Genomic DNA, 56,148 nt, shown 5'->3' with positions numbered 1-56,148 from the left:
TATTTCAAGATCGGTAGCGCGGAGCTGATCGAGGAATCGGAGCGAGCCGTCGAGCAGGTTTTCGAGGCGATCCGCCTGCGTGGTCCGTCAGCCGTCTCGGTCATTGGCCACACCGATACCCTCAGCGGCCCGTACTGGAACGAGCAGCTGGGCTTAATTCGGGCTCAGGCGGTTGCGGACATGCTGCGCAGCCGAGCCATTGAAGTGATCGATCTACGTGTTTCCTCACATGGCGAGCGCAACCTGCTGATCGATACGCCTGATGGGGTGTCCGAGCCTCGCAATCGCCGGGTCGAAATCAGCGTTCGCTGAAGCGCCTCACTTCTCCGTCAACGTAATGCACTCGCCGCGCTGGCCGGCCCGCAAACGCTGCAGCTGATAACGCACCAGCAGGTCATTCGGTCGCTCGGCAGACAGCTGTTCGAAGGCATCGGCAGCATGTTCGTGCTCACCGGCCAGTAACCTGTATGCCGCATCGTAGTCGTGGTCGACGGCTGTTTCGCAGGGCTCGTAAAGGCGGATCGGCTGCGTCTTGCCCTTGAGCAGTACATCGCCGATGGCGCGCATCGGCACGTCCGGATTGGCGATACGGATGGCCTCCGAAACACATAGATCGGTGCCCAGATAACGATTGAGGCTTTCCAGACGAGCCGCGACGTTGACCGCATCGCCCAATGCCCGGTAGTCGAACAGGGTGGCACCACCGAAATTGCCGACGACGACTTCGCCGCTGTGTGCACTGATGCGCGTGCGGCCGAGCGGGATGCCGGCGGCATGTTGAACGGCTGCGTGGGCGCGGGTGAAGTTGCGGATCTCCAGTGCGCAGGCCAATGCACGGGCCTGGTGGTCGGCCTGGGTCAGGGGCGCCGAGAACAGAATGGCCATGCCGTCGCCGACGATGCGCTCGAGCGTGCCCTGGTGGCGGAAGGCAATCTGGATGAGCCCTTCGAGATATTCGTTGAGCATGCCGACCACTCGCTCCGGTGAGTGGCGCTCCATCAGCGTGGTGAAATCGGTGATATCGGTGAAGACGAAGCTGCAATAGCGGCGTTCGCCGCTGAGCTGGAGCTGATCGGGATGACGCACCAGATGCTTGACGAGATTCGGCGAGATATAGCGCGAGAAGGCATTACGTATCCAGCGCTGCTGATATTCGCTGGCGCGGTGCCGCGCAAGGCTGGCGCCGAGATAGACCAGCAGCAGACCGATCGAGGGCGTCAGGGCGTCAAGTAGCAGCCCATGGCGCGAGTAGGCCCACCAGGCCGCGATGTTCAGTAACGCGATCGCTAGCGCCGCTATCCAGGCGGCGGTGAGTGCGCCGCTGGTGAGGATCAGGACGCAGAGCAGCGATCCGGCGAGCAGCAGGACCAGCGCCTCCAGCGGACCAGCCCAGAACGGACGTTGCAGCGGAGAGCCGGTCAATGCCTGTTCGATCGCTTGGGCATGCACCTGAACGCCCGGAAGCATCCCGCCAAGAGGGCTGAAGCGCAGATCCTGCAGACCCTGAGCCGAGCTGCCGATCAGCACGATGCTGCCGTCGAGCGGGGCGGTGGGCGTGCCATCCAGAATGCGCCACGCAGGCAGGCTCTGCGCGCTCATGTCGCGGCGATAATGCAGCCAGAGCTCGCCACGGCGGTTGGTTGGGAGCGCTAGCGGGCCTATCGCAACCTGTTCGACCGCTCCATTGCTCGCGGTCTCGATGCGGTACAGCTGTTGGTCGAGATAGATCCGCAGCGCTTCGGCGACGAGTGAGGGGAACAGCTGATCACCGACGCGGATCATCACCGGTACGCGGCGCACGACGCCGTCCGCGTCAGGGTGAAAGGTCATGGCGCCGCTGCCGGCCGCGGCGGTTTCGAGCAGCGGCAATGCGCTGATGGTGCCGGCATAGGTGGTGAAACGCGGCAACTTGGCATCGGCACGTTGCCGCACGCCGAAACGGCTGAGTGGACGGGTTTGAGACGGTGAGTGCGCGGTGGCGAAGCCAAGGACGCTGGGCTGTCGTTCGAGCGCCTCGGCGAACAAGTGATCGTGGTCGGGCAGGGCGCCCAGCGTGTCGGCCAAAGCGGACGGGAGGTCCAGCTGCTTCAGCACATAGCGTGGCGAGCTGCGGTCGGCCTCGGCGAAGAGCACATCAAAGACCACCACGGCGGCGCCTGCCTGCTGCAGGCGCTCCAGCAACTGCGCCAGTAGATCGCGCGGCCAGGGCCATTGGCCGTGGCGCGCGAGGCTGGCTTCATCGATGTCGACCACCCGAACCGGAGTTTGCGCCGGCGCTGGCCGCGGATGCCAGCGCTGGTACTGATCGAACAAGCCGTTGCGCAGGCTCTGCAGCATCAGCGGTTCAGCCAGGTACAGAACGCAGGCGGCGAGCAATCCGGCCAACGCGAGCAGCAAGCGAGGCGTAAGTCGGGGTACTGCCATCAGTCGCGCTCCCTGCGTCCGTTCGGGTCAGGGGTTCAGTCGAGTATCAGAATGGCGTCCATTTCAACCTGCGCGGCTTTCGGCAGCGCGGCGATGCCGATGGCGGCACGAGCCGGGTAGGGCTGCTGGAAGTAGCGGCTCATGATCTCGTTGACCGTGGCGAAGTTGCCCAGGTCGGTGAGGAAAATATTCAGTTTGACGATGTCCTTCAGCGAGCCGCCGGCCGCTTCGGCTACCGCCTTGAGGTTCTCGAATACCTGCACGGTCTGCGCTTCGAAGCCTTCCACCAACTCCATGGTCTTGGGGTCCAATGGAATTTGGCCGGACAGATACACGGTGTTGCCGGCCTTGATCGCCTGAGAGTAGGTGCCGATGGCGGCGGGGGCTTTGTCGGTGTTGATCACGGTGCGGGGCATGGGGGATCCTCGTCGAGAGCTTCAAGCAGGAAGCCTGAAGCGGGAAGTAGAGGCGCGATGCTAGACGAAGCCCAGTAGATGTGGCCACCCTTTCCAGCTGGTTACGCTTTAACCCGCGTAATCCGCATTACACCCTTGATGGTGCGCAGCTTCCGGATGACCCGGGCCAGATGAACCCGGTCATGCACGCTGACCACCAGCTGAACCACGCTGATGCGGCCGTCGCGCTCGTCCATGCCGATCTTCTCGATATTGCCGTCGGCGGCGTTGACGCTGCCTGCGAGCAGCGCGATCAGGCCGCGCTGGTGTTCCAGCTCGACGCGCAGCTCAACGTTGAATTCGCCCGTGACGTCCTTGGACCACGACAGCTGGATGCACTTGTCCGGGTTGTGGCGGACTTCGGCGATGTTGCGGCAGGTATCCATGTGCACCACCATGCCCTTGCCAGCGGACAGGTGACCGACGATGGGGTCGCCGGGAATCGGCGTGCAGCACTTGGCGTAATTGAGCACCAGGCCCTCGGTGCCGCGAATGGCTAGTGGTCCTTCGGCGCTCGGCGCCTGTTCGCCGTCGCTGGCCAGTAGGCGGCGGGCGATGACGTAGGCCATGCGATTGCCCAGGCCGATATCTTCGAGCAGGTCTTCGATGACCTCCATCTGATACTCGTTGAGCACGGCCTTGATGCGCTCGGGCGATATGCTTTCCAGACTGGTTTCGAAACCGGTGAGCACCTTGTTCAACAGGCGCTCGCCCAGATTGATCGACTCCGAGCGGCGTTGCAGCTTGAGCGCGTGGCGGATATGCGTGCGCGCCTTGCCGGTGACGACGAAATTCAGCCACGCGGGGTTGGGGCGTGCGCCAGGGGCGGTGACGATCTCGACCGTGCTGCCGCTTTCCAGTGCCTGAGACAGAGGCGCCAGGCGTCGATTGACACGACAAGCGATGCAGGTGTTGCCGACATCGGTATGCACCGCATAGGCGAAATCCACCGCGGTCGAGCCCTTGGGCAACTCCATGATGCTGCCCTTGGGGGTAAAGACGTAGACCTCGTCGGGGAACAGGTCGATCTTCACGCTCTCGATGAATTCCAGCGAATTGCCGGCGCGTTCCTGCAACTCCAGCACGCCCTTGACCCACTGCCGCGCGCGGGCATGGGTGCCTTTCGGGGTCTCGTCCTCGTTGGACTTGTACAGCCAGTGCGCGGCGATGCCGTTGTTAGCCATCTCTTCCATTTCCCGGGTGCGGATCTGGATCTCGATGGGCACGCCATGCATGCCGAACAGCGTGGTATGCAGCGACTGATAGCCGTTGGCCTTGGGGATCGCGATGTAGTCCTTGAAACGGCCGGGCAGCGGCTTGTACAGGCTGTGCACCGCGCCGAGCACGCGATAGCAGGTGTCGACCTTGTCGACCACGATGCGGAAGGCATAGACGTCCATGATTTCATTGAACGCTTTGCGCTTGCCGCGCATCTTCTTGTAGATGCTGAACAGGTGTTTCTCGCGGCCCACCACCTCGCCTTCCAGGCCTTCGCGCGCGAGGCAGTGGATCAGCGATTGTTCTATCTTCTCGACAATCTCGTTGCGGTTGCCGCGCGCTCGGCGGACGGCGGCGCGAATACGCTCGGAGCGCATCGGGTGCATGGCCTTGAAGCCGAGGTCTTCGAACTCCACGCGCATCGAATGCATGCCCAGGCGGTTGGCGATGGGCGCGTAGATTTCCAGCGTTTCCTTGGCGATGCGGCGGCGTTTCTCGCTGGCCAGCACTTCCAGGGTGCGCATGTTGTGCAGGCGGTCGGCGAGCTTGACCAGGATCACGCGGATGTCGCGGGCCATGGCCATGGCCATCTTCTGGAAGTTCTCGGCCTGGGCCTCGGCCTTGGTCTCGAAGTTCATCTGGGTCAGCTTGCTGACCCCGTCGACCAGTTCGGCCACGGTCTCGCCGAACTGCGCGGTGAGCGCTTCCTTGGCGATGCCGGTGTCCTCGATGACGTCGTGCAGCATCGCGGCCATTAGGCTCTGATGGTCCATGTGCATGTCAGCGAGGATGTTGGCTACCGCGAGGGGATGGGTGACGTAGGCTTCACCGCTGCGCCGACGCTGGCCGTCGTGGGCCTGCTCGGCGTAGAAGTAAGCGCGGCGGACCAGATTGACCTGGTCTGCGCCGAGGTAGGTCGACAGGCGATCGGCAAGAGCGTCTATGGCTAGCAAGGGATTGCTCCTCGCCGGCAGGGCGGCTCCGTATTGGCGGCTCGACTTCGACCTGGCATTTAATCAGATGGCCTCGTTGGGCTCTTCCTCGTACTGCACGAACAACGGCTCGTCGTCGACGATGTCGTCTTGGGCGATGACGTCGTAATCCACCAGACCGGAGGCGATTTCACGCAGCGCAACCACCGTCGGCTTGTCATTTTCCCAGGCCACTTTAGGCTCCTTGCCGCCGGTTGCCAGCTGGCGCGAGCGTTTGGTAGCGAGCATGACCAGCTCGAAGCGGTTATCTACGTTGTCCAGGCAGTCTTCAACGGTAACGCGGGCCATGGTGTTCCTCATCAAATTCGTAAAGCGTGCCCGAGTGGGCGAGCGGACGGGATAGTCTAAAAAATCACCAGCTGTTAGGGAAGCGGTAAAAGCGAAAAGCAGCTTTCAGCCCTAAGCCAGCAACTCCTTGAGCAAACCCTCGAAGCGCTTTTGTTGCGCGCTTTGCAGCAACTGATTGGCGCGGAAGATCGCCTGTAAATCGATCAATGCATGAGCGAAGTCATCATTGATCACGAGGTAATCGTATTCAACGTAGTGAGCCATCTCGCTGACAGCCTCGCGCATGCGCTTGTCGATCACCTCGTCGCTGTCCTGGCCGCGGTTGGTCAGGCGCTGGCGGAGCGCTTCCTGAGTAGGGGGCAGGATGAAGATCGATTTGGCCTGTGGCATCAGTCGGCGGACCTGCTGGGCACCTTGCCAGTCGATTTCCAGAATCAGGTCGTAACCCTCGTCGAGGGTCTGTTCGACCCAACGCTGGGAGGTGCCGTAGAGGTTGCCGAAGACTTCCGCGTGCTCGAGGAATTCATCGTGCTGCAGCCGTTCGAGAAACTCTTCTCGGCTGACGAAGTGGTAGTTGACACCATCCACCTCGCCCGGACGCACGGGGCGAGTGGTGTGCGAAACCGAGACTCGAACCTGTGGTTGCGCGTCGAGCAGCGCTTTTACCAAGCTGGTCTTGCCGGCCCCGGAAGGCGCGGAAACGATGTAGAGCGTACCGGTTGAGGCTGACATGAATTTCTCTGGGGCTGTTGCCTGATGAAGCCCGGCGGAACGGATATGCGACGGTCGCATCCTGCGCCAGGTGTGGTTGCTATTCGATATTCTGAACCTGCTCGCGCATCTGTTCGATGAGCACCTTGAGGTTGACCGCTGCCTGGGTGCTGCGCGTGTCGAACGCCTTGGACCCGAGCGTATTGGCTTCGCGGTTGAGTTCCTGCATCAGGAAGTCCAGACGCCGACCAGCGGCGCCGCCGGCTTTCAGCACTCGCCGCACTTCGCTGACATGGGTGCCGAGACGATCCAGTTCCTCGGCCACGTCGCTTTTTTGCGCAAGCAGCACCATTTCCTGCTCGATGCGTTGAGGGTCTAGTTCGGTACGCATTTCGGCGCAGCGGTCGAGGATTTTTTGCCGCTGCGCGGCAAGCATCTGCGGGACCTGGGAGCGCAGCGTGGCGGTTTCCTCGGTGATGGCGTCGAGGCGCTCGTTGATCAGGCGGGCAAGCTCTTCGCCCTCGCGCTGGCGGCCATTCTTCAGCTCCGTCAGGGTGGCGTTAAAGAGCTTCAGGGCCGCGTTGTTCAGCACCTGAGGGTCGGCTGAATCACCAACCAGCACGCCCGGCCAGGACAGCACTTCCAAAGGATTGATCGGTGCCGGCTGTTTGATCAGTGCCGCGACGCTTTCCGCTGCGGCGATCAGCTGGCTGGCGCGATGGCTGTCCACCTGCATCGAGCGGCTCGTGGCGTCCTCGGCAAAGCGCAGCGTGCATTCGACCTTGCCGCGAGAGAGTCCCTTGCGCAGTGCCTCACGAACAGAGCCCTCCAAATCACGGAAGGTGTCGGGCAGGCGCAGGTGCGGCTCCAAATAGCGATGGTTTACCGAGCGGATCTCCCAGATGAGGGTGCCGTGAGCGCCGGCCTGCTCGGCACGTGCGAAGGCGGTCATGCTGTGAATCATTGCGGTAGCCCTCGGTACGATGCGAAAGGCGGAGGATTGTAAATCAAAACGGCGCGAAGACGCATGAGGCGCGATATGGGCCAGCGCGACGACCCCGCGTGGCGTTGGTTGTTGGTCAGTCAACTTCAGCGCTTTGGCCGATCAGCCGACTGGCCGCGTAACTCCGCATCAAAGGCGCCTATAATGCCGGGCACCCGAATCCATGAAGTAGGAATTGTCCCATGAAGCGTCCCAGTGGCCGCGCCGCCGACCAGCTGCGTTCGATCCGCATCACCCGCAACTACACCAAGCATGCCGAGGGATCGGTATTGGTGGAGTTTGGTGATACCAAGGTGATCTGCACCGCCAGCATCGAGAACGGCGTACCGCGCTTCCTCAAGGGCCAGGGGCAGGGCTGGCTTACTGCCGAATACGGCATGTTGCCGCGAGCCACTGGCGAGCGTAATCAGCGCGAGGCGAGTCGGGGCAAGCAGGGCGGACGCACCTTGGAAATTCAGCGACTCATTGGCCGCTCGCTGCGGGCCTCGCTGGACATGAGCAAGCTGGGCGAGAACACCATCTACATCGATTGCGATGTGATTCAGGCTGACGGCGGCACTCGTACAGCTTCGATCACCGGTGCGATGGTTGCGCTGGTCGATGCCCTGAAGCTGCTGAAAAAGCGCGGCGGGTTGAAAGGTGGTGATCCGCTCAAGCAAATGGTCGCTGCGGTTTCGGTCGGCATCTACCAGGGCGAGCCGGTGCTAGACCTCGATTATCTGGAGGACTCGGCGGCCGAAACCGACCTGAACGTCGTGATGACCAGTGCCGGTGGCTTCATCGAGGTGCAGGGGACGGCCGAAGGTGCACCGTTCCAGCCGGCGGAGCTCAACGCCATGCTGGCGCTGGCGCAAGACGGCATAAAAGAGCTATTTGCATTGCAGTCGGCGGCACTCGCCGACTGAGTAGAAGGAGAACGCCATGTCTGATCAAGAGCTGATTCCACAGCCCTCGCCGAAAGCGCGGCAATGGGCGATGTTCTGTCATTACTCGGCGTTCTTCTGGTTTCTGGTGCCGATGATCGGCAATGTGCTGGGGCCGTTGATCGTCTGGCAGCTGAAAAAAGACCTGGACCCCTTCGTCGACGAGCAGGGTAAGGAAGCCCTGAACTTCCAGATCACGTTCAGCATTCTGCTGATGATCTGCGGAGTGCTCGCCTGGATTCTGATCGGCTTCCCACTGATGGCGCTGATCAGCGCGGTGGCGTTGGTGCTGGTGGTGATTGCCGGCATTCGCGCCAACGAGGGCAAGCCTTATCGCTACCCGTTTTGCTGGCGGCTCGTCAGGTAGCGGCAGGCTTCAAGCTTGAGCTTAATAGATACGGGAAGTTGAGAGGCGTCTCGGCGTCAGCTTCCATGCTGACTCGCTTGCAGCTTAGAGGCTCAGCGTCCAGTCGTAGTCCACTACCAGCGGGGCGTGCTGGGAGAAGCGTGGCTGACGGGGCAGGCGGGCGTTGCGCACGAAGCGGCGCATGCCCGAGGTCAGTATCTGGTAATCGAAGCGCCAGCCCAGGTTGAGCATCTGCGCTTGCTCGGTATCCGGCCACCAGCTGTACAGGTCGCCTTCTCGGCTGGCTTCACGCAGCGCATCGACATAGCCCATGTTGCCGAATATCTCGTCGAGCCAGGCACGTTCCGGCGCGAGGAAGCCGGTGGACTGCTGACAATCGCGCCAGTTCTTCACGTCCAGCTTCTGATGAGCGACATACAACGAGCCACAATAGATGTATTCGCGACGCTTACGACGTTGTTTGTCCAGATAATGGGCGAAGTCGTCCATGAACTTGAATTTCTGGTTCAGGTCTTCGTCACCGCCGCGGCCAGTTGGTAGCAATAGACTTGCAATGCTGACCTTATCGAAGTCGGCCTGTAGATAACGGCCATAGCGGTCAGCGGTTTCGAAGCCGAGTCCCATGATCACGGCCTTCGGCTGCAGTCGGGAATACAGCGCGACGCCGCCCTGTTCTGGAATTTCCGCGTCGACGGTATAGAGAAAGTAACCGTCGAGCTGGTAGGCCGGATCGTCAAGTTCTACTACGGAGGCGCGGGTATCCTGCAGGCAGATGACATCGGCATTCTGCGCTTGCAGCCAGCTGAGAAGTCCCCGCTGTGCCGCCGCTTGAATGCCATTCACGTTGACGCTGATAATCCGCATAAATGGCCCCTAAAAACACGTGCGTGTATGATAACCCAAGCTCTTTGCATTAGCTAAACCAGTGTCTTCCGGGAATATTCTTCATGCAGGCGTACCAGCGCGACTTCATTCGCTTCGCCATCGAACGCGGCGTTCTGCGCTTCGGTGAATTCACTCTGAAATCCGGGCGCACCAGTCCTTATTTCTTCAACGCCGGCTTGTTCAATACCGGATCGGCGCTGGCTCAATTGGGTCGTTTCTACGCGGCTGCGGTCGTCGAAAGCGGCATCGATTTCGACGTCATCTTCGGCCCGGCCTACAAGGGCATCCCGCTGGCGGCAGCGACGGCTATTTCGCTGGCCGAGCATCACCAACGCGACCTGCCCTGGTGCTTCAACCGCAAGGAAGCCAAGGATCACGGCGAAGGCGGCACCCTGGTGGGATCGCCGCTTAACGGCCGGGTACTGATCGTCGATGATGTGATTACTGCCGGAACGGCCATTCGCGAAGTCATGCAAATCATCCGTGCGCAAGGCGCACAGGCCGCTGGCGTGCTGATCGCGCTCAACCGGCAGGAGCGTGGGCAGGGTGAGTTATCGGCCATTCAGGAAGTGGAGCGCGATTACGATATGCCGGTGGTGAGCATCGTTTCCCTCGCTCAGGTGCTGGACTTCCTGGCTCAGGATGAACAACTCAAGCGGCATTTGCCGGCCGTAGAGGCTTACCGGGATCAGTACGGGATTTGAGTGCGGCTTGTTCGACAATCAGCCAGTTGATCGTCGCGTAGTCCGTTGTTGGACGTAAGGCCTGAGCTGGATGTTCTGTTTTATGTCAGCAACTGACGAATAACGATCGTTTTGTGTCGCGCTTCAAAAGAAATTTCACTTAGCGCCGTTGATATGGCACCGCGGGGTCGCTGCGGTGCTGTTTCTGTACGCCTGGATCCTTGTTGGTGTGCTTATTGCTGTTCAGTCTGGCCGGTTTGTATAAGCTGCGTTGTCCAAATATAAATGGGCGTTTCGAGTGGCTGAGCCGAGCGCGTCAATAAGAAGAGGCGAATGTATGCAGATAGGGTACAGGTTGATGTTGCTGTTGGGCTTGCTGGGCGCTGCCGCTGCTCAGGCCGACCTGTATCGCTATGTCGACGACAAGGGAGTGGTGGTGCTCGATCGCCACGGCGTCCCGCCCCAGCATATCGGCAAGGGATATGAGGTCCTCAACGATCAGGGGCGCGTGACTCGGGTGGTGCCACCTGCGCCAACCCCCGAAGAGCGCCAGCGCCTGCTCGAGGCCCAGGCTCGTGCCAGCTCGGATGCTCAACTGCTGCGCCTGTACGCCAGTGTCAGGGATGTCGAGCGAGCACAGGTGCGAAAATTTTCGGAGCTCGACAGCGTCATCGGCATCACGCGCAGCAATCTGCAGTCGCTGCGCACCCAGCAGGCCAACCTGCAAAGTCAGGCGGCAGGGCATGAGCGTGCCGGTCGTGAGGTGCCTAAGCCGCTGCTGAAGCAGATCGACAACCTCAGCAGGGAACAGGCTAGCTTGCGTCGTGATATCGAGCGTTATCAGCGGGCCCGCAAGCACGCGGAAGCCCGCTTCGCTCAGGAGCGCCAACGAGTCGCCGAATTGCTCGGTCAATCCGAATAGCGATGCATAAAAAACCCAGCATTTTCATGAAACGCTGGGTTTTTTGTTGGCGGTCCGGTGTTACTTGCGGTTGGTGATTAGAGTGCCGACACCGATATCGGTGAAGATCTCCAGCAGCACCGCATTGGGTACGCGACCGTCAATAATGTGCGCGCTCTGGACACCATCCTGGACGGCGTCCAGTGCACAGCGGATTTTCGGCAGCATGCCGCCATAAATGGTGCCGTCGGCGATCAGTTCGTCGACCTGCGTAGTGGTCAGTCCAGTGAGGACCTTGCCCTGCTTGTCCATCAGGCCGGCGATATTGGTCAGTAGCATCAACTTCTCGGCTTTGAGCGCTTCGGCCACCTTGCCCGCGACCAGATCGGCATTGATGTTGTACGACTCACCGTCGGGACCGACGCCGATCGGTGCGATGACTGGAATGAAGTCGCCTCGCACCAGCATGTCCAGCACCCCGACATTGACCCCGGTGACTTCGCCGACCTGGCCGATGTCGATGATTTCCGGCTGGCTCATGCCGGGAGTCTGCCGGGTCGCCTTGAGCTTCTTCGCGCTGATCAGGCGTGCATCCTTACCGGTCAGGCCGATGGCGCTGCCGCCATGCTGGTTGATCAGCGTGACGATGCTTTTGTTGACCAGGCCACCAAGCACCATCTCCACCACATCCATGGTCTGGCTGTCGGTGACCCGCATACCGTCGATGAACTGGCTTTCGATATTCAGACGCTTGAGCAGATCGCCGATCTGCGGGCCGCCGCCGTGGACCACCACCGGGTTGATGCCCACAGCTTTCATCAGCACGATGTCGCGGGCGAAGCCGGTTTTCAGCTCCTCGCTTTCCATCGCGTTGCCGCCGTACTTGATCACCAGCGTCTTGCCGACGAACCGGCGGATGTAGGGCAGCGCTTCGGACAGGACCTGGGCGAATTGGGTGGCAGCTTCACGGCTGAGGGTCATGCAGGGCTCCGCAAATCAGAACGGCAGGGTGAGATCAGGCGCGACAGTATAAAGCTGTGCACGGAAGACTTCCTGTATGCGCTTGAGTTCTTCCTCTGTTTCGGCCTCGAAACGCAGCACCAGCACCGGAGTGGTGTTGGATGCGCGCACCAGACCCCAGCCTTTCGGATAATCGACGCGCACGCCATCGAGCGTGGTGATGTTGGCTTCGCCCCAATGGGCATCGCGGTGCAGCGCTTCGATGATGGTGAACTTGCTTTCCTCGGTGACCTTGATGTTGATCTCGGGCGTGGAAATGTCATTGGGGAAGGCGGCAAAGACCTGCTCGGCAGTGCGCTTGTCTTGGCTGAGAATTTCCAGCAGGCGTACGGCGCTGTAGATGCCGTCGTCGAAGCCGTACCAGCGCTCCTTGAAGAACACATGGCCGCTCATCTCGCCGGCCAGTAGCGCACCGGTTTCCTTCATCTTTTTCTTGATCAGCGAGTGGCCGGTCTTCCACATCACCGGACGACCGCCGTAACCGCTGATCAATGGCGTCAGGCGCCGCGTACATTTGACGTCGAAAATGATGTCAGCGCCGGGATTACGCGAGACCACATCCTTGGCGAATAGCATCAGCAGGCGGTCGGGGTACACCACGGTGCCTGCATTGGTCACCACGCCGACGCGGTCGCCGTCGCCATCGAAGGCCAGGCCCAGGTCGGCGTTTTCGGACTTGACCTTGGCGATCAGGTCTTCGAGGTTTTCCAGCTTGCCCGGGTCCGGATGGTGGTTGGGGAAGTTGCCGTCGACATCACAGAACAGCGGGATCACCTTGCAGCCCAGTGCTTCGATCAGCTGTGGCGCGATCACGCCGGCGACGCCGTTGCCGCAGTCGACCACTACTCTGAGTGGCTTGGCCAGCGCGATGTCGTCGCGGACGCGCTTGAAATAGCTTGCCAGCACGTCGACCTGCTCAACCTGGCCGACGCCTTCTGCGAGATTGCCAGTCTCAATGCGCTGGCGCAGCGCCTGGATCTGCTCATTAGCCAGGGTGTCGCCAGCGATGACGATCTTGAAACCGTTGTAGTCCGGCGGGTTGTGACTGCCGGTCAGCATCACTCCGGATTTGCCTGCAAGCACGTTGGCTGCGTAGTAGAGCACCGGAGTCGGCACCATGCCGACGTCGCTGACGCTGCAGCCACTGTCCACCAGGCCCTGAATCAGGTGCTGGACCAGCTCCGGGCCGGACAGGCGGCCATCGCGGCCGACCGATACATTGGGTTCGCCCTGAGCCAGGCTCTCAGAGCCAACCGCGCGACCGACCCAATAGGCGGTTTCGTTGGTCAGGGTGTCGCCGACTACGCCACGGATGTCGTAGGCGCGGAAGATGCTGGTGGGCAGTTGAGGGGCTTTCGGGGCGCTCATTGCGGTTTCTCGCTCCTTGGTGTCGAGGCCAAGCCAGTCCTGGTCCTCGTCGAGAATGTCTATGTCGAGAATATCGGTGTCTTGGAACAGCGGATCGACGTGCTCGTTGGATGGGGCTTGCCGGGCCGCCGGCTGTGGTACCGCCGTGGCTTTGGTCGGCGCCGTACCGGCGGTTCGCAGCGGCAGACGGGCCAGACTTTTGGCCAGCGCGTCGAGCGCCGGCAGGCTCAAAGTCGGTGTTTTGATGGCCTTGCCAGTCGAGAGTTCCTGGATCACCTGTCCCAAGTGCATGACATCTTCGCGAAGCCGCCGCTGCTGGGTACTCAGTACCAGCTGCAAGCCCAGTAGGAGGCCGCACAGTGCCGCCAGCGCGGCGGCGAGCAATAAGAAAGGAGATGCCGACGCGGTGCTGGACTCGGCGCCGGGCAGGAAGCTGAGCTTCCAGTTGGGATTGGCGGAAGGCAGGGCAATCGCGTCGCTTTCCACACCGTTACCGCCGCGTTGTGCGAGCAGCTGCGCTGGTGCATTGCTGAATTGCTGGACTAGGCGGAACTGTCCGGCTTCGTCAGGCAGTATCGGCAGGGTCGACAGGGCGCGTTCCAGAGTGGTTACCAGCAACAAGGTGCCCACCACGGGCTGCTGCGGGTCCGGGCGCAACGCCACGGCGCTGTACAGCAGCCAGCGATTGCCGACCTTGAACGCCTCGGGCATCGGCGGCTGGCCATTCTCGGCGCGTTGCAACAAGTCCAGGGCGGCGAAATTCAGCGGGCCGGGTCGATTGGGATTTTGCCGAGCCTGGCCACGTAGACTGAGGTGCGCATCGACCACCCCGTCGCGGTAGCTCAATTCACGCTCGACGGCGCGCAGCTGGTCGGGCTGTTCGCTGCGCAGGGCGTCGAGCAGTTGGGGATCGCTGGCGGTTGAGCGAGCATCGTCGGCCAATTGGCGAAGGGCTTGTTCCACTGCCGAGGCTTGACTCTGGCCCCAGGCCTGGGCCAGTTCGGACGCATGTTCTCGCTGATTGGACTGATGGGCGACCCAGAGCAGCGCGCCGGCCGTCGCAAGCCCCAGCAAACCCGGCAGCAGACCGGGCATGAGCATCTTCAGTCCAGCGTTACGACGCGGCTGAGCGGGTACGGTGTCGGCCGGGTTAAGAATGCCGGTGTCCTTGGCTGTGCGCTTGAAGCGTTTCATGGGGCTCCTCTGATGGTCCTGAAAACGGCTGGCTCAATGGCTGCCAGAGTGCCCGAAGCCGCCGGTGCCGCGGTCACTGTCGTCGAATTCCTTCACCAGTTCGAACTGCGCCTGGATGACCGGCACCAGCATTAGTTGCGCGATGCGCTCGCCAACCGCGATGCTGAAAGAAGTCTGTCCGCGGTTCCAGCAGGAGACCATCAATTCGCCCTGGTAGTCGGAATCGATCAGCCCGACCAAATTGCCGAGCACGATGCCGTGCTTGTGGCCAAGCCCCGAGCGCGGCAGCACCAGTGCCGCCAGATTCGGATCGGCGATATGAATCGACAAGCCGGTGGGAATCAGCAGGGTCTGACCTGGCTCGAGTGTGGTGTCCACTTGCAGCATGGCGCGCAGATCAAGCCCGGCGGAGCCGCTGGTGGCGTATTCAGGGAGGGGAAAATCCCGGCCGAGGCGGGGGTCGAGAATCTTTGCTTGGAGCTTGTGCATGGTCGGTCAGGCCTTGTGGAAACGGTCGGCGATGAAGGCGATCAGCTGGCGGGCGATGTGCCCTTTGCTGGCCTGGCTGAAACGGGTTTCGTGCTGCTGGCGATCGATGACCGTGACGGCGTTTTCTTCACTGTTGAAGCCGATGCTAGGGTTGGCCACATCGTTGGCGACGATCAGATCGAGATTCTTGTCGCGCAGCTTGCGCGTGGCGTATTCCAGCAGATTCTCTGTTTCGGCGGCGAAGCCGACGCTGAAGGGGCGATCTTGGCGACCGGCCAGCGTGGCGAGGATATCCGGGTTGCGCACCATCTGCAGAAGCAGGCCGTCACCTTTAGTGGGATCCTTCTTCAATTTGTGCGGCGCGACTACTTCTGGACGGTAGTCCGCAACGGCTGCGGCGGCGATGAACAGATCGCAAGGCATCGCCGCTTCGCAGGCGGCGAGCATGTCGCGGGCGCTGACCACGTCGATGCGCTGCACGCGGTCGGGTGTCGGCAGGAAGACTGGGCCGGCGACCAGCGTCACGCGCGCGCCCGCTTCGGCGGCCGCTTCAGCCAGGGCGAAGCCCATCTTGCCGGAGCTGTGATTGGTGATGTAACGCACCGGATCGATGTTTTCCTGGGTCGGGCCGGCGGTGATCAACAGATGTAGCCCGGTCAGCAGACTGCGCTCGAAACAATCGGCGGCGGCTTGGGCCAGATCGTCGGGCTCCATCATCCGACCCATTCCGACGTCGCCACAGGCCTGGCTGCCCGCTGCGGGGCCGAACATGCGAATGCCTCGTTGCTGCAGCAGAACGCGATTCGCCTGGGTCGCGGGATCGGCCCACATCGCCTGGTTCATCGCCGGGGCCAGCGCGACCGGCGCGTGGGTGGCCAGCACCAAGGTGGTCAGTAGGTCATTGGCGACGCCTTGAGCCAGGCGTGCCATGAGGTCCGCCGTAGCGGGGGCGATCAGCACCAGATCGGCCCAGCGCGCCAGCTCGATATGTCCCATGGCGGCTTCGGCCGCCGGATCGAGCAGGTCCAGATGAACCGGATGGCCGGAAAGGGCCTGAAGGGTGAGTGGAGTGATGAATTCGCGACCGCCGCTGGTCATTACCACGCGGACTTCGGCACCCTGGTCGCGGAGCCGGCGAACCAGCTCGGCACTCTTGTAAGCGGCGATGCCGCCGCCGACGCCCAGGACGATGCGTTTACGATAAAGCCGCTGCATAGGCCTGCCTTGTTACGGTGAGAACTGGTTCCGGCGGGGAGCCGGATACCGTGGCTAAAAGGCCGCTAAGATAGCACAGCGCCCCTAGAGCGGCGCGCGCTCGACATGGAGGTGACATGAGCATTCGTGACTGGCCTGCGGCGGAACGCCCGCGAGAAAAACTGCTGGAACACGGCGCGGCGGCTCTTTCCGACGCGGAGCTGCTGGCAATCTTTTTGCGCACCGGCGTGGCCGGCAAGAGCGCCGTGGATCTGGCCCGGCATCTGCTCAGCGAGTTCGGCAGCCTGCGCGCGCTGCTGGAAAGCGAGCTTGAGTCGTTCAGTGATCACCTTGGATTAGGGCCGGCGAAGTTCGCCCAGCTGCAGGCCGTACTGGAAATGTCGCGCCGGCACCTGGCCGAGCGCATGCGTCGCGATTCGGCGCTGGAAAGCCCGCAGGCGGTACGCGACTACCTCAAGGCGCGGTTACGGCATGAACCGCATGAGCTGTTCGCCTGCCTGTTTCTCGACGCCAAGCATCGCGTGCTGGCATTCGAGGTGCTGTTTCACGGCACTATCGATGGTGCCAGCGTTTATCCGCGGCAGGTCGTCAAACGCGCGCTGGCGCAGAACGCGGCGGCGGTGATCCTGACTCATAACCATCCTTCCGGCGTCGCCGAGCCGAGTCAGGCCGACCGGCAACTGACCCGCAAGCTTAGCGATGCGCTGGCGCTGATCGATGTGCGGGTGCTCGACCATTTCATCGTTGGCGATGGCGAGCCCTTGTCCATGGCCGAATACGGCTGGATGTGAGCCGTCATTCAGGCCAGCAGCGGTACCAGCAGCAGCGGGATGAGCACGCTGAGCACGAAACGCCCATTCCAGCCAACGGCGATGCGCCAGGGCGATAGCTGGGCGTGGCGCGCCAGTAACAATGCAGAGGGCCCGTAAGGCGACAGCAGCATCGCCAGGGAGAAACCGAATAGCAGCGCCACTGCTGGCTGCAACACCGCAAGGCCCTGGCTCGCCAGCTGTGCCAGCAGCGCCGCGCACAGGTTCAGCGAAATGAGCGGGGCGACTCCCAGCAGCGCCAGCGCCATGATCGCCAGGGTGCCCACCGCGCCCACCGCAAACAGAGCGAGCGGGGTATCGCCGAGGTGATCGGCCAGGTGATGCACCGGCAAGATCGCCGCCACCAGCCCGGCGAGCAGTGCAGAGCTGGCGAAAATGAACGTCTCGTTGCGCATGCCGAGCAGGGTATCGTTGACCTCGCGGAACACCTGGCGCGGCGCTGTTCGTTGCCAGAGCAGGATGACGACCACCGAGAGCGGGACCAGCAGCATCGCGGCCTGGGTGGCGGAAAGCCAGGTCAGCGCGGCCAGCACGGCGATCAAGACGATGCCGATCAGGCTACCGATGAACAGGCCGCGCAAGCTGCCGCCAGACTGCGTCGAGGGATCGACCACAGGTTGGTCGGCCAACTGTTGTAGGCGGCGGTTTTCGGTCGGCCAGCCGAACAGCAACAGGAGCAGGCCGCCGATGAGCCCGAACGGCAGCAGTGCGCTCCAGCTCAGGCCAGGCAGCTCGCGGGTAAGGATGGCGACGGCGACGCTGGTCGGCGCCAGCAGCGGCACCAGCGCGAAGCCGCGCAGCGCGGTGACCATTACTCCGCGCCGGCCCTCGTGGCGCTGGGCGTCGCTGTAGGCACGACGTTCGAGGTGGTTTTCCAGCGAGCCGCAAATCAGATTGAGCATGCCGAAGCTGAGCACCGAGCTGATCGCGAAGGTGCTCATCAGGTAACCGGGATAGAGCCACGCGCGTGGTCCCGCCAGCAACAGGCGATGCAGGTCGCTGAGCTGCCGAAGCCGCTTGACCAGGCAGTGCATCAGACCAAGGGCGCCAATGAAGGCTGCGTAGTAAGCCGCCGATGACAACATGCGCGCAGCCTGTTGCCAGTTCGCCCCGCCGGACAGCAACCAGTAACCGAGTAGAGCCAGGGTGACCATGGCCAGCCGTCGCGGGTAGGGCATCAGCGAACGCCAATGCCAGACGAAGAACACTGCCAGCAAGATGCCGCTGGCGACACTCAGCGGCTGCAGTCGGGTGATCAGCGCCAGTAGTTCGAAGAGTAGCGCCAGTGGCAGCAACACGCTCATTAGGCCGGCAGCTCACGACGCAGGGCGCCACGCTTGAACACGCCTTCGCCGAACGCGATCAACCGATCCTGGTCATCCAGCAGATCGCAGCTGGCCATGAATACCTTGTGCCCGGCCGAGCGGCAGCAGGCAATTGCCCTGACCTGACAGCCCGCAGCAGCGGGCGCGCTGAAATTGATGTTCATGGACAGTGTCAGTGCGACGCGGCGCTCGGCCGGGTCCGGCTCCCAGGTGCCGCACAACCCCATGGCGACATCCATCAGCGTCGCCATGACCCCGCCGTGCATGTTGCTAGCATTGTTCAGGTGGCGCGGCAGCAGATCCAGCGCGAGGACGGCGTGCTCCGGACCGTAAGCCAGCAGTTGGCAGCCGATGTCTTGGAAGAAGCCGGTAACGGAGGCCTGAACCTGCTGCAATTGCGCAGGTGAATATAAAGAAGTGGACATGGCGTTTCGGTCGACGATGGCTTGCTAAGGAGACTGGCAGTCTTTAGGCTCTGGGTCAATCAAGGCGAAATGTTATTCCGCACTGCGGAATTTTAAAGGTGGATCCGAACAGTCGCAACGCTATCTTCATCGAGGAGGTTCGTATGTTTTCCCGTATCGGCATCATCGGCGCTGGCGCCATGGGGCGCGGCATCGCGCAGTTATTTGCTAGCGCTGGTCAGCAGGTCTGGCTGTATGACAGTCGTCCCGAAGCCATTGAGCAGGCGCTGCAATTCAACTGTGAACTGCTCGAGCGCAGCGTAGCCAAGGGTCGCTTGAGTGCCGATCAATTGCCTGCGGTTCTGGAGCGCATGCAGCCGGCCCATCAGCTGACCGAACTGGCCGGCTGCGATTTGCTGGTCGAGGCCATCGTCGAGAACCTCGAGGCCAAACAGAGCCTGTTCGTCGAACTGGAGGGCTTGATCGCCGCCGACGCCGTGCTCGCGACCAATACCTCGTCGCTATCGGTGACTCGCATCGCCAGTGCCTGCGCGCGGCCCGAGCGGGTAGCCGGCTACCACTTCTTCAATCCGGTGACCTTGATGAAGCTGGTCGAAGTGGTTCGCGGCGAGCGCACCGACCCTGCGGTTATCGAGCGGCTGGTGCAGCTGGCCGAGCATGCCGGTCACTTTCCAGCAATCACACCCGACACGCCCGGCTTTCTGGTCAACCACGCCGGCCGGGCCTACGGCACCGAGGCACAACGCATCCTCAGCGAGGGCATTGCCACGCCGGAGCAGATCGACCGCATCCTGCGCGACGGTCCCGGTTTCCGCATGGGGCCGTTCGAACTGTTCGATTTGACCGGACTGGACATTTCCCATGCGGTGATGGAGTCGGTGCACGACCAGTTCTATTACGACCCGCGCTATACGCCGTCCTATCTCGCTGCGCAGCGGGTGGCCGCCGGGCTGCTCGGGCGCAAGACCGGGCAGGGGTTTTACCGCTACGAGAATGGTCAGCAGATTCGCTCGCCGGAGCCTCGCTTCGAGCCGGTGACCCTCGATCGACCGTTCTGGCTCGACAGCATCGAGCCCGAACTGCGTAGCCATATTGGCGCGGTCCTGCAACAGGCCGGCGCGGTGCTCGAAGACGGCGTCGATCCGTCGAGCCAGGCGATCTGCCTGATCACGCCGTTGGGCGAGGACGCCAGTAACTATATCGAGCGGCTGGCGCTACCGGCCGTGCGTACCATTGCTCTTGACCCGTTCAGCGACCTCGATAAGCGCCGCGTGCTGATGCGCCAGCCCGCGCTGGATCCGGCGCTGGAAGCGCAGGCGCGCCAGGCGCTGGGTGCGGATGGCGTGCCGGTAGAGGTGATCAACGACTCACCGGGCTTCGTCAGCCAGCGCATCATTGCCAGCATCGTCAACCTCGGCTGCGAAATTGCCCAGAAGGGCATCGCATCACCGGATACGCTCGATCGCGCCGTGACGGTTGCGCTCGGCTATCCGAAGGGGCCGCTGGAATTCGCCAATCACTACAATCCCGCACGAATCCTCACGATTCTGGAAGGCATGCAGACCTGCTACGGCCACGAGCCACGCTATCGTCCGAGCCCATGGCTGCGGCGGCGGGTACAGCTTGGGCTGCCGCTGACCGCGCCGGATGCGCCGCGCTGAACGTATCCGGAGCGTTCAATCGGCCTTGAGAGGGCGGCTTAAGGTTGGCAACGTGCTGCCGTTAACCCGGTAGACCCGGATGCCGGGCGGCGTGACGTACTGTCCATGCCGCTTGATAAAGGCCAGTTGCTACCAAGGAGTTATGTTCATTGGTGGCCAAGAGGGGTACAACTCGCTCGTTACCGGATGAAAACAAGAGGCCATCGATGCGCCCTGCCTTCCGCCTACACCCCAATGTCTGCCTGTTGCACGCGGTCTCGCTCCTGGCGCTTTTGTCCTTCCTTGAGTGGATGAAGCTGCCGTTCTACCTCACCGCCCTCTCGATATTGCTGCTCAGCCTATGGCCCTGGTTAGGTCCGTGGCGCGTCCAGACGGATCCGCCTAGTCCAGGCGACGCCAATGCCCAGAGCTCTGCTGCGCTGAGCAAAAGCCTTTCGCGCCACACTTGCCACAACGCTCTGTCGGCGGCTCAAGTGTCATTCAGTGCCGAGCAACTGGCGGCACGCCTGCAATCGCAGCTGGCGGCGATCAGCGAGATAGCCAATGGCGCCGAGGCGATGACCGCGACCGAGCAGGACAGCGCCAGTCGCGCGGGCCATGCACTTGAGGCCGCCGAAGCGGTGCGGCGCAGCAGCGTCAGCGGTCGAGCCGAACTGCAGCATGCGATCGAACGCATGCAGCGGCTCAGCGCACAGACCGAAGCCAGTCGCGAGCTGCTCGACGGGCTCTCTGCGCGCACTGAAGAGATACGTCAGATCACAGATGTGATCCAGTCCATCGCCAGCCAGACCAACCTGCTTGCGCTCAACGCGGCGATCGAGGCCGCGCGTGCCGGGGAGGCCGGCCGCGGCTTCGCGGTGGTCGCCGATGAGGTGCGCAACCTCGCCGGGCGCACCAGCAGCGCCACCGAAGCGGTCGGACGGATGGTGAGTGATATCCGCGAGCAGAGCGGGGCAGTGGTCAGCCATATCCAGAAACAGGCCAGCGAACTCGACGAAGCTGCCGAGCAGATTGCAGGCACCGGCGCCCAGCTCACCGGTATTGCCGATCTGGCTGGCAATGTCGAAACCCAGGTGGCGGAAATTGCCTCCGGTACCGCCAACAATCACGAGCGACTCGCGCAGCTTTTCGTAGCACTGGACCAACTGCGTGGTGACGTGCTGGAGAGTGAGACTCAAACCCGTCAGCTGGAGCAGTCTGCAGAGAAGCTCGTCGGCCAGGCGGAAACAGTCAGCGAGCAGCTCGCCGAAGTGCAGCTCGACGACTATCACCAGGGCATCTTCGATCTGGCACGAGAGGGCGCGGCGGCTATCGGTGCGCGCTTCGAGGCGGATCTGCAAGCCGGTCGGCTGACGGTCGATGATCTTTTCGATCGCAATTACCAAGCGCAGCCGGGGACCAATCCGATCCGCTATAGCACTCGCTTCGATCGTTATGCCGACGAAGTCCTGCCGGCCATTCAGGAGCCGTTGCTTGAGCGTAACGATGCTCTGATCTATGCCATCGCCACTACGCCGGATGGCTACGTGCCGACCCACAACCGCGCCTTCAGCCAGCCTCCGGTCGGCGATCCGGAGGTCGACAAGGTCAAGAGTCGCAGCAAGCGGCTGTTCAATGACCGCACCGGCGGGCGCTGTGGCAGCCACCAGCGCAAGGTGCTGTTGCAAACCTATAGCCGCGACACCGGTGAGTTGATGCATGACCTTTCGGTGCCGATCATGGTGGGCGGCCGACATTGGGGTGGCCTGCGATTGGGCTATCGCCCCGAGCCTTAGCGGGCAATGGTGCGTTGGCACAAGCGCCTTGACCTTTGGCACTCGTCCACCACGGGTTGCCGCCCCGCATATCGACAAGCTGGCTAAGCTTGCCGGACAGCATCTGGAGCTCGCCCTATGAAAACCCTGACCGACCACTTGGCGCAGTACGCTGCCTATCACCGCGACCCGCGCAACCTGCTCAGCCATTTCATTGGCATTCCGATGATCGTGCTGGCCGTCGCGGTGTTGCTGTCGCGTCCCGGCGTGGAGGTTTCTGGACGTTGGCTGAGCCCGGTTGCGTTGGTCGCATTGGCGTCGGCGCTGTTCTATCTGCGGTTGGACTTCCGCTTCGGCGCGCTCATGGGGGTGGTGTTGCTGCTCTGCGTCTGGGTCGGTGCGCAGCTGGCGCAGCAGACGACCGCCATCTGGCTGAGCGCGGGGGTTGGATTGTTCGTGGTGGGCTGGATCATCCAATTCGTCGGGCATTACTACGAAGGTCGCAAGCCCGCATTCGTCGACGATCTCACCGGGCTGATCATCGGGCCGCTATTCGTCGCGGCTGAACTGGGGTTCATGCTCGGCTTGCGCGAGCCGTTGCGTCAGGCCATCGAGGCGCGAGTCGGGCCGGTACGGCTGCGTCAGCGCCCGATCGATGCCTGACCTGGCGCACCGTCAGGGAACGAGCGCCATCCACTGATCGCTGAGACTGCGGGCATGGCGGTCCACCATGATCGGCGCGAACGGCCGGCCAGACGCGGTATTGAAGCTGTTGTTTCCGCTGTTCATGTCTTCGAGCGCCACCTTGAGGAAATCCCAGCGGGTCTTCAGCTTGGCGATGGCTGGATTCGATTGGCTGTCCAGGGCGGCGAGTTGCTCATCGATGGAGGGCACCAGGTGCCGCTCGTCCTGCCCAAGGTAGGTGTCCGGTTGTTCGCGAGCCGTTTCGAAGGAGCCCACGTAGGCGCGGCTCAGGTACTGAACGGTCAGGTATTCCACCTTGGCTGGCAGTTCGGCGCGGAAGTCAGCGCCTTGCTGGCTGCGTACCTCGCTGAGGAAGTCGCGTAGCGCCTTGCTCATCTGTAGCGGCCAACCCCAGGGCATGTCGTCTTCTTCGTAACCGAAGCCAGCCCCTTCGCGCAGTGTGGCCTGCAATGTCTGATGCAGCTCGCGCAGCTTGTTACTGGCGGCGGGGAAGCTGTTCAGCGTGTCGGTTAGTGCCTTGAGGTCGCCTTCCATCCTCGCCAGATGGGCTTTCTGAAAACCTTCGCCGCGGTAGAGCAGAAGACTGCTGGCCGCACGGTTGGCATGGATCTGCATGCTTTCCAGAGCGGTGAAGGATTGAGCCTGGGCGGAATTGAGCAGCGCTGGGAACCAGCTCGCCAGCACAATCACCATCAATATCCATTTACGATGATGCATGTCGCGCTCCTTTTTATTTTTATAGAAGCAGTGCCGTATTCGGCATCGGTGCGGCAGCCTAGCTGCCGATGGCACCTTGGTACCATGGCGAGAAGCGAAAGCAAGCGAGGCGGCGGTTTCGCTGGGTAGATTGGCGGAAATACCTTGCAACCTAGATATGTCGCAAAGGTCGCTCAGAGCATCCGTTCCAGCCCGATCCACTGACTGAACCAGGCGTTGAAACGCCGCCAGGCGCCACCGGGCTCATCCAGGAGTACCTTGCGCCGGCCCTCGTCTTCAGCGATCCAGACCAACTGCTTTTCACCGTCGAGCTCGACCAGTCGGACCTCGTAACTTACCGCCGGCGAGGTGCCTTCAAGTGTCAGCCGCTGGACTTCCCCGGCCAGTTCGGTGCTCTCGATCAGGATGCCGACTTCGGTGTTCCAGAGAACCGAACGCGGATCGAAGTTAAACGAGCCGAGAAACACTTCCTGCCGGTCGAATACTGCGCCCTTGCTGTGCAGGCTCGATTCCGACTCACCGCTCAGGTTGTAGGACGCCTCTTGGTCAGGCTGCCGGCGCAGCTCGAACAAACGCACGCCGGCTTCGAGCAGCTCGCGACGATAGGGTGCGTAACCGCCATGCACGATAGGGACATCGGTCGCTTCCAGCGAGTTGGTGAGAATGCGGATGGCCACGCCGTTTTCGGCGTGGTGCGTGAGGTAGTCCACTCCGTCCTGGGTGGGGACGAAGTAGGCGGAAATCAGCGTCATCTCGCGGGTGACGGCGTCCATGCTTGGCTGCAGCTGGGTGGTCAGCAGCAGGTGCTCGTCGGGAATGCCGTCGGCGGTGATCTTGTCCGGGTGGTCCCACATGGCTTCGCCGGGCGCCCAGATCAGCCCCTGCAGCCACTGCGCCAGAGGCGGCCCGTCCAGTTCTGCCATCAGCCTCTGGTAGCGCTGCGGAGTGCGCTGGCGCTCCGCTTGCAGGTACTCCACGATCTGCTGGCGCGCTTCGTCCAGCGCCGCGACGCTAGGTGGACTGCGCAGGAAATGCTGGATGGGGACGCTGAGACCATGGTTCCAGTACTGATCGAAGCTGGTCGCCAGCTGCCGGGCCACCGGCCCGGCGCCAAGCAGATCGATGTCAGTGAAGTTCAAGCCTTTTTCGGCATCGAAATATTCGTCGCCAAGATTACGCCCGCCGACGATGGCCAGGCTGTTATCGGCCAACATCAGCTTGTTATGCATGCGCCGATGCTGCAGTGAAAGATGCAGTAGTCGACCGACAGTGCGGGTAACGATGTTGCTGCGCCCGACATGCAGGGGATTGAAAACGCGGATGAGAATGTTCGGGTGGGCTGCCAGGGTTGCGATTTGATAGTCGCTGCCGTCGCTGGTCGTGTCATCGAGCAGCAACCGGACCCTGACGCCGCGATCGGCAGCCTTGAGCACTTCGTCGATCAATGCACGGGTACTGAGGCCGTCGTGGACGATGTAGTACTGCACGTCCAGGCTCGTCTGGGCTGCACGGATCATTCTGACTCGAGCGGCGAAGGCTTCGGCGCTCGAAGACAGCAGGCGAAAGCCCGAATGCCCGGACGGTTGGTCGACGGCCAACGCTTCAATTCGCCGTGCCAGTTCCGAATCCTGGCTTGGCAGGGCGTGGCTCGTGGGTGCGGTAACCAGCTGCCCGGCGCAGCCTGCCAGCAACAGCATCGCCACGAACACCAGATGTTTGCGCAAGGAGCACCTTTTCGTTGTTAGGGTTCCATGACGATTGGACGTCAGCGCAACGGTGAAATTCAGAACTGGTCCTTGAGCCTGTACCAGAGCATGCCCAATGCCAGCAGCGGAGAGCGCAGCCGCTGGCCGCCAGGGAAAGTCGGGTGCGGTACGCGTGCGAACAGATCGAAGCGGCCTTGAACCTGGCCGCTGATGGCTTCGGCAAGCAGTCGCCCGGCAAGGTGGGTGGCGTTCAGCCCGTGGCCGGCGTAGGCCTGGGCGTAGTACACGTTAGGCTGATCGGGCAGTCGGCCGATCTGAGGTAGCCGATTGGCGCCGATGCCGATCATCCCGCCCCACTGGAAATCGATGCCGATGCCGCGCAGCTGTGGAAACACCTCGAGCATCTTCGGCTGCATATAGGCGGCGATGTCCTGCGGGTCGCGCCCGGAATAATGGCAGGCGCCGCCGAACAGCAAGCGCCGATCGGCCGAGAGGCGAAAATAATCCAGCGCTACCCGCTGATCGCAGACCGCCATATTCTGCGGTAACAGTTCATGGGCCAGCGCCTCGGGCAGCGGCTCGGTGGCGATGATATAGCTGCCGGCTGGCAGTACTTTGCCGGCGAGTTCCGGATTCAATCCTCGCAGGTAAGCGTTGCAGGCGAGCACCAGTTGTCCGGCGCGGACGCTGCCGTGCGCGGTATGCACGCGCACCTCGTGACCGTAATCGATTCGCGTGACTGCCGACTGTTCGAACAGGCGTACGCCCAGCGACTGCGCGGCGGCGGCTTCCCCGAGCGCCAGATTGAGCGGATGCAGGTGTCCCGAGCCCATATCCACCAACCCGCCAACGTAGCGATCGGAGCCAATCACCTCGCGCATGGCATCCTTCGCCACGCGGCGTAGCGGATGTGGATAGCCCAGGCGCATGAGGTCGGCGTAATCGGCGTCGAAGCCCTCGACATGTCGCGGCTTGGTCGCGAGATCGCAATAGCCCCAGGTCAGATCACAGTCGATGGCATGGCGCTCGATACGCTGGCGGACGATATCGACCGCCTCAAAGCCCATGCGCTTGAGTTCGTCGACGCCTTCAGCGCCGATTATCGACTGGAACTGTTCGACGTCATGACCAACGCCACGAATCAACTGGCCACCATTGCGCCCGCTGGCGCCCCAGCCGATTCGGTGCGCCTCCAGCAGCACCACCGACAGGCCGCGCTCGGCCAGTTCGATAGCTGTGTTGAGCCCACTGAAACCACCGCCGACGATGCAGACGTCCGCAACCTGCTCACCTTCCAGGCGTGACAGGGCGAGCCGCTGGTTGACGCTGGCTGCGTAATAAGAGGCTGCGTGATCTTCGCTGTGAATGGCCGCTTGGCGGGTGTGCATGAACGAACCTTGAGTTGATGGCTTGTTTCAAGGGTAGACCGGCGGGTGGTTGCGGGGCAAAAAAGCAGCTTAGAAGCTGGAAAGCATGAAGCTGCTATTCCGGCACCGGCAGCTCCAGCGACTCCTTCACCTCTTCCATGACGATATAGCTCTTGGATTCGCGCACGTGCGGCAGCTTGAGGAGGATGTCGCCGAGCAATTTACGGTAAGAGGCCATCTCCGAAATGCGCGCCTTGATCAGGTAATCGAAGTCGCCTGACACCAAATGGCATTCCAAGACGTGCGGCAGCTTCAGCACGGCGCGGCGGAACTCTTCAAAGATATCGCCGGATTTGTAGGCCAAGCTGATCTCGACGAACACCAGCAGCCCGCCCTTGAGGTGCTGCGGGTTCAGTCGCGCGGTGTAGCCCATGATGATGCCCTCGCGCTCCAGCCGGCGGACCCGCTCGGTGCAAGGCGTGGTGGACAGGCCGATGCGTTCGCCCACCTCGGTAAAGGGCATGCGGCCTTCTGCCTGGAGCAGACGGAGGATCTGGCGGTCGATCTTGTCCAGCTCGCGACGGGTCTGATGCTTGGTTCGCATAGGTTTATCGCCTCCAAGAAAAGCGTTTTAGACGTGAATAAAACGCAAAGATAGCCGTTTATATGGGGAAAACCACTAGTCGACGCTTTCTATACTCCGCATCAACAGTGACTCGAAAAAGCCCGGCAGCAAACGGGTGGGAGGCAGCGATGCGTGTTCTGGTGATGGGTGGTGGAGTGATCGGCACGACCAGTGCCTATTATCTGGCTCGCGCCGGCTTCGAAGTGGTGGTCGTTGACCGTCAGCCGGCCGTGGCGATGGAAACCAGCTTTGCCAACGCCGGGCAGGTGTCGCCCGGTTACGCCTCGCCCTGGGCTGCGCCCGGCGTGCCGCTCAAGGCCATCAAATGGCTGCTGCAACGGCACGCACCGCTGGCGATCAAGCTCACCGGCGACATCCAGCAATACCTGTGGATGGCTCAGATGCTGCGCAACTGTACGGCGGCGCGCTATGCGGTGAACAAGGAGCGCATGGTGCGGCTGTCCGAATACAGTCGGGATTGCCTCGACGAGCTGCGGGCCGAAACCGGCATCGACTACGAAGGTCGGCAATGCGGCACGACTCAGCTGTTCCGCACCCAGGCGCAGCTGGACAATGCCGCCAAGGATATCGCCGTGCTGGAAGCATCCGGCGTGCCCTACGAACTGCTCGATCGCACCGGCATCGCCCGTGCCGAGCCGGCGCTGGCCAAGGTGGCCGACAAACTCAGCGGCGCGCTGCGCCTGCCCAACGACCAGACCGGCGATTGTCAGCTGTTCACCACCAAGCTGGCCGAGATGGCACGTGAGTTGGGTGTGGAGTTCCGCTTCAATCAGGACATTCAACGCCTGGAATATTCCGGCGACCGCCTCGACGGCGTGTGGATTGACGGCAAGCTGGAAACCGCCGATCGCTATGTGCTGGCGCTGGGCAGCTACAGCTCGCAAATGCTCAAGCCGCTGGGCATCCGCGCTCCGGTCTATCCACTCAAGGGCTACTCACTCACCGTGCCGATCAGCGACCCGACCATGGCTCCGGTATCCACGGTGCTAGATGAAACCTACAAGGTCGCTATCACCCGTTTCGATCAGCGCATCCGGGTGGGTGGGATGGCCGAGATTGCCGGTCACGACCTGTCGCTCAATCCGCGTCGGCGCGAAACCCTGGAAATGGTCGTCGGTGATCTGTTTCCGCTGGGTGGCGATCCGGGTAGCGCGGAACTCTGGACCGGGCTGCGTCCGGCGACGCCGGACGGCACTCCGATCATTGGCGCCACGGCCTATCGCAACCTGTTCCTCAATACCGGCCACGGCACCTTGGGCTGGACCATGGCCTGCGGGTCCGGTCGCCTGCTTGCCGATCTGCTGGCCTCCAGGCGCACCCAGATCAGCACCAATGGGCTGGATATTTCCCGTTACGGCAAGACCAAGGAGACGCGCAAGCATGCCCATACAGCGCCTGCACACTGATGTACGCATGAGCCAGATCGTCATCCACGGCAACACCGTCTATCTGGCCGGTCAGGTGGGCGAGGACATGAGTGCCGGCGTCGAGCAGCAGACGCGCGAGACGCTGGACAACATCGAGCGCCTGCTGCGTCAGGCCGGTACGGACAAGCAGCACATTCTGTCGGTGACCATCTACCTCAAGGACATCGACGCCGACTTTGCCGGCATGAATGCGGTCTGGGACCAGTGGTTGCCCGACGGCGTCGCGCCGGCACGCGCCACTGTCGAAGCCAAACTGTGCGAGCCGGAAATCCTCGTCGAGCTGTCGGTCGTGGCGGCGCTGCCGGAGTAAATTTCGCCTGTCGCCGTCAGTCCCTTCATTCCATTTGATGTGTTGAAAATACTGAACGCCCTCGCCATCATAGCGGCATTGTTTTTCGCGCTTGATTGAGGGCTCCCGTATTGGACGTCGGCGTTCGACTGCAAACCATCCGCAAACTCAAGGGCCTGTCCCAGCGCGAACTCGCCAAACGTGCTGGCGTTACCAACAGCACGATTTCCATGATCGAAAAGAACAGCGTCAGTCCGTCCATCAGCTCGCTGAAAAAGGTGCTGAGCGGCATTCCTATGTCGCTGGTTGAGTTCTTCTCACCCGATTTCGAGCAGGACGGCGACACCCAGGTGGTCTACAAGGCGGGTGAGCTGATCGATATTTCCGACGGTGCGGTGAGCATGAAGCTCGTCGGCAAGGCGCATCCGGGACGGGCCATCGCTTTTCTCTCCGAAACTTATCCGCCCGGCTCCGATACCGGTACGGACATGCTGGCGCACCAGGGCGAAGAGGCCGGCATGTTGGTCGAGGGGCGTCTGGAACTGACGGTGAGCGGGCAGACCTATCTGCTCGAAACCGGCGACAGCTACTACTTCGAAAGCAGCAAACCGCATCGTTTCCGTAATCCGTTCGATACGCCTGCCAAGCTGATCAGCGCGACCACGCCCGCGAATTTCTGAACCTGCTCGGCAGCATTTGCGCAGGTGAGCTGGCGGTGCGACACGGCGTCGCTGGGCAGGCCTGCGCGATATGGGTTGTTTCGGCAAGCATGGCTTGCCGCTATACTAGCCGCCGCCCGCGTAACCGTGGCCGCGGGCGTGTCTAGCCACATGAGGGTGTAAGGTGAACCTGATTAAGAAGATCCTGGTAGCACAGACTGCCGTAGTGGCCCTGTGGGCAATGAGCGCTCAGGCTGCGACCAACGACGACATCGCCGAGCGACTCAAGCCGGTAGGCGAAGTATGTATTCAAGGTGAAGAGTGTGCAGCGGCCGGTCCGGCAACTGCTGCCGCTGGCGGCGCCGCTCGCAGTGGCGCAGACGTCTATGGCAAGTTCTGCACCGCCTGCCACGGCTCCGGTCTGCTCAACTCACCGAAGACCGGCGACTCTGCCGCCTGGACGGCCCGTGCCGACGCAGCGGGCGGCCTGGATGGCTTGCTCAAGCATGCCATCAGCGGTATCAACGCCATGCCGCCTAAAGGCACCTGTGCCGATTGTTCGGACGACGAGCTGAAAGCCGCCATCCAGCACATGTCCGGCCTCTAAGCTTCTGCTGGACAGACATCGCCGCCTTCGGGCGGCTTTGTCGTTTCTGGCGGGGAGAAAAGCTGCGGAGCATCGGGTCGAATCTACGAACCCGTTCCGAGGGCCGGCGTGATACCGGCCCTTGGCATGACCATGAGGTGCCCATGCCCAGTTCCGCCCCGCAACCCGAGCAGCTGCATTTTTCCAGTGACGGCCGCACGCCGAACAGCCCGCATCCGGTGCTGGTGTACCGGCAATTACCGCTGGCCGATAACGACTACGCCAGCGCCTTCGAGAACCTGTTCAACAGCCATCTGTGGCCGGCGCAATGGCGCGCGAGCGTCTTTGACTATCATCACTTTCATTCCACCGCCCATGAAGTGCTCGGCGTTTCGCGGGGCTCGGCGCGGCTGATGCTTGGCGGCGAGCATGGGCAGGAAGTCGAGGTGTGTGCGGGTGATGCGTTGGTGCTGCCGGCCGGTACCGGCCACTGTCGGCTGAGCGCGAGCGAAGACTTCGAGGTGGTCGGCGGCTACCCGGTGGAGCAGCAGTACGACCTGCTGCGCCCGGACGAGCGCAGCCATGATGAGGCGCGTGCGCGCGCCGAGCGGGTCGGCGTACCGATCAGTGACCCGATCGCCGGGACCCAGGGCGCGCTGGTGACGCTGTGGCGCAGAGAGTAACGCGGAGGGTCGTTACTCGACGAACACCACCTGACCATCCGCCAGCGCGGCGACGCGGGCCAGCGATTCGACGCGGAAGCCCGCTTCTTCCAGTTCCTGACGACCGACCTGGAAGGATTTCTCGATGACAATGCCGAGCCCGGCAATGCTCGCCCCGGCTTGCTGAATGATCGACACCAAGCCCTTGGCGGCTTTGCCGTTGGCCAGAAAGTCATCGATGATCAGCACGCGGTCGGCAGCCGACAGATGGTTGGTAGAGATCGCGATGGTGCTTTCCACCTGCTTGGTGAACGAATACACCGAGGCGGTCAGCAGATGGTCAGTCATGGTCAGCGACTGATGCTTGCGAGCGAAGATCACCGGTACGCCGAGTTCCAGGCCGGCCATGATCGCGGGTGCAATGCCAGACGCCTCGATGGTGACGATCTTGGTGATGCCTTCATCGCGGAACAGCCGGGCGAATTCCTGGCCGATCTGCTGCATCAGCACGGGGTCGATCTGATGGTTCAGGAAGGCATCGACCTTGAGTACTCGGTCGGACAGTACGATGCCTTCATCGCGGATCTTCTGTTTCAGCTGTTCCACAAACGCGCTACCTCATGCGTGGGCGGCCCGGTACTTCTGACGATTCGCCGTCCCGAAAGGCGACTGGGCGCTACGCCACGATGGCGAGCGCCCAGCCCGTTTCGATCCTGCATCCATTTCGCCAGCGGTCCCGCTGCCTGGAAAGCCGCGCATTCTCGCTCAATTTCATGCCCGGGTCCAAGCGGAGCTTTCAGTCCGGCGTTTCGATCGACAAGCGGCGAAAGCGTGCGGCCTCGCCATGGTGCTGCAGCACGATGAAGCCCTCGGTGGCCTGGGCGAAGCGTGGAAAGGCGGCGAACTTGCTCCGCACGATGCCGGCGCGCAGGTCGGCATCGTCAAGCCGATAGCCGAGCACGCAACGGCCGCGCAGCCAGTGTTCGACATGGCCCTCGCAAACGCTCACTGCCGCACTGATGAACTCTCCCGGCTCGATAGTTGTTTCCAGCTTGGCCTCCAGCAACCCGTACAGCGCGCCGTTACGCGTGGTGGGTTCGCGGCCGTCGGGGTGGCCTGCATCATCGAGCAACTGCATCTCCGGGCCGCTGTGCCAACTCTGTTCGGCATCATCCTCGACTCGGTAGAGCACGCCCGAATTTCCGGCGATCGGCAAGGCGAATTCGAAACGCAGGACGAAATCGCGATAGCGCCGCCGCGACACCAGGTCGACTCGCGGCGCGCCGGCGATAGCCTGAAGTTCATCGTCGTGGCGTCGCCAACTGCCGGTGGGAAAGTTGTCGGTATGCCAGCCCCGCCAATCATCGGCATCGAGTTGGATTTCCATGAGCGTTAGCCAAACAGCTGCTGTTTGCGACGCAGCCATCGATAGCCGTAGCCGCGCAGACGTAGCCGTAACGGATGACCCTGGGGCTGCTCGTAATCGCTGTCGGCCAGCACGTCGACCATGTCCTGCAGGTCTTGCTCGGCAATTTCGATCTCCACATCCCGGTCTGCCAGATTAACCAGCATCAGCACAGTTGACTGGTTGTCATGGCGTATGGCGAAGACCGAGGGACACCCCGTCTCGACTGGACGATGCTGGCCGCCGCCGATCTCGCGCAGGCCGATGCGGGTGCGGATCATGTTGCCGGTCTTGGCCATCAAGGAGTCGTCGCGCAGGGTCTGGGCGTACACGTTTATCTGCGAATAGGCGAACTCGCCGTCGTCGATCACCGGCGCGGCCAGCTGCTTCGCGTCCGCGCAGGAGAAACCGGCGTTGGGCTCGTTGGACCATTGCATCGGCGTGCGCACCGCCAGGCGCTCGGGCCGGGACAGGTCCTCGCCCATGCCGATTTCCTCGCCGTATCGGATGATCGGCGTACCGGGCAGCGCGAACATCAGCGCATGGGCCATGGCGAGACGCCGCTCGTCACCGTCGAGCATCGGCGCCAGACGACGGCGGATACCGCGGTTGTAGGCGCGCATATCGGGGTCGGGAGCGAAGGCCTGCATGACTTCCTCGCGCTCCTCTTCGGTCAGCCGCTCCAGATCCAGCTCGTCGTGGTTGCGCAGCCAGATGGCGTATTGCGCACGCTCGGGCGGTTCCGGCTGGTGCTCCAGAGCCCGGTGAAGGGGCTCCGCTTCGCTGCGGGCGAGCGAGAGAAAGAAGTGGTTGTTGGCCCAGAAATTCAGCAGCAGGGTTAGCCGGTCGCCTTCGCCGAAATAGTCGCGGTACTGCTCCGGCTCGACGTCGACTTCGCCCAGCAGCACCGCTTCCGGGCGACGCAGGGTGACGAAATCGCGCATGTGTTCGAGCAGCCAGTAGCCGTCCCCGTTGCCTTCGCCGGCCTGCTCGATCAGGTGCGAGGCGGCGTCGACACGGAAACCTGAAACACCCAGGCGCAGCCAGAAGGCGATGATCCGTTCGATTTCCTTGATCACCTTCGGGTTGGCCAGATTCAGATCCGGCTCATGGCTGTAGAACAGGTGGCGGTAGTACTGGCCGGCTTCCTCGTCCCAGGTCCAGACACTGTCCTCGATGGTGGGGAAGATCGGCTCGATGCTGTCGTCCGGCTCGTCCGCCCAGATGTAATAGTCGCGATAGGGCGACTGCCGATCGCGCCGCGCCTCCTGAAACCAGCGATGCTCGGTGGAGGTGTGTTGCACGACCAGTTCGATCATCACGTGCAGGCCCAGCTCCTCGGCTTTCTCCAGCAGATACACCACGTCGGCGAGGTCGCCGAAGCGCGGGTCGACCTGCAGGTGATCGCTGACATCGTAGCCGGCGTCCTTGAACGGCGATTGGTAGAACGGCATCAGCCAGACCGCCGTCGCGCCCAGGCCGCGCACGTAATCGAGGCGGTCGGTAACCCCGCGCAAGTCGCCGCAGCCGTCGCCGTTAATGTCGAGAAACAGGGACGGGTCGATCTGATAGATCACCGCATTTCGGTACCAGAGTGGGCGCATCAGTGTTCCTCCGGGCTGAGAATCAACGCCTGGCCTGCCGCCAGTTCGCCGCTGTAGGGTTCGCCTTCGCCCTGGGCGTCGCTGGCGATCTCGATCTGCCAGTGGCCATTGATCGGAAAGGCATGGGATTCATCGGCGAAGTTCAGGCAGATCACCCGCAGGTCATCGCCCAGTTGCCGCCTGTAGGCCAGCACGTTCGGGTGCGATGGCAGTTCGTGCCAGTCGCCGTGCAGCAGCGCCGGGCTGCTTTTGCGCGCGGCGATCAGGCGGCGGTAGAGCTCGAGGGTCGAGCCGGGCGCACGCAGCTGGCGCTCAACCGCCAGTTCGTCGCTTTCCGGCGGAAAGGGCAGCCAGGGCTCGGCGCCGTCCCAGCCGTGCGGGGCCGCCGCCAGCCAGGGAATCGGTGCGCGACCACCGTCGCGGCCGCCGGGGTCGACCTGCTCGTCCGGCGCGATCAGCGCGTCCTCCAAGCCTAGCTCTTCGCCCTGAAAGATGAACGGCGTGCCGCGCAGGGTCAGCAGCAATACCGCGGCGGCATGGGCGCTACGCAGCGAGCCCTGATAGCGGCTGCGCTGGCGCTGGTTGTCGTGATTGGACAGCACCCAGGTCGGCCAGGCGTTGGCCGGTTTCAGCAGCGCCTCGACATCGCGGATGCAGGTGCGGAACATCACCGGCTCCCAGGGCGCGTCCAGCGGCTGGAAATTGAACGACATGTGCAGCTCATCGCCGGCCCCGTAGTACTGCAGGACCCGTTCGGTGGAGCGGATGTTGACCTCGCCGACCAGCACGCGCTCGCCGGGATAGCTGTCGACCAGCCGGCGCAAACCGCGCAATACCTCGTGGCTGTAAGGCTGGTCGTTGAATTCCACCAGCGGCTGGCCGGCCAGGCAGCGCGGATCGTCGGCGAAGCTCGGCTCCTTGCCGGTGCAGTGGATGACGTCGACGCGAAAACCGTCGATGCCGCGATCGAGCCAGAAGCGCAGCACGCCATGCATCGCCTCGACCACCTCGGGGTTGCGCCAGTTCAAGTCCGGCTGCTCGGGCAGGAACAGGTGCAGGTAGTACTGCTGGCTGTGCTCGTCCCAGGTCCAGGCGCTGCCGGCGTTGAGTGCGGCGCGCCAGTTGTTCGGCTCGTCGCGCCAGATGTACCAGTCGCGTTTCGGGTTGTCCCGCGAGCTGCGAGATTCAATGAACCAGGGGTGCTGATCGGAGGTGTGATTGGGGACGAAATCGAGCAGCACGCGGATCCCGCGGGCATGCGCCTCTGCGATGAGCCGGTCGATATCATCCAGCGAGCCGAACAGCGGGTCGATGTCGCAGTAATCGCTGATGTCGTAGCCGGCATCGCGCATCGGCGAACGGAAGATCGGCGACAGCCACAGGGCGTCGACGCCGAGGTACTGCAGGTGATTGAGGTGGCGCAGCACTCCATTGAGGTCGCCGATGCCGTCTTCGTTGCTGTCGGCGAAAGACCGCGGATAGATCTGATAGACGGTGGCGCCTTTCCACCAGGGTGGCTGGGTTGACTCGCTCATGCTCGTTCCCTTTTCTGGTGTTCGTTTCCGGTGTCCGGCAGGCCGGCTTGGCGGACCTGTCTGGTTACGACTGATGTGGGCCGCTCGGGTTCGCCGTTCGGCAATCTTCTTCGGATGCAGTGAACGACCACCGTGATCGTCCGACTAATCTTGCACAAGCCTCAACGACCGTCTGGGAGACCGCCATGTTGCGTATTGCCATCAATGGTTATGGCCGTATTGGCCGAGCCGTGTTGCGAGCCCTGTTCGAACGTAATCTGGAAAGCCAGATTCGTATCGAGGCGATCAACGACCTCAGTGACCGGGCTGCGATGGCGCATCTGACGCGCTTCGACACCACCTTCGGGCGCTTTCATGGTCAGGTCGACCTGCACGAGGACATGCTGCAGATCCGTGGGCAATCGATTCGACTGCTGCAGGAGCGCGACCCCGCGCAGTTGCCCTGGAAGCAGCTCGGCGTCGATGTGGTGCTGGAGTGCTCGGGCAAGTTCAAGAAGCGCGCGTTGGTCGACCAGCATCTGCAGGCCGGAGCCAACCGGGTGTTCGCCTCGCACCCGCTCGATGGCGCCGACCTGACCGTGGTCTATGGCGTCAACCACGAGCTGCTAGGCACCCAGCGGGTGATTTCCAATGCGTCCTGCACCACCAATTGCCTGGCGCCGTTGGCCAAGGTGCTGCATGAGGCGATGGGGATTCGTCAGGGCCTGCTCAATACCGTGCACGCCTATACCAACGACCAGAACCTGCTGGACAAGGCACACAAGGACCTTTACCGCGCCCGTGCCGCGGCGGAGTCGATGATTCCCTCGACCACCGGCGCCGCCAAAGCCATCGGGCTGGTGTTGCCGGAACTGGCCGGGCGGCTGGACGGCCTGTCGGTGCGGGTGCCGACGCCGAACGTCTCGCTGGTGGACCTCACCTTCGTTGCCGAACGTGCGCCTGCGGGCGTCGAGGCGGTCAATCAGATCTTGCGCGACGGCGCGCAGACGATGCCGCTCGGGGTGATGGAGTGCAACGATTTGCCGTTGGTCTCGCGTGACTTCTTCGGCTACCCGGCATCCTGCGTGGCCGATCTCAGCCACACGCGCGTGCAGGGCGATCTGGTCAAGGTGCTGGCCTGGTACGACAACGAGTGGGCCTTCTCCAACCGCATGCTCGACGTGCTGCTGGCCTGGGGCAACGGCACGGTCTGAATATGGATAGCCCAGCTGGTGACAGCGTCTGGCGGCTATCGCTGGCCGATTTCCGCGATGCGACGGCGGCGGATCGGCCTACACCAGGCTGTGGCGCCGCTGCTGCGGTGGTTTCGGATATTGGCCTGGCCCTAGTGCTCAAGGGACTGAGAATCAGCGAGTCGCGCGGCAGCGAGCCCGCGCGGCGTCGGTTGTTACAAACGGCTGAAGGCCTGATCGGCCGGCCCGGCGCGTTTGCCGATGCGGATATCCGCGCCTTCCAAAATTATCTGCACGCCAGCCGCGACGATACGGCCGATCTCCAAACGGCCTCACGCCAAGCCTGCGCCGTGCCCTTGGCGACCGCGCACAGTTGCCTGGAGGCGCTGGAGCTGGCCAACGAGGCCTGGCCGCTGGTTGCGGCCGTGGTGCGCAGTGACGTGCAGGCCGGCGCGCTGCTCATCCATGCGGGGCTCAGCGCCGCGTTGATCAATGTCGATGCCGACATGGCAAGCCTCGATGACGCCTCGGCGCGCGAACAGGCCGGACGCTCGCGCGAACGCTTGCAGAATGACGCCGACAAGGTCTTGCAACAATTACTCGACCAGGCTGGGGCCGACGCCAGCGATCCACCCGAATATTCCTGAGTCGGGGTTCACCAACCTTCAAGCAAGTCAGCTTGCTGGCAGATGCGGCTCTGCGCGCGAGAAGCCTCATGTCAGCGAGCTGGCATGTACTCGAGTCTTATATTGGGAAAAAATGTCTCGTTTTAGCTTGAATGTTGGTCGATCTGCTTCTAGTCTGGCTTCGAGGCGAGCCGTCCCCAATAACAAACGAGACCCTGAGTCTCCCCGTGCAATCGTTCGTGCAAGTGCTTTATCTGGCGGATACACGTCGTGATAGAGCGCTTCGCGAGGCCCACCGGAGAACACTATGAGCCATCGCATCGTCCTGCCGCGCCTGATGGAAGTCGGCGCCGGCGCTAGTCAGCAGATCGTATCCGTGCTGCATAACCTCGGCTGCAAACGCCCGCTGATCGTCACCGACCGGATGATGGTCGAGCTGGGCTACGTGGCGCGGATCAGCGAGACCCTGGCCAAGGCCGACATTCCCAGTGACTGCTTCGCCGATACGCTGCCGGAGCCGACCGCGGCGTCGATTCATGCCGGCGTCGAAATGGTGCGCCAAGGCAACTATGACTCGATCATCGCGCTCGGCGGAGGCAGTCCGATCGATTCGGCCAAGGCCATCGGCATCCTCGGCAAGTTTGGTGGCGAGATGCGCGACTACCGCTTCCCGCGCGATGTCAGCGAAGCCGGCCTGCCGCTGATTGCCATCCCCACCACCGCCGGCACCGGCTCGGAAGCGACGCGCTTCACCATCATCACCGATGAGACCAGCGACGAGAAAATGCTTTGCGCGGGCCTCGGTTTCATGCCCGTCGCCGCGCTGATCGACTACGAGCTGACCCTTTCGCTGCCGCCGCGGGTGACCGCCGACACCGGTATCGATGCGCTGACCCACGCCATCGAGGCCTACGTCAGCCGCAAGGCCAGCCTCTATAGCGATGCCCAGGCGCTCGAAGCCATGCGCCTGCTGGCGCCCAACTTGCGCGCGGCCTACCACGAGCCGGGCAATCGCAACGCCCGCGAGGCGATGATGCTCGGTGCGACCCTGGCTGGCATCGCCTTCTCTAATGCCTCTGTGGCGCTGGTGCATGGCATGAGTCGCCCGATTGGTGCGTTTTTCCATGTGCCGCACGGTCTGTCCAACGCCATGCTATTGCCGGCAATCACCGCGTTTTCCATTCCCTCCGCACCCGAGCGTTATGCCGACTGCGCCCGGGCCATGGGCGTGGCGGGTGAGGACGACAGCGTCGAAGTGGCCAACGAAAAGCTGCTGACCGAACTGCGCGCGATCAACAAAGAGCTGCAGGTGCCAAGCCCTGAGCAGTTCGGCATTACCCGAGAGCGCTTCTTCGAGCTGCGCGAAACCATGGCGAATCAGGCCCTGGCCTCGGGTTCGCCGGGCAACAACCCGCGCGTGCCCACCGAAGCAGAAATCATCGACCTCTACGAAACCGTCTGGAACCAGGAGTGAGCCCCATGCAGACCCTCGGCAACCTGATCAACAACGAGGCCGTCGCTGGCCGCTCCGAACGCCACGCGACCGTCTACAACCCGGCTACGGGCGAGCCGCGCCTGTATGTTTCGCTGTCTTCGGCGGACGAAACCCGCGAGGCCATCGCCGCCGCACAGGCCGCTTTCGAAGGCTGGTCGAAGACGCCGCCACTGGTGCGCGCACGGGTGATGTTCCGCTTCAAGACGCTGCTCGAAGCGCGTCGCGATGATGTGGCTCGGCTGATCTCGCTGGAACATGGCAAGGTCTTCTCCGACGCCCAGGGCGAAGTCACCCGCGGGCTGGAAGTGGTGGAGTTTGCCTGCGGCATTCCACACCTGCTCAAGGGCGAGTTCTCGTCCAACGTCGGCCGCGACATCGATTCCAACTCGCTGATGCAGCCGCTGGGTGTTTGCGTCGGCATCACCCCGTTCAACTTCCCGGCCATGGTGCCGCTGTGGATGCTGCCGGTGGCCATCGCCTGCGGTAATACCTTCGTCCTCAAACCATCGGAAAAGGATCCGAGCGCGACCATGCTGCTCGGCGAGCTGCTGGCCGAAGCCGGACTGCCGGCCGGCGTGCTGAACATCGTCAACGGTGATAAGGAAGCGGTGGACGTGCTGCTCACCGACGAGCGCGTGCAGTCGGTGAGCTTCGTCGGCTCGACACCGATCGCCGAGTACATCTACACGACCGCTTCGGCGCACGGCAAACGCTGCCAGGCGCTGGGCGGGGCGAAAAACCACATGGTGATCATGCCCGACGCCGATCCGCAGCAGGTGGTCAGCTCGCTGATGGGCGCCGCCTACGGCTCGGCCGGCGAGCGCTGCATGGCGATTTCCGTGGCGGTCTGCGTCGGCGACGAGGTGGCGGACAACCTGGTCGAGATGCTCAAGGGTGAAATCGCGCAGCTGCGCACCGGCCCAGGCACGGGCGTCGAACCCGAGCCGCAGATGGGCCCGTTGGTCACCCGCGAGCACCAGCAAAAGGTCAGCGGCTATATCGACCTCGGCGTGGAAGAGGGTGCGACGCTGGTCTGCGATGGGCGTGGCATCAAGGTCGAGGGCTACGAGAATGGCTTCTATGTCGGCCCGACGCTGTTCGATCGCGTGACGCCGCAGATGCGCGTCTACCAAGAGGAAATCTTCGGCCCGGTGCTGGCGGTGGTGCGAGTCAGCTCCTTCGACGAGGCGCTGAAGCTGGTCAACGACCATGAATACGGCAACGGCACCTCGATCTTCACCCGCGACGGCGATACCGCGCGGCAGTTCGAAGAGCGTGTGCAGGTCGGCATGGTCGGCGTCAACGTACCGATCCCGGTGCCCATGGCGTTCCACTGCTTTGGCGGTTGGAAGCGTTCGGTCTTCGGCCCGCTGAACATGCACGGTCCGGACGGCGTGCGCTTCTTCACCCGGATGAAGACGGTGACTCGGCGCTGGCCGACGGGTATCCGCGCTGGCGCCGATTTTTCGATGCCGACGATGAAATAAGGTGGGGGAATCGCCGTAAGGAGGGCGGCCGTAGGGTGGGCTTCAGCCCACCGATTGGCAGTGGCAAAGCGTAACTGCTGACGAAGCGCGCTCGTTCTGATTCGCTTGCCGATTCGAATGTTGCGCGCAGCTGGTGGGCTGAAGCCCACCCTACGGGTGCGGCGTCTAAGCGAACCCGATAGTGATGGCAGTTCCCTCTGTAGGGTGGTCGGGCGGCGTTCCGCTTCAGCCCACCGGCGTGTAACCCATCGTTCGGCCCAAACGGACCGGCTCAATGGGGTCAACGGTTGCGCTGGTGGCGCCGGTCGATACACTCGCGTCGCGCCATGGCGCGCTTTATTCCTTCAACGACAGGGCAGGTGATGCGCAGTACCCCCCGTGAAAAAGGCTCTTCCATCACCCGCGTGCTGGAAATCATCGAAGCGGTGGCTAGCGCTGCGGAACCACTGACGCCCAGCGCCTTGGCGGAGAAGCTCGATATTCCCAAAGCCAGCGCCCATCGGCTGGTGCAAACGCTGGAGAAAGAGGGCTTCCTGCAATTCGGCCTGCGCGGCGGCTTGCTGCCGGGCGACCGTCTGCACGCCACTGCGGTGAACATCCTTGGCAGCGGTCGGCACAAGGCGTTGCGCCAGGCGATCCTGCGCCAGCTGTCGGAAGAAATCGGCGAGACCTGCGGACTGTCCGTGCCCGATGGCCTGGACATGCTCTATTTCGACCGTGTGCAGACCAACTGGCCGTTGCAGATCAACCTGCCCATCGGCAGCCATACGCCGCTCTGGTGCACCGCCAGCGGCAAGCTTTACTTGGCGTCGCTGCCCAACGAGCAACTGGAGCGAATCCTGCCGCGTCTGCCGATCCGCCAACTGGCACGCAATACCATCACCGACCTCAGCGCCCTGCGCGACGATCTTGCGCGGATTCGCGAAGAGGATCTGGCCACTGATTCGGAGGAGTTCATCGACGGCATGGTCGCCTGCGCCGTGCCGGTGCGGGACGCACGCGGCGAACTGAAGGCCTGCCTGTTTACCCATGCCCCGGTGATCCGCTGCGCGATGGAGCCGCTGCTACATTTCGTGCCACGCCTGCGCGCGGCGGCGAACGAGCTGGAAAGCATCGTCAGTGGTTGATGGGCGGATCAATGGAACGCTGCGCGGCTTCCGCCGGCTGTTTCGATATACGAGTTGCGCCTTCGCAACCCGGATTACACCTTCGGCTAATCCCAGGCTACGGTTTCAGCGGTTTCTAGCGCCGTAGGGTGGGCTTCAGCCCACCAGTAACAGACGATAGTGGTTGTTGGCGTAGCTTTAGGTGGTTGGTGGGCTGAAGCCCACCCTACAGCATGCCGCCTTTATCGCTTCAACATCGCCCGCATCGCCGCCAGCGCGTCGTTGCCGCGCGCCGCTTTGACTTCCACCGGCGCGTCTTCCTGGCCTTCCCATTCCAGATCTTCCTGGGGCAGTTCGTCGAGGAAGCGGCTGGGCATGCATTCGATGATTTCGCCGTACTGCTTGCGCTTGGCGGCGAAGGTCATGGCCAGGTTCTGCCGTGCGCGGGTGATGCCGACGTAGGCCAGGCGGCGTTCTTCCTCGATGGTGTCGGCCTCGATGCTGGAGCGGTGCGGGAGGATTTCCTCTTCCATGCCGAGGATAAATACGTACGGGAATTCCAGCCCCTTGGACGCATGCAACGTCATCATCTGCACGCCCTCGGCGCCTTCTTCCTCTTCCTGCTGGCGTTCGAGCATGTCGCGCAGCACCAGCTTGGCGATGGCTTCCTCGATGGTCATCTCGCCTTCTTCGTCGCGCTCGAGGGTGTTCTTCAGCGCATCGATAAGGAACCAGACGTTGCCCATGCGGAAGTCCGCGGCCTTGTCGCTGGAGGTCTGGCTGCGGACCCAGGTCTCGTAGTCGATGTCCATGACCATGCTGCGCAGCGCGGCGATGGGGTCGTTCTGCGCGCACTGCTGGCGCAGGTTGTCCATGTAGCGCTTGAAACGTGAGAGGCGGTCGGTGAAGCGGCTGTCCAGCAGCTCGCCCAGGCCGATTTCGTCGCAGGCGGCGTACATGGAAATCTTGCGCGCGGTGGCGTAGTTGCCGAGCTTTTCCAAGGTGGTGGAGCCGATCTCCCGGCGCGGTACGTTGATCACGCGGAGAAAGGCGTTGTCGTCGTCGGGGTTGACTAGCAGGCGGAAGTAGCTCATCAGGTCCTTCACTTCCTGGCGGCCGAAGAAGCTGGTGCCGCCGGACAGGCGATAGGGAATCTGGTGATGCTGCAGCTTCAGCTCGATCAGCTTGGCCTGGTAGTTGCCGCGATAGAGGATGGCGAAGTCGCTGTAGGGCCGCTCGGTCTTGAGGTGCAGCGTGAGGATTTCCATCGCCACGCGCTCGGCTTCGGCTTCCTCGTTGCGGCAGCGAATCACACGGATCGGGTCGCCATGGCCCATTTCCGACCACAGCTGCTTCTCGAAGGCGTGAGGGTTGTTGGCAATCAGCACGTTTGCGCACTTCAGAATGCGGCTGGTGGAGCGGTAGTTCTGCTCGAGCATCACCACTTTCAGCGAGGGGAAGTCATCCTTGAGCTGCATCAGGTTTTCCGGGCGGGCGCCGCGCCAGGCGTAAATCGACTGGTCGTCATCGCCCACCACGGTGAAATGCGCGCGTTCCTGCACCAGCATTTTCACCAGCAGATACTGGCTGGCGTTGGTGTCCTGATATTCGTCCACCAGCATGTAGCGAACCTTGTTGCGCCACTTCTCCAACACTTCGGGGTGATCCTGGAAAAGCTTCACCGGCTGCATGATCAGGTCGTCGAAATCCACCGCGTTGTACGCCTTGAGCGTGCGCTGGTAGTGGGTGTAGACGATGGCGGCGGTCTGCTCCTTGGGATTGCGCGCGCTGCCCAGTGCCTCCTCGGGCGTGATCAGGTCGTTCTTCCAGCTGCCGATGTAATTCTTGATCTCGTCGACGCCGTCGTCGCCCGAGTATTCCTTCTGCATGATGTCGGTCAGCAGCGCCTTGATGTCGCCCTCGTCGAAGATCGAGAAGCCCGGCTTGTAGCCGAGTTTGGCGTACTCCTTGCGGATGATGTTCAGGCCCAGGTTATGGAAGGTAGACACGGTGAGCCCGCGCCCTTCGCCGCCGCGCAGCAGGCTGCTGACGCGCTCCTTCATTTCGCGCGCGGCCTTGTTGGTGAAGGTCACGGCGACGATGTATTGCGCGCGGATGCCGCACTGCTGGATCAGGTAGGCGATCTTGCGGGTGATGACGCTGGTCTTGCCGGAGCCGGCGCCGGCGAGCACCAGCATGGGGCCGCCGACGTAGTTCACGGCTTCCTGCTGCCGGGGATTGAGTCGGGACATGGTCGTTCGGGTGTCTGAGGGCGGGGCGGGAGTTTAACAGGCCGGAGCTGCCACTACGCACGGTGGAGCGATGAAGCGCGATCCACCGTGCGAAGCAGCTTGCGGCTACCGCACCATATGCAAGAAGTGCATGTGCTTCTCGTACTGATCGAGGATGTCGCCGATCACGCCTTCGCGGCTCCAGCCCATGACGTCGTAGTCCTGGCCGCCTTCCTTGAGGTGGACTTCGGCGCGGAAATACTTACGTTCGCCGGGCTCGTCGTCCTCGTTGCTGGGCACGAAGCTCGGCATCGCATAGGCGCGGGGGCGTATTTCGTAGATGAAGTCAGGCTCGCCTTCATGGGTGATTTCGATGCGGACGCGGCGGTCTTCGCCTTGTTCGACGGTTGCGCCGTAGCCTTGTTTGCGAATCTCCTCGGCAACTGCTTCACAGGCGGGACGAGCCACGTCGGCGATGAAGCGCACCACGTCGGGGCGTCGTGGAAACTTCGTCAGATTGCTCAAGCGTCGCTGCCAGTCGCTGTAGGCGCGCGGCGTGGTCGGTGAGGTGGTGATCGCCTGGTAGCGCAACCCCTGTTTGGTGGCATCCAGGCGCAAGGCCTTGAGCAGGCCCCACATCGAGCACAGCAGCGCGAGGGTGAAGGGTAGGGCGCTGGCGATGGTGGCGGTCTGCAGTGCGGTCAGGCCGTCGGCCAACAGCAGGGCGATGGCCACCGCGCCCATGGAGCCGGCCCAGAAGACCCGCTGCCAGACCGGCGTGCCTTCCTGGCCGCCGGACGCGAGCATGTCCACGACCAGCGCACCGGAGTCCGCCGAGGTGACGAAGAACACCACCACCATGACGATCGCCACCAGTGAAAGCACGGAGGCGAACGGGAAATGCTCGAGGAAGGCGAACAGGGCCAGTGAGCTGTCGCGGTCGATGGCTTCGCCCAGGCTGGTCACGTGTTCCCAGAGAATCATGTGAATGGCGGTATCGCCGAACACGGTCATCCACAACAGGGTGAAAGCGGTCGGCACCAGCAGCACGCCGGCGACGAACTCTCGAATCGTCCGGCCACGGGAAATGCGCGCGATGAACAGCCCGACGAAGGGCGACCAGGCCAGCCACCAGCCCCAGTAGAACAGGGTCCAGCCACCGATCCAGTCGTTCGGCTCGTAGGCGTAAAGATTGAAGGTGGCGGTGACGATCTGCGAGAAGTAATTGCCGGTGTTCTGCACGAAGGTCTGCAGGATGAATACCGTCGGGCCTGCTATCAGAACCAGCAGCATCAATAGCGCGGCAAGAGTCAGGTTCAATTCCGAAAGCCGCCGCACGCCCTTGTCCAGGCCGGTAACGACCGAAATGGTCGCCAGCAACGTAGTGGCGACAATCAGGCCGATCTGCACCGGTACGGAAATGGGCAGGCCATACAGATGGTTGAGGCCGGTATTGATCTGCGTGACGCCCAGCCCCAACGAGGTGGCGACGCCCAGCACGGTGCCGATGATGGCGAAGATATCCACGGCATGGCCGATGGGGCCGTAGATGCGCTCGCCAATGAGCGGGTAGAGCGCCGAGCGCAGGGTCAGCGGCAGATCATGGCGATAGGCGAAGTAGGCCAGAATCATCGCCACGATGGCATAGACCGCCCAGGCATGCAGACCCCAATGGAAGAAGGTGATCTTCATCGCCTCGCGCGCGGCGGCAACCGTGCCGCCTTCACCAACGGGCGGCGAGAGGAAGTGCATCACCGGCTCGGCGACGCCGAAGAACATCAGGCCGATGCCCATGCCAGCGGAAAACAGCATGGCGAACCAAGTCAGGCTGCTGTAATCAGGTTCACTATGATCGGGGCCGAGCTTGATATCGCCGTAACGGCTCAAGGCGACGATCACCACCATCAGCAGGATGATGGCCACCGCCAGGATGTATAGCCAACTGAGGTTGGCGATGATCCAGGCCTGGACGTCGCCAAACAGCGTTTGCGCATGTTCTGAAAAGGCAACGCTATAGATCACCAGCGCGAGAATCAGTACGGCAGAGCCGAAAAAGACGGGAGGGTTGATGGTGGAAGAGGAAGACTTTTTGGCCTCCATGCTGCGCTCCTTGATACCGAAAGGGAGTGGGCCGCCTGTGGCGAAAGGGGGTGCACTCTAACATAGCGACCGTCGTCCGACCGGGCGAAGGGCCGTCGCCACGAGGGCTTACAGGATGTGACCGCACAATTCGGCGTATTGCGGCACGCTTCTGCCAAACCGTGATTCGCCTGTCGGAACCGCACGGTGAAACCCATCCAGCGGCCGCATCGCGCCTCAGGATGCCTGGCTACCCGGCCGGTATTGCAGCGCTTCGGCCAGGTGCCGGCGGCCGATGAACGCATCCTGTTGCAGGTCCGCCAAGGTCCGCGCGACTTTGAGAATCCGGTGCGCCGCCCGCAGTGAAAGCCCGAGTCGCTCACAGGCGCGCTCCAGCCATTGCTGGTCGTCGGCCTGCAGTTGGCAATGAGTGCGCAATCCGGTGAGATCGAGAAAGGCGTTCGCGCAGCCCTGACGGGCCAGTTGAATGCGCCTTGCCTGAGCGACCTGCTCAGCGACCACGGCGGTATTGTCGTTGGTTGCGGGTGGCGCGTTCAGCGCGGTGGCTTCGCGTGCAACGGTGAGGTGTAGGTCGATGCGATCAAGCAGTGGGCCTGAGAGCTTGCCTCGGTAGCGCTGGATCTGATCCGGCGAGCAGCGACAGCGGCCACTCGGATCGCCCAGGTAGCCGCAGGGGCAGGGATTCATCGCCGCGACCAGCTGAAAACGGGCCGGGAAACGCACCTTGTCGCGCGCCCGTGCGATCACGATACAGCCTGATTCCAGGGGCTCTCTGAGCACTTCCAATACCTTGCGATCGAACTCCGGCAGCTCGTCGAGGAACAGCACGCCCTGGTGCGCCAGCGTAATCTCGCCGGGTCTCGGCCGGCTGCCGCCACCGACTAGCGCCGGCCCGGATGCACTGTGATGGGGCTGGCGAAACGGTCGTTGCGGCCAATGCTCCAGCGGCGACTGGCTGGCAACCGAATGAATCGCCGCGACTTCCAGCGCTTCCTGTTCTTCAAGTGGTGGAAGCAAACCGGGAAGACGGCTGGCCAGCAGCGTCTTGCCGGTGCCCGGGGGGCCTGAAAAAAGCAGATTGTGCGCGCCAGCCGCCGCGACTAATAAACCGCGTTTGGCGGCGGCCTGGCCCTGCACATCGGCCAGATCGGGGTAGGGCAGCACCTGACGCAGCAGGCCCTGGGCCTCGAAGGGAGCGATAGGCGTGACGCCGTTGAAGTGCGCCGCGACTTCCAGCAAATGATCAGCGGCGTAAACCACCAGCCCTGAAGCCAGACTGGCTTCCTCAGCATTGGCTCGCGGCACCAGCAGCGCGCGCCCGGCCTGACGTGCCGCCAGGGCCGCAGGCAACACGCCCTGCACCGGGCGTAACGCGCCGGATAGCGCCAGCTCGCCCAGACACTCGAGGGTATCGAGGCGGTCTGCAGGAATCTGCCCGCTGGCGGCGAGAATGCCCAAGGCGATGGCCAGATCGAAGCGGCCACCGTCTTTCGGCAGGTCGGCGGGGGCGAGATTGAGTGTGATGCGGCGGGCCGGGAAATCGAAGTCGGAGGTCAGGATCGCGCTGCGCACGCGATCCTTGCTTTCCTTGACCGCGGTTTCCGGCAAACCGACCAATGCCAGCGAAGGCAGGCCGTTGGCCAGATGGGCTTCGACAGTGACAGCGGGCGCCTCGACGCCCACCTGGGCGCGGCTATGAACTATGGCGAGGGACATTCGATCACTCCTTTGATCGTGTCGCCACCGAGCTTAGTCGGCGGCGGGTGGCTGCAGTCTTTCTTCCAGCTCGGCGACCTTGGCCTCGAGTGCTTCGAGCCGCGCTCGGGTGCGCGCGAGCACCACCATCTGGTTGTCGAATTCGTCGCGGCTGACAACGTCCAGTTTGCTCAGCGCGCCCTGCACGATGCTTTTGAACTGGGCTTCGATTTCGGGACGGGGTAGCGGCGTCTCGCCGTTGAACAGGCGTGAAGCCTGAGAGCCGATGGCGTCGAGAAAAGCTTTGGGTGGGAGCATGGACATCACCTGTTTCTGAGCGGCGGGCAGTGTAGCACGGCCTGTTTGAGGCCGATTTTCGTCGCAGTGCACGTTTATGGGCAGGCGGTCGCATCGCCTTGCCCGGTATTGGTGCGCGGGTTTCGTGGGTCTGTCAGCGATGCGACCCGCGCGGCTGCGGTGGGGCGGGCTATCACGCACTTCTCACGGACCTGGCATTGATTCTGCTTGGCTCGTCATGAAGACGCACCGGTGCGTTGCGGTGCGCAGACGATTCAGGACGTTTCGTCGGATCGGCTGATGGTGTTGGAGGTCGCTCGGCTATGTCGACGCGTTACAAGAGCCAGACACAGAGCTTAGACTTGTCCTGGGTTCGTACTTCTGGGGCAAGTCCACCTAAACGGGAGAAGTTTTCATGAAATTAGTTACTGCCATCATCAAGCCGTTCAAGCTGGACGACGTACGCGAGTCGCTGTCCGAAATCGGCGTCCAGGGCATCACGGTCACTGAGGTCAAAGGTTTCGGGCGCCAGAAAGGCCACACCGAACTGTATCGCGGCGCTGAATACGTGGTCGATTTTTTGCCGAAGGTGAAAATCGACGTGGCGATTGCCGACGACCAGCTGGACCGCGTGATCGAGGCCATCACCAAGGCCGCCAACACTGGCAAGATCGGCGACGGCAAGATTTTCGTCGTCAATCTGGAACAGGCCATCCGCATCCGCACAGGCGAAACCGACACCGACGCGATCTGATCGGCGTCGTCGCGTAGTGAACGATTGACCGGGCAGCGCCCGGGCTCAGGCGAAATCAGGCAAGCCAGCCGAGTCTGATTTCACACGCTACGCACGATCCGACGCTTTGCGATTGCCTGCTTCGGCAGGCCTACGAACCCCCACGCCCCAGGAGTAAAACCATGACTCTGCGAAGATTCGCAGGGCTAGGAGCCCTTTTGTCTCTGATAAGCCCAGGCATCGCCTTGGCGCAGGACGCGACGCTCGATTCAGGCGACACGGCCTGGATGCTCACCGCCACCGCGCTGGTGCTGTTCATGACCATCCCTGGCCTGGCCTTGTTCTATGGCGGCATGGTCCGCTCCAAGAACATTCTGTCCGTCATGCTGCAGTGCTTCGCCATCGCTGGCCTGATGAGCATCCTCTGGATGGCCTACGGCTACAGCCTGGCGTTCGACACCACCGGCATGGAAGCAGGCGTCACCAATTTCAGCTCCTTTATCGGTGGTCTCGACCGTGCTTTTCTCAGCGGCCTGACCCCAGACAGCCTCACCGGCACGGTTCCGGAAAGCGTGTTCATCACCTTCCAGATGACCTTCGCCATCATCACTCCGGCGCTGATCGTCGGGGCTTTCGCCGAACGCATGAAGTTCTCCGCGATGCTGGTGTTCATGGGCGTCTGGTTCACCCTGGTCTATGCGCCGATCGCACATATGGTCTGGGGCGGTGACGGCGGACTGATGTGGGACTGGGGCGTACTCGATTTCGCCGGTGGCACCGTGGTGCACATCAACGCCGGTATCGCTGGTCTCGTGGCTTGCCTCGTGCTCGGCAAGCGCAAGGGCTTCCCGACCACGCCGATGGCGCCGCACAACCTGGGGCTGACACTGGTGGGCGCCGCAATGCTCTGGATCGGCTGGTTCGGCTTCAATGCCGGCTCCTCCCTCGCAGCCAATGGCACTGCGGGCATGGCCATGCTCGTGACGCAGATCGCCACCGCCGCCGCGGCGCTGGGCTGGATGTTTGCCGAGTGGCTGACGCATGGCAAACCCAGTGCTCTGGGCATCGCCTCCGGCGTGGTCGCCGGCCTGGTTGCCATCACGCCTGCTGCCGGCACGGTCGGCCCGATGGGCGCGCTGATCATCGGCCTGGCGTCGGGCGTCATCTGCTTCTTCTGCGCCACCAGCCTGAAACGCAAGCTCGGTTACGACGATTCGCTGGACGCCTTTGGTGTGCACGGCATCGGCGGCATCGTCGGTGCGTTGCTCACCGGCGCATTCGCAGCGCCTGCACTGGGCGGCTTCGGTGAGGTGGACAACATCGCGCTGCAGCTGTGGATCCAGCTCAAGGGCGTGCTGTTCACCGTCGTCTACACGGCGATCGTCACCTTTGTGATTCTCAAGGTGATCGATTGGGTGATGGGCCTGCGGGTCAGCGATGACGAAGAAACTATCGGTCTCGACCTCAGCCTGCACAACGAGCGCGGCTACAACCTGTAAATCCCGATCAAGCGTACGAAACCCCCGGAGCCAACCCCGGGTTTGGGGCCGGCTTGCCGCTAGAAAGGCCAGCCGGCGACCGAATGGCGCGAAACGCGCGACACATAGAGGTGACACATGGACAGCACAGCTCTGATACCCGTCCAGTACGGACTCGATACCTTCTACTTCGTCATCTGCGGTGCGCTGGTGATGTGGATGGCGGCCGGTTTCGCCATGCTCGAATCCGGTCTGGTGCGGGCCAAGAACACGGCGGAAATTCTCACCAAGAATATCGTGCTGTATTCGGTGGCTTCGATCATGTATCTGCTGATCGGCTACTACATCATGTATTCGAGCCCCGAAGGCGGCATCCTGCCGAGCCTGGGTTTCCTGATCGGTGACGAGAACGCCGTGGATGTAGTCGCCGCGGGTGGTGAGGATGCGCCTTACTACTCGGCGAGGGCCGACTTCTTCTTCCAGATCGTATTTGCCGCAACCTGTATGTCGGTGGTGTCCGGCGCGGTGGCCGAGCGCATGAAGCTCTGGGCCTTCATTGCCTTCGCCGTAGTGATGACCGGGTTCATCTACCCGATTCAAGGCTTCTGGAAGTGGGGCGGCGGTTTCCTCGACGCGGCAGGCTTCCTCGATTTCGCGGGCTCCGGTCTGGTGCACATGGCGGGTGCTTCGGCTGCGCTGGCTGGCGTGCTGCTGCTGGGCCCGCGAAAGGGCAAGTACGGCCCGAACGGCCAAATCAATGCGATTCCCGGCGCCAATCTGCCGCTGGCGACCCTGGGTGCCTTCATCCTGTGGATGGGCTGGTTCGGCTTCAACGGCGGCTCGCAGCTGCGCATGAGCACTATCGAGGACGCCAATGCAGTCGCTCAGGTGTTCACCAATACCAACATGGCGGCTGCCGGCGGCTTGGTCGCGGCGCTGATCACCGCACGGTTGCTGTTCGGCAAATCCGATCTGACCATGATTCTCAACGGCGCGCTGGCCGGGCTGGTGGCGATCACCGCCGAGCCGCTGACGCCGAGCGCCCTGCAAGCCGTGCTTATTGGCGGTGTCGGTGGCGTGCTGGTGGTGTTCAGCATCCTCGGCCTGGATAAGCTGCGTATCGATGACCCGGTCGGTGCCATTTCGGTGCACGGTGTGGTCGGCATGTGGGGGCTGCTGGCGGTGCCGCTGACCAACGCCGATGCGTCCTTTGGCGCGCAGCTGCTGGGGCTGGCTTCGATCTTCGCCTGGGTATTCGTCGCCAGCCTGATCGTCTGGGGCATCCTCAAGGCCGTGATGGGGCTGCGAGTGAGCGAGGAGGAGGAATACGAGGGCGTCGATGTGGTCGAGTGCGGTCTCGAAGCCTATCCGGAGTTCACCAACAAGCGGTGATCGCAACGTGACGATAAAGGGCGCTCGCGAGCGCCCTTTGTTTTTTCTGCCGCCGCGCTAGAATGCGCCCGTTCAGGTGTCGAGGGGCTTTCCAGCATGTGGCAACAGACCGTGATCACACTGCGTCCTAGACCGCGTGGCTTCCATCTGATTACCGATGAGCTGCTTGCACAACTACCGGAACTGCAACAATGCCGGGTCGGTCTGTTACACCTGTGGCTGCGCCATACCTCGGCCTCGCTGACCATCAACGAGAACGCCGATGGCGCGGTGCGGCGCGACTTCGAGACGTTTTTCAACCGCCTGGTACCACAAGGCCAGGGTGGTTACGAACATGATTACGAAGGGCCGGACGATCTGCCGGCGCATTTCAAGGCGAGCCTGCTCGGTTGTCAGGTGAGCTTGCCGGTCGGCGACGGGCAGCTGGTATTAGGGACTTGGCAAGGTATCTATCTGGGGGAACACCGCGATCGAGGGGGTGCCAGACAGGTCGTCGCAACGCTGCACGGGATGGCAAGTTGAATTTTTTTTGGCGGTGGCGAACAAAGCACATCGCTGGGCTATAACTTCCGCTTTGGCAAGGTACGAGGTTGAACATGAGCGACGAAGAATTAGAACAAGACGATCTGGACGTTAACGACGAGGAGGAAGGCGAGGAGCTGGCCGCCGCCGATGACGGCGACGACAACGCTGACGACGAGGGGACCGACAGTGAGCGCGCCACCCCGACGACCAAGAAGGCCAAGGCCAAGACGGTAGTCGTCGAGGAAATGCCAAGCCTGGAAGCCAAGCAGCGCGAACGTGACGAGCTGGCACGTGCGATGGAAGAGTTTCTCGCCCGTGGCGGGCGCGTGCAGGAAGTCGAACCGAACGTAGTCGCCGATCCGCCGAAAAAGCCTGACAGCAAGTACGGCAGCCGGCCTATCTGAATCAAAGCGAAAAGCGCTGGAGGCGGAAGGCTGGTCGAGCTCGCAAGAGCCATGCCATCGCCTTGAGCTATATCAGCGCTTGAGCACGAGCGAAGCCCAACACCGCCCGGTGTTGGGCTTCGTCGTATTTGCGATTCGTTGAAGCGCTATCGCCAACCGGCCAGCAAAGCCGGGAGCTCTGCGAGGCTGCGGATCTCCGCGTCTGGCTGACCGTCGTGCTGCCAAGGCGTTCCGGCTGGATTGAACCAGATGGCGCGGACGCCGGCCCGCTGCGCGCCAGCGATATCGTCATCAGGGTGATCACCGATATGCACCGCGTGCTCGGCGCTCACCCCCGCGCGGCCCAGTGCTTCCTGGAAAGGCCGCGGGTCCGGCTTGCCGATGCCCAATTCTTCGGCGCATAGGGTGAATTGAAAGTAGTCGGCGAGGCCCAGGCGACGGACATCGGCGTTGCCATTGGTCAGCACACCGAGTGTGTATTGGTTGGCCAAGCACTCCAGCGTTGGGTGCACGTCGGGAAAGAGATCGATCGCATGGCGAGCTTCGAGAAAAACTTCGAATGCCTGGTCGGCAATGCCTTGCGCTTCGCCACTCGGATAGCCGGCGTCGTGCAGCGCATGGAAGAGGATGCGCCGGCGCAGTTCGCTGATGCGGTGCTTCAGGCCTGGCTCGGACTCGACCAGCATGCGGCGGATCGCGGCCAGCGACTCGACAGGAAAGTCGCCCAGGCGCGGCGCGTATTGGCCGAGCCAATCTCGCAAGCGGATTTCGGCGCTCTGAATGACCGGGCCGACATCCCACAGCGTGTCATCGAGGTCGAAGGTGATCAGCTGAATGCTCATGGGTCACTGTCCTGCTTACGTTTGGCTCGCGGGTGCGCCTGGTCATAGACCTTGGCCAAATGCTGAAAATCCAGGTGGGTATAGATCTGCGTGGTGCCGATGTCGGCATGGCCGAGCATTTCCTGTACGGAGCGCAAATCTTGCGACGATTCGAGTACATGGCTGGCAAAACTGTGCCTCAGCATGTGCGGGTGCAGGTGCTGGCCGAGCTCGCGCACACCGGCCTGGCGTACCCGCAGTTGCACCGCGCGCGCACCGAGGCGGCGTCCCTGCTGGCTGACGAATACCGCGCCATCGGCCGGATTGCTCAACGCCCGCAGCGGCAGCCAAGCCTGCAGCGCTTCGCGGGCCTTGCGTCCGATAGGGAGCACGCGATCTTTGTTGCCTTTGCCATGGACGTGAACCAGGCCGGCCGGGACGTCGAGCTGATCGAGATTCAGGCCGATTAGCTCTGCCAGGCGCAGTCCGGATGAATAGAACAATTCGAGCATGGCATGATCGCGGTGGCCGATGAAATCATCCTCGATGCCACCGTCGAGCAGCTGCATCGCCCGGTCGGTGTCGAGCAGTCGTGGCAGGCGTTGCTCGCCCTTGGGCGCGGAGATGCCGGCGGCCGGGTCGTGAGCGCAGCGTCCTTCCTGATTGAGGTAGCGATACAGGCCGCGCAGCGATGAGAGCAGACGTGCCAGGCTACGGCTGGATTGACCCTGGCGGTGCTGTTCGGCAATCAATTGGCGAACGTGGGCGCTTTTCAGCTCGGACCACTGCCCAAGCTGCTGCTTTTGGCAGTAGCCCATCACCTTGATCAGGTCGCGCCGGTAGGCATCCAGCGTATGCGGCGACACGTGCCGCTCGCTGCGCAGATGTTGGAAATAAGCGTCGAGATCGGTTTGCATCAGAGCTCACTTCGATATGAGACAGCCATTAGCTTGAAGCTGAAAGCTAGACGCGAATCGCTCGTGGGCCGCGCATTGCCTTCAGCTTTCAGCTTTCAGCGTACCGATCGCAGCGGCGCAGAGTAATGCGGCAGCACTCGAGTCAGCACCTCGGCGATATAGCTGAGGAACAGCGTGCCCAGCGAGCTCTTGTAGTGCTGCGGGTCCTTGCTGCCGATCGCCAGGATGCCTTGCTGCTGGTTGAGCGCGACCACCGCCGCCGAGCCGATCTCTTTGCTTTCCTCTTCGCCGAACAGAAACACCAGCTCATGCGGGCGCAGCACGCCGCAAATGGTCTTGCCGCCGCCGAGCAGGCCGCCGATGGCTTGCTGTGCCTCGGCGCTGGTGACGCTGCGACCGACCGGCAAGGGCGCTTCACTGAACAGGATCAGACTGACATAGGGCACTTGGAACTCGTGCCGTAGGCTTTCGTCCACCGCACCGATTACTTCTTCCAAGGAGTTAGCATCCAGCAGGTCGAGGACCAGTCGGCGGGTTTTGTCGAACAATCTGTCGTTGTCGCGGGCCACGTCCATCAGCTGCGACAGACGGTGACGCATCTCGATGTTGCGTTCGCGCAGCAGCTTTACCTGCCGCTCGACCAGCGACACCGCGCCACCCGGCAGGTGTGGAATGCGCAGCTCTGGGATCAATTCATCATGGTCGACGAAAAATTCTGGATGAGCACTCAGATAAGCCGCGACGGCTTCGGCATCCGGCAGTTGCGGCTTATCCTGGTTTTGCTCGGTCATAGGCGAACCTGTCCTTCGAAAACGCGAACGGCGGGGCCGGTCATCATAACGGGCTGACCTGGGCCTGCCCATTCGATGGACAGACGGCCACCTGGCAGATCGATCTGCACCGGCGAATCCATCCAGCCCTGGCCAATCGCGGCGACCGCAGCGGCGCAAGCGCCGGTGCCGCAGGCCTGGGTCTCACCCGCGCCGCGTTCCCATACGCGCAGTTTGGCGTGCTGGCGATCGATGACTTGCACAAAGCCGGCGTTGACCCGCTGTGGAAAGCGCGGGTGATGCTCGATTTTTGGCCCGAGCTCATGCACCGGCGCGCTGTCGATGTCGTCCACACGCAGCACCGAATGCGGGTTGCCCATGGACACCGCGGCAATCTCCAGCTGCTGTCCGTCGACGTCCAGCGGATAGCTCATGGCTTCACCGTCGGCGTGGAAGGGAATGTCGGCCGGAACCAGCCGTGGCGGGCCCATATCAACGCTGATCTGCCCGTCGGGACGGATATCCAGTTCGATGATGCCGCCCTTGGTCTCGACGCGAATCCGGCGCTTCATGGTCAGCCGCTTGTCCAGCACGAAGCGGGCAAAGCAGCGGGCGCCGTTGCCGCACTGCTCCACTTCGGAACCGTCTGAATTGAAGATGCGATAGCGGAAATCCACGTCGGGATTGTGCGGCGGCTCGACCAGCAGCAGCTGATCGAAACCGATGCCGGTATGCCGATCACCCCATTGCTTGGCGTGCTTGGGCTGGATATGCGCGTGCTGGCTGATCAGGTCGATGACCATGAAGTCGTTGCCCAGGCCGTGCATCTTGGTAAAACGCAAAAGCATCGTCGTGGCCTCAGGCAGGCAGCAGGCTTTCGCCGGCGTAGAGCTCCTGCACGCTTTCGCGGCGGCGCACTTCGTAGGCTTGGTCGCCGTCCACCAGCACCTCGGCGGCGCGGCCACGGGTGTTGTAGTTGGAACTCATGACGAAACCGTAGGCGCCGGCCGAACGAACGGCCAACAGATCACCCTCGGCCAAGGTCAGTGGGCGTTCCTTTGCGAGGAAATCGCCGGTTTCGCAGATGGGGCCGACGATGTCGTAGTGGCGGGGCTGACCTTCGCGCGGCTGCACCGGCACCACGTCCATCCAGGCCTGATACAACGCGGGGCGGATCAGGTCGTTCATCGCCGCGTCGACGATGGCGAAATCCTTGTGTTCAGTGTGCTTGAGGTATTCCACGCGGGTCAGCAGCAGACCGGCGTTGGCGACGATGGAACGGCCCGGCTCGAACACCAGTGCCAGGTCGCGACCCTCGATACGCTGGCGCACAGCCTTAATGTAATCACCAGCCAGCGGCGGTTGCTCGTCACGGTAGCGAACACCGAGGCCGCCACCCAGATCCAGGTGGCGAATACGGATGCCGGCTACCGCGAGGCGATCGATCAGCGCCAGCAGGC

Annotated in this window: 53 protein-coding genes and 1 pseudogene (2 of these 54 cut by a window edge); 24 read left to right on the top strand and 30 right to left on the bottom strand. The window is 62.6% G+C overall.

Annotated elements, in window-relative coordinates:
* Positions 1-312, top strand: the 3' portion of a protein-coding gene (locus GYM54_RS11665; protein WP_181104797.1) for an OmpA family protein. The gene continues 276 nt to the left of window position 1, outside the view; the window shows 312 of its 588 coding nt (coding positions 277-588); its start codon lies off the left edge, out of view; it ends in the stop codon at positions 310-312.
* Between the two features lie 6 nt (positions 313-318).
* Here the strand turns inward: GYM54_RS11665 and GYM54_RS11660 are convergent, their stop codons facing one another.
* From GYM54_RS11660 to GYM54_RS11635, 6 genes are all read right to left on the bottom strand, one after another.
* The gene (locus tag GYM54_RS11660; RefSeq protein ID WP_181104718.1) at positions 319-2,424 is read right to left on the bottom strand and encodes a CHASE2 domain-containing protein; all 2,106 of its coding nucleotides are present in this window, start codon (positions 2,422-2,424) and stop codon (positions 319-321) included.
* A gap of 35 nt (positions 2,425-2,459) precedes the next feature.
* Positions 2,460-2,840: a RidA family protein gene (locus GYM54_RS11655; RefSeq protein WP_181104716.1), complete on the bottom strand. Its 381-nt coding sequence runs from the start codon at positions 2,838-2,840 to the stop codon at positions 2,460-2,462.
* Positions 2,841-2,941: 101 nt separating this feature from the next.
* Complete coding sequence (gene spoT / locus GYM54_RS11650) at positions 2,942-5,050, bottom strand: bifunctional GTP diphosphokinase/guanosine-3',5'-bis pyrophosphate 3'-pyrophosphohydrolase (protein ID WP_181104714.1); 2,109 nt, start codon at positions 5,048-5,050, stop codon at positions 2,942-2,944.
* 63 nt (positions 5,051-5,113) lie between these two features.
* A complete protein-coding gene (gene rpoZ / locus GYM54_RS11645) occupies positions 5,114-5,377 on the bottom strand; it encodes a DNA-directed RNA polymerase subunit omega (RefSeq protein WP_131651441.1) in 264 nt (87 codons plus the stop codon).
* A gap of 111 nt (positions 5,378-5,488) precedes the next feature.
* Positions 5,489-6,109, bottom strand: a complete 621-nt coding sequence (gene gmk, locus GYM54_RS11640) for a guanylate kinase (protein ID WP_197445247.1) — start codon at positions 6,107-6,109, stop codon at positions 5,489-5,491.
* 79 nt (positions 6,110-6,188) lie between these two features.
* Positions 6,189-7,052 carry a YicC/YloC family endoribonuclease gene (locus GYM54_RS11635; RefSeq protein WP_197445246.1) on the bottom strand — a complete coding sequence of 288 codons (864 nt, stop codon included), beginning with the start codon at positions 7,050-7,052 and terminating at the stop codon, positions 6,189-6,191.
* A gap of 221 nt (positions 7,053-7,273) precedes the next feature.
* Between GYM54_RS11635 and rph the strand changes: the two genes are divergently transcribed.
* Both rph and GYM54_RS11625 read left to right on the top strand, forming a co-directional pair.
* Positions 7,274-7,996 carry a ribonuclease PH gene (rph, locus tag GYM54_RS11630; protein WP_181104708.1) on the top strand — a complete coding sequence of 241 codons (723 nt, stop codon included), beginning with the start codon at positions 7,274-7,276 and terminating at the stop codon, positions 7,994-7,996.
* A gap of 16 nt (positions 7,997-8,012) precedes the next feature.
* A complete protein-coding gene (locus GYM54_RS11625) occupies positions 8,013-8,381 on the top strand; it encodes a DUF4870 domain-containing protein (RefSeq protein ID WP_181104706.1) in 369 nt (122 codons plus the stop codon).
* Positions 8,382-8,465: 84 nt separating this feature from the next.
* Here GYM54_RS11625 and GYM54_RS11620 read toward each other — a convergent pair whose 3' ends face one another.
* A complete protein-coding gene (locus GYM54_RS11620; RefSeq protein WP_181104704.1) occupies positions 8,466-9,245 on the bottom strand; it encodes an exodeoxyribonuclease III in 780 nt (259 codons plus the stop codon).
* Positions 9,246-9,328: 83 nt separating this feature from the next.
* On the opposite strand from GYM54_RS11620, the gene pyrE reads away from it, so the two are divergent.
* Both pyrE and GYM54_RS11610 read left to right on the top strand, forming a co-directional pair.
* Positions 9,329-9,970 carry an orotate phosphoribosyltransferase gene (pyrE, locus tag GYM54_RS11615; protein WP_131651446.1) on the top strand — a complete coding sequence of 214 codons (642 nt, stop codon included), beginning with the start codon at positions 9,329-9,331 and terminating at the stop codon, positions 9,968-9,970.
* Between the two features lie 337 nt (positions 9,971-10,307).
* Positions 10,308-10,871: a DUF4124 domain-containing protein gene (locus GYM54_RS11610; RefSeq protein ID WP_131651447.1), complete on the top strand. Its 564-nt coding sequence runs from the start codon at positions 10,308-10,310 to the stop codon at positions 10,869-10,871.
* A gap of 60 nt (positions 10,872-10,931) precedes the next feature.
* Here the strand turns inward: GYM54_RS11610 and argB are convergent, their stop codons facing one another.
* The 4 genes from argB to coaBC all read right to left on the bottom strand — a co-directional run bounded on the left by argB (position 10,932) and on the right by coaBC (position 16,136).
* Complete coding sequence (argB, locus tag GYM54_RS11605) at positions 10,932-11,831, bottom strand: acetylglutamate kinase (RefSeq protein ID WP_181104703.1); 900 nt, start codon at positions 11,829-11,831, stop codon at positions 10,932-10,934.
* A gap of 15 nt (positions 11,832-11,846) precedes the next feature.
* The gene (gene algC, locus GYM54_RS11600) at positions 11,847-13,238 is read right to left on the bottom strand and encodes a phosphomannomutase/phosphoglucomutase (protein WP_197445368.1); all 1,392 of its coding nucleotides are present in this window, start codon (positions 13,236-13,238) and stop codon (positions 11,847-11,849) included.
* Positions 13,239-14,465: 1,227 nt separating this feature from the next.
* The gene (dut, locus tag GYM54_RS11595; protein ID WP_197445245.1) at positions 14,466-14,921 is read right to left on the bottom strand and encodes a dUTP diphosphatase; all 456 of its coding nucleotides are present in this window, start codon (positions 14,919-14,921) and stop codon (positions 14,466-14,468) included.
* Between the two features lie 6 nt (positions 14,922-14,927).
* Positions 14,928-16,136 (bottom strand): bifunctional phosphopantothenoylcysteine decarboxylase/phosphopantothenate--cysteine ligase CoaBC, encoded by a 1,209-nt coding sequence (gene coaBC, locus GYM54_RS11590; RefSeq protein ID WP_197445244.1) that lies wholly within the window; start codon positions 16,134-16,136, stop codon positions 14,928-14,930.
* Positions 16,137-16,252: 116 nt separating this feature from the next.
* On the opposite strand from coaBC, the gene radC reads away from it, so the two are divergent.
* Entirely contained in the window at positions 16,253-16,927 is a 675-nt protein-coding gene (gene radC / locus GYM54_RS11585; protein WP_197445243.1) for a DNA repair protein RadC, read from the top strand.
* An 8-nt stretch (positions 16,928-16,935) separates the two neighbouring features.
* Here radC and GYM54_RS11580 read toward each other — a convergent pair whose 3' ends face one another.
* Together GYM54_RS11580 and GYM54_RS11575 are read right to left on the bottom strand one after the other, a co-directional pair.
* Complete coding sequence (locus GYM54_RS11580) at positions 16,936-18,270, bottom strand: hypothetical protein (protein ID WP_197445242.1); 1,335 nt, start codon at positions 18,268-18,270, stop codon at positions 16,936-16,938.
* Entirely contained in the window at positions 18,270-18,716 is a 447-nt protein-coding gene (locus GYM54_RS11575; protein ID WP_197445241.1) for a PaaI family thioesterase, read from the bottom strand. The genes GYM54_RS11580 and GYM54_RS11575 overlap by 1 nt, the downstream gene beginning before the upstream one ends.
* A gap of 143 nt (positions 18,717-18,859) precedes the next feature.
* On the opposite strand from GYM54_RS11575, the gene GYM54_RS11570 reads away from it, so the two are divergent.
* From GYM54_RS11570 to GYM54_RS11560, 3 genes are all read left to right on the top strand, one after another.
* Positions 18,860-20,377 (top strand): 3-hydroxyacyl-CoA dehydrogenase, encoded by a 1,518-nt coding sequence (locus GYM54_RS11570; protein WP_197445240.1) that lies wholly within the window; start codon positions 18,860-18,862, stop codon positions 20,375-20,377.
* 206 nt (positions 20,378-20,583) lie between these two features.
* Positions 20,584-22,152, top strand: a complete 1,569-nt coding sequence (locus tag GYM54_RS11565; RefSeq protein ID WP_197445239.1) for a methyl-accepting chemotaxis protein — start codon at positions 20,584-20,586, stop codon at positions 22,150-22,152.
* 117 nt (positions 22,153-22,269) lie between these two features.
* Positions 22,270-22,794, top strand: a complete 525-nt coding sequence (locus GYM54_RS11560) for a DUF962 domain-containing protein (RefSeq protein ID WP_181104693.1) — start codon at positions 22,270-22,272, stop codon at positions 22,792-22,794.
* Between the two features lie 12 nt (positions 22,795-22,806).
* Here GYM54_RS11560 and GYM54_RS11555 read toward each other — a convergent pair whose 3' ends face one another.
* The 4 genes from GYM54_RS11555 to GYM54_RS11540 form a co-directional block, all read right to left on the bottom strand.
* The gene (locus tag GYM54_RS11555; protein ID WP_131651458.1) at positions 22,807-23,553 is read right to left on the bottom strand and encodes a hypothetical protein; all 747 of its coding nucleotides are present in this window, start codon (positions 23,551-23,553) and stop codon (positions 22,807-22,809) included.
* A 173-nt stretch (positions 23,554-23,726) separates the two neighbouring features.
* Complete coding sequence (locus GYM54_RS11550; RefSeq protein ID WP_181104691.1) at positions 23,727-25,277, bottom strand: phospholipase D family protein; 1,551 nt, start codon at positions 25,275-25,277, stop codon at positions 23,727-23,729.
* 59 nt (positions 25,278-25,336) lie between these two features.
* The gene (locus GYM54_RS11545; RefSeq protein ID WP_181104689.1) at positions 25,337-26,647 is read right to left on the bottom strand and encodes an FAD-binding oxidoreductase; all 1,311 of its coding nucleotides are present in this window, start codon (positions 26,645-26,647) and stop codon (positions 25,337-25,339) included.
* Between the two features lie 94 nt (positions 26,648-26,741).
* A complete protein-coding gene (locus GYM54_RS11540) occupies positions 26,742-27,230 on the bottom strand; it encodes an Lrp/AsnC ligand binding domain-containing protein (RefSeq protein ID WP_181104687.1) in 489 nt (162 codons plus the stop codon).
* A 149-nt stretch (positions 27,231-27,379) separates the two neighbouring features.
* Here GYM54_RS11540 and dadA point away from each other — a divergent pair, with 149 nt between their 5' ends.
* From dadA to GYM54_RS11515, 5 genes are all read left to right on the top strand, one after another.
* Positions 27,380-28,678: a D-amino acid dehydrogenase gene (dadA, locus tag GYM54_RS11535; RefSeq protein ID WP_181104685.1), complete on the top strand. Its 1,299-nt coding sequence runs from the start codon at positions 27,380-27,382 to the stop codon at positions 28,676-28,678.
* Complete coding sequence (locus tag GYM54_RS11530; RefSeq protein WP_181104683.1) at positions 28,653-29,009, top strand: RidA family protein; 357 nt, start codon at positions 28,653-28,655, stop codon at positions 29,007-29,009. The genes dadA and GYM54_RS11530 overlap by 26 nt, the downstream gene beginning before the upstream one ends.
* Before the next feature lie 110 nt (positions 29,010-29,119).
* The gene (locus GYM54_RS11525; RefSeq protein WP_181104682.1) at positions 29,120-29,668 is read left to right on the top strand and encodes a cupin domain-containing protein; all 549 of its coding nucleotides are present in this window, start codon (positions 29,120-29,122) and stop codon (positions 29,666-29,668) included.
* A 163-nt stretch (positions 29,669-29,831) separates the two neighbouring features.
* The gene (locus GYM54_RS11520) at positions 29,832-30,254 is read left to right on the top strand and encodes a cytochrome c5 family protein (RefSeq protein WP_131651463.1); all 423 of its coding nucleotides are present in this window, start codon (positions 29,832-29,834) and stop codon (positions 30,252-30,254) included.
* Positions 30,255-30,397: 143 nt separating this feature from the next.
* Positions 30,398-30,916 (top strand): DNA-binding protein, encoded by a 519-nt coding sequence (locus GYM54_RS11515; RefSeq protein WP_181104680.1) that lies wholly within the window; start codon positions 30,398-30,400, stop codon positions 30,914-30,916.
* Between the two features lie 12 nt (positions 30,917-30,928).
* On the opposite strand, the gene xpt is transcribed toward GYM54_RS11515, so the two are convergent.
* The 4 genes from xpt to GYM54_RS11495 all read right to left on the bottom strand — a co-directional run bounded on the left by xpt (position 30,929) and on the right by GYM54_RS11495 (position 35,439).
* Positions 30,929-31,501 (bottom strand): xanthine phosphoribosyltransferase, encoded by a 573-nt coding sequence (gene xpt, locus GYM54_RS11510; protein WP_131651465.1) that lies wholly within the window; start codon positions 31,499-31,501, stop codon positions 30,929-30,931.
* Positions 31,502-31,691: 190 nt separating this feature from the next.
* On the bottom strand, positions 31,692-32,282 hold the full coding sequence (locus GYM54_RS11505) for a DUF1080 domain-containing protein (protein WP_231752184.1): 591 nt from the start codon (positions 32,280-32,282) through the stop codon (positions 31,692-31,694).
* 5 nt (positions 32,283-32,287) lie between these two features.
* Positions 32,288-33,904 (bottom strand): alpha-amylase family protein, encoded by a 1,617-nt coding sequence (locus tag GYM54_RS11500; RefSeq protein ID WP_197445238.1) that lies wholly within the window; start codon positions 33,902-33,904, stop codon positions 32,288-32,290.
* Positions 33,904-35,439: an alpha-amylase family glycosyl hydrolase gene (locus GYM54_RS11495; protein WP_197445237.1), complete on the bottom strand. Its 1,536-nt coding sequence runs from the start codon at positions 35,437-35,439 to the stop codon at positions 33,904-33,906. Before GYM54_RS11495 ends, GYM54_RS11500 begins: the two co-directional genes overlap by 1 nt.
* A gap of 185 nt (positions 35,440-35,624) precedes the next feature.
* Between GYM54_RS11495 and gap the strand changes: the two genes are divergently transcribed.
* The 5 genes from gap to GYM54_RS11470 all read left to right on the top strand — a co-directional run bounded on the left by gap (position 35,625) and on the right by GYM54_RS11470 (position 41,346).
* Positions 35,625-36,632: a type I glyceraldehyde-3-phosphate dehydrogenase gene (gene gap / locus GYM54_RS11490; RefSeq protein ID WP_131651468.1), complete on the top strand. Its 1,008-nt coding sequence runs from the start codon at positions 35,625-35,627 to the stop codon at positions 36,630-36,632.
* A gap of 2 nt (positions 36,633-36,634) precedes the next feature.
* Positions 36,635-37,258, top strand: coding sequence for a cyclodeaminase/cyclohydrolase family protein (locus tag GYM54_RS11485; protein ID WP_197445236.1), 624 nt, complete (start codon positions 36,635-36,637; stop codon positions 37,256-37,258).
* A 286-nt stretch (positions 37,259-37,544) separates the two neighbouring features.
* Positions 37,545-38,711 carry an iron-containing alcohol dehydrogenase gene (locus tag GYM54_RS11480; RefSeq protein ID WP_131651470.1) on the top strand — a complete coding sequence of 389 codons (1,167 nt, stop codon included), beginning with the start codon at positions 37,545-37,547 and terminating at the stop codon, positions 38,709-38,711.
* 5 nt (positions 38,712-38,716) lie between these two features.
* Positions 38,717-40,219 carry a CoA-acylating methylmalonate-semialdehyde dehydrogenase gene (locus tag GYM54_RS11475; protein WP_197445235.1) on the top strand — a complete coding sequence of 501 codons (1,503 nt, stop codon included), beginning with the start codon at positions 38,717-38,719 and terminating at the stop codon, positions 40,217-40,219.
* A gap of 362 nt (positions 40,220-40,581) precedes the next feature.
* The gene (locus GYM54_RS11470) at positions 40,582-41,346 is read left to right on the top strand and encodes an IclR family transcriptional regulator (protein WP_197445234.1); all 765 of its coding nucleotides are present in this window, start codon (positions 40,582-40,584) and stop codon (positions 41,344-41,346) included.
* Positions 41,347-41,567: 221 nt separating this feature from the next.
* Here GYM54_RS11470 and rep read toward each other — a convergent pair whose 3' ends face one another.
* The 4 genes and pseudogenes from rep to GYM54_RS11450 form a co-directional block, all read right to left on the bottom strand.
* Positions 41,568-43,577 (bottom strand): DNA helicase Rep, encoded by a 2,010-nt coding sequence (rep, locus tag GYM54_RS11465; RefSeq protein WP_131651473.1) that lies wholly within the window; start codon positions 43,575-43,577, stop codon positions 41,568-41,570.
* Positions 43,578-43,682: 105 nt separating this feature from the next.
* Positions 43,683-45,656, bottom strand: coding sequence for a choline BCCT transporter BetT (locus tag GYM54_RS11460; RefSeq protein WP_131651474.1), 1,974 nt, complete (start codon positions 45,654-45,656; stop codon positions 43,683-43,685).
* A gap of 216 nt (positions 45,657-45,872) precedes the next feature.
* A pseudogene (locus GYM54_RS11455) lies at positions 45,873-47,378 on the bottom strand (YifB family Mg chelatase-like AAA ATPase); the annotation flags it as partial.
* Positions 47,379-47,405: 27 nt separating this feature from the next.
* Complete coding sequence (locus GYM54_RS11450) at positions 47,406-47,669, bottom strand: accessory factor UbiK family protein (protein WP_131651735.1); 264 nt, start codon at positions 47,667-47,669, stop codon at positions 47,406-47,408.
* Positions 47,670-48,063: 394 nt separating this feature from the next.
* Between GYM54_RS11450 and glnK the strand changes: the two genes are divergently transcribed.
* The 5 genes from glnK (at position 48,064) to sutA (ending at position 52,180) form a co-directional block, all read left to right on the top strand.
* On the top strand, positions 48,064-48,402 hold the full coding sequence (gene glnK, locus GYM54_RS11445; protein ID WP_003096476.1) for a P-II family nitrogen regulator: 339 nt from the start codon (positions 48,064-48,066) through the stop codon (positions 48,400-48,402).
* Between the two features lie 161 nt (positions 48,403-48,563).
* Positions 48,564-49,880 carry an ammonium transporter gene (locus GYM54_RS11440; RefSeq protein WP_181104661.1) on the top strand — a complete coding sequence of 439 codons (1,317 nt, stop codon included), beginning with the start codon at positions 48,564-48,566 and terminating at the stop codon, positions 49,878-49,880.
* Between the two features lie 117 nt (positions 49,881-49,997).
* On the top strand, positions 49,998-51,251 hold the full coding sequence (locus GYM54_RS11435; protein ID WP_181104659.1) for an ammonium transporter: 1,254 nt from the start codon (positions 49,998-50,000) through the stop codon (positions 51,249-51,251).
* Between the two features lie 96 nt (positions 51,252-51,347).
* Complete coding sequence (locus GYM54_RS11430; RefSeq protein ID WP_181104657.1) at positions 51,348-51,773, top strand: secondary thiamine-phosphate synthase enzyme YjbQ; 426 nt, start codon at positions 51,348-51,350, stop codon at positions 51,771-51,773.
* Positions 51,774-51,847: 74 nt separating this feature from the next.
* Positions 51,848-52,180 carry a transcriptional regulator SutA gene (gene sutA / locus GYM54_RS11425; RefSeq protein ID WP_131651739.1) on the top strand — a complete coding sequence of 111 codons (333 nt, stop codon included), beginning with the start codon at positions 51,848-51,850 and terminating at the stop codon, positions 52,178-52,180.
* A gap of 146 nt (positions 52,181-52,326) precedes the next feature.
* Here the strand turns inward: sutA and GYM54_RS11420 are convergent, their stop codons facing one another.
* From GYM54_RS11420 to lysA, 5 genes are all read right to left on the bottom strand, one after another.
* Positions 52,327-53,022, bottom strand: a complete 696-nt coding sequence (locus GYM54_RS11420; RefSeq protein WP_181104655.1) for an HAD family hydrolase — start codon at positions 53,020-53,022, stop codon at positions 52,327-52,329.
* Positions 53,019-53,918 carry a tyrosine recombinase XerC gene (gene xerC / locus GYM54_RS11415; protein WP_181104652.1) on the bottom strand — a complete coding sequence of 300 codons (900 nt, stop codon included), beginning with the start codon at positions 53,916-53,918 and terminating at the stop codon, positions 53,019-53,021. The genes GYM54_RS11420 and xerC overlap by 4 nt, the downstream gene beginning before the upstream one ends.
* A gap of 95 nt (positions 53,919-54,013) precedes the next feature.
* Complete coding sequence (locus GYM54_RS11410) at positions 54,014-54,709, bottom strand: DUF484 family protein (RefSeq protein ID WP_131651742.1); 696 nt, start codon at positions 54,707-54,709, stop codon at positions 54,014-54,016.
* Entirely contained in the window at positions 54,706-55,536 is an 831-nt protein-coding gene (dapF, locus tag GYM54_RS11405; RefSeq protein ID WP_181104650.1) for a diaminopimelate epimerase, read from the bottom strand. The genes GYM54_RS11410 and dapF overlap by 4 nt, the downstream gene beginning before the upstream one ends.
* A gap of 10 nt (positions 55,537-55,546) precedes the next feature.
* Positions 55,547-56,148: the end of a diaminopimelate decarboxylase gene (lysA, locus tag GYM54_RS11400; RefSeq protein WP_181104648.1), read on the bottom strand. Its footprint extends 646 nt past the window's final position; the window shows 602 of its 1,248 coding nt (coding positions 647-1,248); its start codon lies off the right edge, out of view — the gene reads right to left on this strand; the stop codon is at positions 55,547-55,549.

The sequence above is a fragment of the Pseudomonas sp. MTM4 genome (assembly GCF_019355055.1).
GTDB lineage: Bacteria > Pseudomonadota > Gammaproteobacteria > Pseudomonadales > Pseudomonadaceae > Stutzerimonas.
The sequence above is the reverse complement of the archived record's forward strand: the minus strand, read 5'-3'. Positions and strand labels throughout refer to the sequence as shown.

Excerpts from the sequence above, each read along its gene's own strand:
- GYM54_RS11580 (WP_197445242.1), bottom strand. The coding sequence starts at position 18,270 with ATGAGCGTGTTGCTGCCACTGGCGCTACTCTTCGAACTACTGGCGCTG.
- GYM54_RS11570 (WP_197445240.1), top strand. The coding sequence starts at position 18,860 with ATGTTTTCCCGTATCGGCATCATCGGCGCTGGCGCCATGGGGCGCGGC.
- argB (WP_181104703.1), bottom strand. The coding sequence starts at position 11,831 with ATGACCCTCAGCCGTGAAGCTGCCACCCAATTCGCCCAGGTCCTGTCC.
- GYM54_RS11575 (WP_197445241.1), bottom strand. The coding sequence starts at position 18,716 with ATGTCCACTTCTTTATATTCACCTGCGCAATTGCAGCAGGTTCAGGCC.
- GYM54_RS11440 (WP_181104661.1), top strand. The coding sequence starts at position 48,564 with ATGACTCTGCGAAGATTCGCAGGGCTAGGAGCCCTTTTGTCTCTGATA.
- GYM54_RS11555 (WP_131651458.1), bottom strand. The coding sequence starts at position 23,553 with ATGCATCATCGTAAATGGATATTGATGGTGATTGTGCTGGCGAGCTGG.
- GYM54_RS11410 (WP_131651742.1), bottom strand. The coding sequence starts at position 54,709 with ATGACCGAGCAAAACCAGGATAAGCCGCAACTGCCGGATGCCGAAGCC.
- GYM54_RS11620 (WP_181104704.1), bottom strand. The coding sequence starts at position 9,245 with ATGCGGATTATCAGCGTCAACGTGAATGGCATTCAAGCGGCGGCACAG.
- GYM54_RS11655 (WP_181104716.1), bottom strand. The coding sequence starts at position 2,840 with ATGCCCCGCACCGTGATCAACACCGACAAAGCCCCCGCCGCCATCGGC.
- GYM54_RS11660 (WP_181104718.1), bottom strand. The coding sequence starts at position 2,424 with ATGGCAGTACCCCGACTTACGCCTCGCTTGCTGCTCGCGTTGGCCGGA.
- GYM54_RS11480 (WP_131651470.1), top strand. The coding sequence starts at position 37,545 with ATGAGCCATCGCATCGTCCTGCCGCGCCTGATGGAAGTCGGCGCCGGC.
- GYM54_RS11475 (WP_197445235.1), top strand. The coding sequence starts at position 38,717 with ATGCAGACCCTCGGCAACCTGATCAACAACGAGGCCGTCGCTGGCCGC.
- gap (WP_131651468.1), top strand. The coding sequence starts at position 35,625 with ATGTTGCGTATTGCCATCAATGGTTATGGCCGTATTGGCCGAGCCGTG.
- GYM54_RS11635 (WP_197445246.1), bottom strand. The coding sequence starts at position 7,052 with ATGATTCACAGCATGACCGCCTTCGCACGTGCCGAGCAGGCCGGCGCT.
- GYM54_RS11565 (WP_197445239.1), top strand. The coding sequence starts at position 20,584 with ATGCGCCCTGCCTTCCGCCTACACCCCAATGTCTGCCTGTTGCACGCG.
- rph (WP_181104708.1), top strand. The coding sequence starts at position 7,274 with ATGAAGCGTCCCAGTGGCCGCGCCGCCGACCAGCTGCGTTCGATCCGC.
- rpoZ (WP_131651441.1), bottom strand. The coding sequence starts at position 5,377 with ATGGCCCGCGTTACCGTTGAAGACTGCCTGGACAACGTAGATAACCGC.
- GYM54_RS11540 (WP_181104687.1), bottom strand. The coding sequence starts at position 27,230 with ATGCGAACCAAGCATCAGACCCGTCGCGAGCTGGACAAGATCGACCGC.
- dapF (WP_181104650.1), bottom strand. The coding sequence starts at position 55,536 with ATGCTTTTGCGTTTTACCAAGATGCACGGCCTGGGCAACGACTTCATG.
- GYM54_RS11545 (WP_181104689.1), bottom strand. The coding sequence starts at position 26,647 with ATGCACACCCGCCAAGCGGCCATTCACAGCGAAGATCACGCAGCCTCT.
- radC (WP_197445243.1), top strand. The coding sequence starts at position 16,253 with ATGAGCATTCGTGACTGGCCTGCGGCGGAACGCCCGCGAGAAAAACTG.
- GYM54_RS11470 (WP_197445234.1), top strand. The coding sequence starts at position 40,582 with ATGCGCAGTACCCCCCGTGAAAAAGGCTCTTCCATCACCCGCGTGCTG.
- GYM54_RS11420 (WP_181104655.1), bottom strand. The coding sequence starts at position 53,022 with ATGAGCATTCAGCTGATCACCTTCGACCTCGATGACACGCTGTGGGAT.
- GYM54_RS11500 (WP_197445238.1), bottom strand. The coding sequence starts at position 33,904 with ATGCGCCCACTCTGGTACCGAAATGCGGTGATCTATCAGATCGACCCG.
- xerC (WP_181104652.1), bottom strand. The coding sequence starts at position 53,918 with ATGCAAACCGATCTCGACGCTTATTTCCAACATCTGCGCAGCGAGCGG.
- GYM54_RS11430 (WP_181104657.1), top strand. The coding sequence starts at position 51,348 with ATGTGGCAACAGACCGTGATCACACTGCGTCCTAGACCGCGTGGCTTC.
- dadA (WP_181104685.1), top strand. The coding sequence starts at position 27,380 with ATGCGTGTTCTGGTGATGGGTGGTGGAGTGATCGGCACGACCAGTGCC.
- sutA (WP_131651739.1), top strand. The coding sequence starts at position 51,848 with ATGAGCGACGAAGAATTAGAACAAGACGATCTGGACGTTAACGACGAG.
- GYM54_RS11610 (WP_131651447.1), top strand. The coding sequence starts at position 10,308 with ATGTTGCTGTTGGGCTTGCTGGGCGCTGCCGCTGCTCAGGCCGACCTG.
- algC (WP_197445368.1), bottom strand. The coding sequence starts at position 13,238 with ATGAGCGCCCCGAAAGCCCCTCAACTGCCCACCAGCATCTTCCGCGCC.
- gmk (WP_197445247.1), bottom strand. The coding sequence starts at position 6,109 with ATGTCAGCCTCAACCGGTACGCTCTACATCGTTTCCGCGCCTTCCGGG.
- GYM54_RS11560 (WP_181104693.1), top strand. The coding sequence starts at position 22,270 with ATGAAAACCCTGACCGACCACTTGGCGCAGTACGCTGCCTATCACCGC.
- GYM54_RS11530 (WP_181104683.1), top strand. The coding sequence starts at position 28,653 with ATGCCCATACAGCGCCTGCACACTGATGTACGCATGAGCCAGATCGTC.
- GYM54_RS11515 (WP_181104680.1), top strand. The coding sequence starts at position 30,398 with ATGCCCAGTTCCGCCCCGCAACCCGAGCAGCTGCATTTTTCCAGTGAC.
- coaBC (WP_197445244.1), bottom strand. The coding sequence starts at position 16,136 with ATGCAGCGGCTTTATCGTAAACGCATCGTCCTGGGCGTCGGCGGCGGC.
- GYM54_RS11460 (WP_131651474.1), bottom strand. The coding sequence starts at position 45,656 with ATGGAGGCCAAAAAGTCTTCCTCTTCCACCATCAACCCTCCCGTCTTT.
- GYM54_RS11495 (WP_197445237.1), bottom strand. The coding sequence starts at position 35,439 with ATGAGCGAGTCAACCCAGCCACCCTGGTGGAAAGGCGCCACCGTCTAT.
- GYM54_RS11435 (WP_181104659.1), top strand. The coding sequence starts at position 49,998 with ATGGACAGCACAGCTCTGATACCCGTCCAGTACGGACTCGATACCTTC.
- GYM54_RS11450 (WP_131651735.1), bottom strand. The coding sequence starts at position 47,669 with ATGCTCCCACCCAAAGCTTTTCTCGACGCCATCGGCTCTCAGGCTTCA.
- rep (WP_131651473.1), bottom strand. The coding sequence starts at position 43,577 with ATGTCCCGACTCAATCCCCGGCAGCAGGAAGCCGTGAACTACGTCGGC.
- pyrE (WP_131651446.1), top strand. The coding sequence starts at position 9,329 with ATGCAGGCGTACCAGCGCGACTTCATTCGCTTCGCCATCGAACGCGGC.
- dut (WP_197445245.1), bottom strand. The coding sequence starts at position 14,921 with ATGCACAAGCTCCAAGCAAAGATTCTCGACCCCCGCCTCGGCCGGGAT.
- GYM54_RS11485 (WP_197445236.1), top strand. The coding sequence starts at position 36,635 with ATGGATAGCCCAGCTGGTGACAGCGTCTGGCGGCTATCGCTGGCCGAT.
- GYM54_RS11625 (WP_181104706.1), top strand. The coding sequence starts at position 8,013 with ATGTCTGATCAAGAGCTGATTCCACAGCCCTCGCCGAAAGCGCGGCAA.
- glnK (WP_003096476.1), top strand. The coding sequence starts at position 48,064 with ATGAAATTAGTTACTGCCATCATCAAGCCGTTCAAGCTGGACGACGTA.
- GYM54_RS11505 (WP_231752184.1), bottom strand. The coding sequence starts at position 32,282 with ATGGAAATCCAACTCGATGCCGATGATTGGCGGGGCTGGCATACCGAC.